The organism is Actinoplanes lutulentus, assembly GCF_003259845.1.
Classification (GTDB): Bacteria; Actinomycetota; Actinomycetes; order Mycobacteriales; family Micromonosporaceae; genus Actinoplanes; species Actinoplanes lutulentus.
Map to the genome: position 1 here is coordinate 1 of NZ_QLMJ01000014.1, position 57,319 is coordinate 57,319.

The window sequence follows — 57,319 nt, forward strand, 5'->3', positions numbered from 1 at the left end:
GTACTGCACTCGGGAGGGTGTGGGAGAGTAGGACGCCGCCGGACTCAACTTGTATGAAAGCCCACCCGGGCATCCCGGGTGGGCTTTCTGCATTTCCGGGAAAGATCCAAGCCGACTGGCTCTCACTGCTGTAGTGAGAGCCGGCCGGCTTTTGCTGTTCTCAGGGTTAGCGGAGGGGAAGGGTACGCCAGTCCACGTATTTGAAGTTGGTGCTGACCCGGTCATTGTTGGGGGTGTTCTCGCCGTCGTGCAGGACCAGGAGGCCCTTGGGGTACCCGGGGAGCGGAGTGGCGGTGGCCGCGGCGCCGTCTGAGTGCTGAACGCCGTCTACCCGCGCGCCATCGGTCACCGAGAACGTGGTGATCGGGCGGTTGGTTTTGCGGTCGTAGACGAAGAAGCGGCTGTCGCCCTGGCTGGAGACGATCAGGTAACCGGAGCGCCGGCCCGTGGGGTAGATGGTGGCGCCTTCCACGTCAGCGGTGATCCGGCCGCCGAAGCCTGGGTCGTTTGCCGTGTCCAGGGTGCACTCTTCGGTCTCGGGGTCGTAGCTGGCGGGGACGCCGAACTCTTTCACCCGCTCCACGATTCTGGGGAGACTGCTGAAGGTGCCGCCCTTCAGATCGATGCGCCAGAGGGCCACGTCTTCCTGGGCGGCGTACAGGACGCCGGCTTCCTGGTCCACGACCATTCCCTCCACCTGAGGGTCCTCGCCTGGTTCGCCACAGGGGGTCCAGCTGGTGCCGTCGGGGAGGCGGAAGGTGCGGGGCAGGTCGAGGGTGTCTGTCGTGCGGTAGGTGACTTTTCCGTTCTTCTCCTCCAGGCGGAAGATGCCCAGCCGGGTGCTGTGGCGGCGGCTCACCACGGCGTAACGGTCGTACAGCGCCAGGCCGTAACCGGTGGCCTGTTCCTCCACCTCGGCCTCGTCCTTGGCGAAGAGCAGCGGGACATTCGCCGCGGTGATGTCGGTCAGACCGGTGGGCTCGATCTTGTAGATGCGGAGCTTGTCGAGGCCCCGGTCGGTTACTACGGCTACGTCGACCTTCTTGGTACCCAGCTTGAAGCCGGTGAGGATGTCCACGTTGTTGAAGCGGCCGCCATCCGGCGTCGCGATCGCCTGTACTTCGTGGCCGGCGAGGTTGTAGACGCGCAGGCCGCCGTTCTTGGCGGTGCCGATGATCAGGCTGCGGGCCTTGTCAGGGTGGTTGACCCAGATGGCCGGGTCATCGGCGTCGGCGTCGCCGCCGGCCTCGTCGTCGTAGAGCGACGGGGTCTCGACCGTTGCGGTTATCTCGCGCGGCGGGCGGTGTGCCGCCTGTGCGGGAACGGCGGAGAACGTGGTCAGTGCGACCAGTGCGGCAATACCGGCAGTCCGTTGCATGACAAGAAAGCTATCTCGATCAATCTAGCCGGTGGGTGGCCGGTGCTTTAACAGCGTGCGCGTGGGGCAGGGAGGGTGCAGGATGTCGGACAGGATCGTGGAACGGTAGGCTGACACCCGACGGGCCGCTAGCTCAATGGCAGAGCTGTGGACTTTTAATCCATAGGTTCAGGGTTCGAGTCCCTGGCGGCCCACCACTCACTTTCCCGCCGATCCGGCTCCGCGCGGACACCGCGCCGGGCCGGTTCGTCGTATTTCAATCCGTAACTTAAATGTGAGTAAACCTCTGGTAGATTCCTGCCCCGGAGTCGAGATATCCGGCGCTCTGGCCGCGTTGAGGCCGGGCGCTTCCAGCCGCACTCCTGCAAGCCGATGAGCTCCCGTTTCGAGCCGCGGCGCAGGGCAGGCGCATCAAGAATACGGGGAGTAAGTCGTTGAGCACGGCGCCCTTTACGCTGTCGGTCGTCATACCCATGTACAACGAGGAAGCGGTTCTGCCCCTCCTCGTCGAGCGGTTGCGGCCGGTTCTCGACGGCCTCCGTGAGCCGTACGAGGTGGTTGCCGTCGACGACGGCAGCACCGACCACACCGCGGCCGTGCTGATCGGCCTGCGGCGCAACTGGCCCGAGCTGCGGGTCGTGCGCCTGCGCCGGAACAGCGGGCACCAGGCGGCGCTTTCCGCCGGGCTCTTCAGCGCACGTGGCGAGTACGTCGCCAGCATCGACGCTGACCTCCAGGACCCGCCGGAGAAGATCACCGAGATGCTCGACGTGGCGCGCAAGCACCAGCTCGACATCGTCTACGGGGTCCGCACCGACCGCAGCACCGACACCTTCTTCAAGCGCTGGACCGCGGGCGCGTACTACAACCTGATCCGGCGCCTGGTCGGGAAGAACGTGCCGTCGCAGGCCGGCGACTTCCGGCTGCTGAGCCGCACCACCGTCGAGGCGCTGCGTGAGCTGCCCGAGCGGGCTCCGGTGCTGCGTCTCATCGTGCCGTGGATCGGCTTCCCGAGCGGCCAGGTGGCGTACGTCCGGGAGGAGCGCGCCGCCGGCAGCACGAAGTACCCGCTCGGCAAGATGATCAAGTTGGCGACGGAGAGCATCACCAGCTTCTCCGCGGCGCCGCTGCGGCTGGCGACCTGGCTGGGCCTGATCGGGGTCGGCATCTGCTCGCTGCTGCTGGTGATGGCCCTGGTGGCGTACCTGATGGACGAGACGGTGCCCGGGTGGTCGTCGCAGTTCGTCGCCTCGCTCTTCCTCGGCGCCGTCCAGCTGCTCTGCCTGGGTCTGCTGGGTGAGTACGTCGGTCGCATCTACACCGCCGTGCAGGACCGGCCCACGTTCTACATCGCGTCCGACACGGCAGAGAACTCCGCCAACGCCGGGACCGCCGAGAACACGGAGACGCAGGCTGCCGGAGCGGGTCGGTGACGGTCGGCGCCTCCGCTGCCGAAACGGTCGTTCTGGAGCGGGTGACCGAGCCGGACGCCGAGCAGGTCGAGCCGCAGCAGGTCGCCGCGCTCTGGCGCTGGCTGCCGGCCGCGGTCGGTCTCGCCGCGTTCGTGGTGATCCTGCTGGTCACCGGAACACCAGTGCTGGACGTTCTTCGGTACGCGGGCTACGTCGCGTACGCCGTGGTGCTGCCCGGCACGCTGGTGTACCGCCTGTTGCGCCGGACCCCGCACACGCTGGTCGAGGACCTCGCCTTCGGCGCGGCCGTCGGGCTGGCGATGGAGCTGGTGGCCTGGGCGGTCTACTCCTACCTGGATCTCCGGTCGCTGATCTGGACCTGGCCGCTGCTGGTGGTCGCGGTGTTCGCCGCGGTGCCGCGACTGCGGCGGCACTGGTCGCCGAGCGGTTACCGGATCGTTCCGCTGGGCTGGTCGTGGGCGGTCACCGGGGTGGTCGTCTTCTTCACCGGATACATCTGGGCGACGTTCTTCGCGCAGAACCCGATCATGCCGACCGGCGAGGACACGCTTCAGTTCATCGACCTGCCGTACCAGCTGTCGCTGGCCGGTGAGGCGAAGAACCACTTCCCGATGCACCTGCCGCAGGTGGCCGGCGAGGCGCTGCCGTACCACTGGTTCGCGTTCGTGCACGCCGCGATGATCAGCATGATCGGGCACGTCGACCTCTCGGTCGTGACGATGCGGCTGATGGTTCCCGGCATCGGGGCGTTGATCGCCCTGGTGACCGCGGTGGCCGGCTGGCGGATCACCGGCCGGGCGTGGGCCGGTGCGGCAGCCGCCGCGTTGTTCCTGGTCGTCGGTGAGTTCCAGTTCACCGAGGTGTTCAGCACCACCCTCGGTGTCCAGGTCGCCTGGATCGTCTGGCCCAGCCTTTCCATGACGTACAGCTGGGCCTTGCTTGTCGCTCTTGTCGCCGTGATCGGTGACGCTCTGCGGCGCAAGGATGACGACTCGCCGGTGCCGCGACTGGGTCTGCCCGGTGCGTTCGCGCTCGCCGCGATCCTGGCGTTCGCGTCGAGCGCGGCGAAGGCGAGCTCGCTCCCGGTGACCCTGGCCGGTCTGGCGCTGGCCGGCGTGATGGTGCTGGTGACCACCCGCCGGATCCCCTGGACCCTGGTCGGCATGGGCGTCGTGGTCGCGCTGGCACAGCTCTTCTGTACGGCGGTGATCTTCCGTTTCCAGTCGTACGGTCTCGGTGTTCATCCGTTCGGCGGTCTGATCCCACTCTGGAACGATCCGGAGGGCGAGCGTTCGTTCCTGGCGCAGGGCACGGTCATCGCCGGGGTGAGCATCGCCTGGATCCTCTCGATGCAGATCCGGCTGGCCGGCATCATCCCGCTGGCCTGGGTGAAGCGCGGGCGGCTCGAGCCGGTGCAGTGGTTCCTGCTCGGCGGCGCGCTCGCCGGTCCGGCGCTCTTCATGCTGCTGGGCACTTTCAACGCGAGCTGGTTCTATCGGGCTTCGCTGCCGTTCGGGCTGATCCTCTCGGCGTGGGGTTTCGCTCTGGTCTGGGACCGGGCGAAACTCTCCCGCCGGGCCGTGGTGGTCCTGGGCGCCGGCGCTCTGGTGTTCGCCGAGGCGGTGCTGATCGCGGTGCTGCTCTTCGCGCCGAGGCAGCCGCGCGGTGAGTCGTACTCGGGTGTGCTCCCGATCCTGTGGTGGGCCGGTGTGCTGAGCGCGCTGGCGCTCGTCATCGGGTTCGCCTGGCGACCGGCGGCCCGGCGCTGGCCGGGTCTGGCCGGCCGCGGCGGTGTGGTTCTGCTCGCGGCGATCCTGCTGACCGGAACCCCCGGTCTGATCATGGAGGCGCGGCGTAGCCAGCTCAGCCCCAACGGCGGCGGCAACACGACGGTGCCGATGCCGGAGTCGCGGGTGGAGGCGGCCCGCTGGGTCCGGGCGAACAGCGACCCGAACGACATCATCGCCACGAACGTCCACTGCTCGCACGACGTGCCGCTGGCGAAGTGCCGGGACGCGCGCTCGTTCTGGCTGAGCGCGTACTCGGAGCGGTCCGTCCTGGTCGAGGGCTGGACGTTCGCGCCCCGGCTGGCCGGTGTGCCGGACGCCCGGTGGAAGTTCTGGGATGAGAAGAAGCTGGCCTTCAACGACAACGCCATCTACAAGCCGTCAGCGAAGGCGCTGGACCGCATGCGCGACCGGTACCACGTGCGCTATCTCGTGGTGGACCGCCGGCTGCGGGCCGAGGGTACGAAGCTGAGCCAGCTCGCGACCCTGCGCTTCGACAACGGCCGGATGGCGGTCTACGAGCTGCGATGACCGAGAAACGAATCTCGCGGCGGACCCTGATCGCCGGTTCGGCCGCCGGCGGTGTGCTGATCACCGGCCTCGGCGTCGGGTTGAGCCGCCTGGGTGGTCCCGACGCGCCGTCCGGAACCGACGACGACGCGGTGCCGGTGCCGTCGACGCAGCTTCAGATCGTCGCCCACCCGGACGACGACCTGATGTTCTTCGCCCCCGACTCGTTGCGGGCGATCGACGGCGGCGCGAAGCTGATCACCGTCTGCCTCACCGCGGGTGAGGGCGACGGGCGCAACGTCGACGCGTACACCCCGGCTGTGGCGATCGCGCCGGTCCGGTACGGCGATTACGCGGCCGCCCGGTACGACGGATTGCGGGCGGCGTACGCCAAGCGTGCGACCGGCGACCCGAACAGCGCCTGGCAGCGGGAGGCCCTGCCGGTCGCCGGTGGTGCTGTCGCCGAGCTCTGCACGCTGGAGGCCGCGCCGCAGATCCAGGTGATCCTGCTGAACATGCGGGAGCTGGCGGACGGCTCGACGCTGCGCACCCTCTGGGAAAAGAAGAAGAACTCCCAGCCGGTGCTCCGGATCCCCGGCTCGCCGGTCACCGCGTCGCGAGCCTTCTCCCGCGCCTCGCTGATCCGTTCGCTGGCCGATCTCCTTGAGCGCTATCAGCCCACGCTGGTCCGCACCATGGATCCCGACCCGGATCGTCTCGTGCACAACGAGAGCAACGCGCAGTTCTCCGACTTCGGATACTTCTCCGACCAGACCGACCACACGCCGGCCGGGTTGTTCGCCTGGGCCGCCGTGCAGGAGTGGTGCCGCAAGACTCAGCGCCGGACGGTCGTGCAGAGTTATCGGGGCAACTACAACCGGCGCTGGCCGGCCAACCTCGGCCCGGGGTTGGCTCGCGAAAAAATCGACTATCTGAACGTCTACGGCGAGCACGACCGCAAGAGCGGGCGACAGGTCTCGCTGATCGGTAACGGTCAGAGCACCACCAGCCGGTACGCACTGAGCACCGCCTGGCTGGGCCGCGGTGGCAAGGACAAGCGGCTGGCCGCGTTCGGCGTGCGGGGCGGCCGGGCCGTGCACTGGTCCGAGACCGAGGCGGGTTCGGGTGCCTGGCTGCCGCCGACCGTGCTCAGCGGTGAAGGCCTGCTGCCGCACCTGGCCGCGGCGCAGCTGAAGGACGGCCGGTGGCAGGTGTTCGGCGTACGCGCAGTGCTGGGTGCCACCGAGGCGCAGCAACGGCGTGAGGTCATGACCGCGGTGCAGCGGGCGCCCGGTGAGGCGTTCGGCCCGTGGGCGAACCTCGGCAATCCGGTGCGGGGCAGCAAGATCAGCCCCGAGGGTGCTGTGCCGGTGTGGCCGCGTGGCCTCGGCATGCCCGTGGTGGCGGCTAACAAGGACGGCCGGCTGCAGCTCTTTGTGCGTACCTTCACCGGGGCCGTGCACACCCGGACGCAGACCGCCGCCGGTGACTGGGGCCCGTGGGTGGACCTGCGCGGCAGCCAGACCCAGGACGGGCTGACTGCGATCACCACGGGTGGTGGGCGCATCGAGGTGCTCGCGGCCCGGCAGAACGGGATCGCGCGGTGGCTTCAGCGCAGCCGGAACGTGGAGAGCTTCCGGCGTTCGCTCATCGACGTCCCCGCGCCGGCCGGGCCGCCGACAGTGCTCAAGGTCGGCGACGGGCGGCTGATGATCCTGGTCCGGGAGGCGCTCACCGGGCGCGTTCTCGCGTACCAGCAGCAGGGTGACAACCGGCAGTGGAGCGGTGAGGCCGTCGATCTGGGCGGTCACGGCGGTTTCGGCCCGGTCGCCGGAGTGGGTTATCGCGACAACATGGTCGCGATCAGTCAACGCAACGACGATGGTACGACCAGTTTGACGCTGCGGTACCTCGATGCCCTCCACGAGGGCGATTGGAAGCGGACCGGCCCGGTGCTAGCGTCCCCGCCGGCGCTGTCGGTCGACGCTTCCGGACATCTGGTGCTCGCGGCGATCTGCGCCGATGGACGGCTGCGTGTCACACGCCAGGAGCAGCCGGGCCCGACGATGAGTCTGCGGTCCTGGGTCGCGGTGGAAGGTTAGCGGTGTCGACGACAACGAAGACGACAGAGGCGGCAGCCGAGCGGAAACGCCCGCGCCTGGAGGTCCTGGACGGTCTGCGTCTGGTGGCGGCACTGGTGGTGCTGATCTACCACTACTCGGCTGTCAAGAACAACCACATCTGGTCGGAGCCGCCGAAGGAAGCGTTCCCGACCGCCCACTCGCTCACGTTCTACGGTTGGCTCGGCGTCAACCTGTTCTTCCTGATCAGTGGCTTCGTCATCTGCATGAGCAGCTGGGGTCGCAGCCTTGGTGACTTCTTCACCTCGCGGGCGGCGCGGCTCTATCCGGCGTACTGGTTCGCGGTCATCGCGGCGATCGTCGTGCAGCACTTCTGGCCGGAGCACAACGCGGGGCGCGACTGGCTCACGAACCTGGTGAACTTCACCATGCTTCAGGAGCCGTTCGGGTACGGCGGCGTCTCGGCGGTCTTCTGGACGCTCTGGACCGAACTGCGGTTCTACCTGCTGTTCGCCCTTTTCGTGGTGTGGCGCGGAGTCACGTACAAAAGGGTCGTGGTCTTCTGTTGTGTGTGGACGGTCGCTTCGGTGATGGCGAACGCGGCGGACACCGAGGCACTGGCGCCGCTGCTGCTGATGATCGTGCCGGACTACTCGTTCCTGTTCATCGCCGGCATCGCCTGTTACCTGATGTACCGCTTCGGCCCGAACCTGCTGCTCTGGGGCATCCTGGGCATGTCGTTCATCCTGGGCCTGCCGGTGACCATCCGGAAGCACTACCGGGTCGAGAAGGGCGAGACCGGGCACATGGTGGCCCGCTGGCCCACCGCGGTGATCATGTTCCTGATCTTCGCGCTGATGGTGGCGGTGGCGCTCGGCTGGCTGTCCTGGATCCACGGTCGCTGGCTGACCGTGCTCGGCACCATGACGTACCCGCTGTACCTGCTGCACGAGACCGTCGGCGGAACCCTCCTGCACGAGCTGGAGGGGACGATGAACCGGTGGGTGCTGATCGTGCTGGTGACGCTGAGCCTGCTGGTGATGAGCTGGCTGGTCCATAGATGGATCGAGAAACCGCTGGGGCTGAGGCTCCGGTCGGCGATCAAGAACGGCGTGAAGGAACTCAGCAAGGACGTGGAGAAGCCGGAGCCGGTGGCGCCGAAGCCGGCGGACATGGATCAGACGCAGGAGCTGACCGCGGTTCGCTGAAATAGCGTGGAGTGAAGGGGGCCGGATTCCGGCCCCCTTTACCGTTGGTAGAGAGTGACCGTCGCCCGGTAGACCCGCCAGCTCTGCCGCACGTGGAACCGGCCGTTCTTCAGCATCGACCGGGCCGGCATGTGCAGGCCAACGGCCGGGTTGTCCAGGCAGTCGCCGTAACAGGTCACCCAGATCCGGACCACCCGCGGGTCGACACAGGACGGAGCGTTGATGCACTCCGGGACCTCGAGCCGGCCGGCCTCGACCGCGCTGCCGCTGACCAGGATGTCGTCGGGGCGCTTGTCGGCGGGCAGGTAATATTCGACGCCCTCACGGAACCGGCCACGAGGCGTGTACATGACCGCGTCGCCCGGGATCACGTGGTCCGCGATGATCGCGGCGATCGCCTGGTGGTCGATGTCGTCGTGGCCGTTCACGCCGCGCAGCGTGATCTGCTGCGGCAGGCTGAAGAGCAGCAGCGCGCCCAGGGCGGCGGCCACCGGTACGCGATGGAGCCGGGCCAGCGCGGCACCCGCCAGCAGAGCCCAGCCGGGGATCGTGAACAGGACGTACCGCATCATCCACAGTGGCGACACGGCGATCGACATCACCGCGAGCACCAGCAGCGGCAGCACCGCGATGCCGAGGCAGAGCGCGGTCGCCGACCACTTGCGGTTCACCGCGAGCAGGGCCAGGACGACCACCAGGCCGCCCACCGCGCCGTCCATGAAGAGCTGCTCGTGCCAGACCTGGCCGGTGTCCCAATTCAGCTCGGGGATCCAGGCGACCTGGCCGCTCTGCTTCATCGAGACGTAGGCCAGCGGCGCGATCACGACGATCCCACCGGCCACCGAGGCCGTCCAGGCCGGAACCCGGCTCTCCCGGATCCAGGTCAGGAGCGGACGCTTGCGCTCGGCGAAGAAACCGAAGAGAACGTACGCGGCATGCGCGCTCAGCACGGTCAGCGCGAAGATGTGACCGGCCCCGACGAGGACCACCGATCCGGCGTACGCGACCCAGCGTGTCCACCGGGGCCGCTGGACCGCGCGGATCAGCAGCCACGACGAGAGCAGCGTGAACGCGACGACCGCGGCGTAGACCCGGATCTCCTGGCCGTACCGGGTGACCGCCGGGATCACGGCGAAGATCAGACCGGCGAAGAGGCCGGTCCTGCGGTCGTAGAGGTCCTGGCCGATCCGGGCGACGAGGCCGCCGGCGACCGCCATGGCGAGCACCGACGGCAGGCGCAGCGACAGCATCGAGATGCCGAAGACCTCGGTCCACACGTGCATGAACGCGTAGTAGACGGCGAAGACCGCGTCGAGGTTGTGCTCCATGTGCAGCTGCTCGCTGAACGAGCGCTGCGCGGCGATCAGCGTCGCGAGCTCGTCGCGCCACGGCACCGGCGAACCGGCCCGCAGCAGGCAGACGATCCCGGTCACCAGACCGGCGACGAGCCAGGCCGGTATCGACCGTGGATCCAGACGTGACCGGCGGGCCGGAGGCGGGTCGTCGTGCACGACGACCCGCTCCTCGGCGACGGTGACCGCTGACATCAGATTTCCTGTACCGGCTTCCGGTTGCGGGCGCTGCCGAGCTCGAACTCGCTCGGCACCGGGAAGTAGTTCTCCAGGAAGACCTTCACGACCTGGGCGCGCTCGGCCGGCGACAACACACTGTGGTGCGTGTCGTTGAGGCAGAACACGTCGTTGCCGCGGATCGTCAGGAGCTGGGTGAGCCGCGGGTGCTGGTCCGGGTCGCCGATGTCGACGTACGCGACCCGGATGGAACCGCGCGAGCTGCGCCCGGTGAAGTACGCGTAGTAGTGGTGCAGCGACGACGGGATCGAGATGTCGGTCGCCGACCGGAGACGGCTGTTCGCGGTCCGGTTCACCGCGTCCGCGAACTGCTCCTCCAGCTCGTTGAGCACGCTGGCCCGCAGCGAGTACGGAGCGTGCAGGAACGACTGGGTGATCGTGTGACCGAAGGCCTCTTTGATCAGCACCCGGTTGTTCTTCGCGGCGGCGAAGTTGAAGTCGTCGTCGGCCGAGATCGGGGTCATCGGCACCGGCGTCGGCGACTGGAAGAACTGCGCCACACCGTTCGCGGCGAAGAACATGCTCGGCTGCAACGGGCGACCGATGAAGAAGTCGTCGTTGAAGTAGAGGAAGTGCTCGGCCAGCCCGTCGATGTGGTGCAGCTGGCTCTCGATCGCGTGCGAGTTGAAGGTCGGCAGCGCGCTCGAGTCCTTGAAGATCTCCTTGTGGCTGACCACCTGGATGCCCGGGTGCTCGGCGTCCAGCCAGCTCGGCGTCTGGTCGTCGGTCACCAGCCAGATCTTGCGGACCCAGGGCGCGAACATCGCGATCGAGCGCAGCGAGTATTTGAGCTCGTCGCGGCTGCTGAACCGGGCGTCGCCGTCAGCCGCCGGGATCGGCGGGAGGCCGAGCTGCTCCAGCGTCGCCGACTTCTTCGCCCGCCAGGCCGGGTCGTCGCCGTCCACCCAGGTGTAGACGACGTCGATCGGGAACTGGATGTCCGACACCAGCGTCTCGGTGAACGCGCTGAGCGTCGGGTACTCCCGGTCGCGGATCGTCACCTGGGTCCTCGACTCGAGGACGGCGGTCGGTACGGTCGCGCCGATGAGCGTACGGCGCAGCGGCCGCATGCCGGTGCCGTCCTCCTCGTCGCGCCAGAACTCGACGTCGCACCCGTACGCCGGGCCGAACCGCAGGGTCCGCGACGTGGTCACGATCGGCTGGAAGATGCGCAGGCCACCGGCCCGCTTGCCCTCGTCCGAGGTGCCGGCCAGACCGGCCAGGGTGATGCCGGAGACGGCGGCGCTCGGGCTGATCAGCTCGGTGTAGATCGGCTGCTCGGCCCACTCCTGCGCCAGGGCGGCGAGGGTGGCCGGACGGTTCGACTCGTGGATCGCGACACGGATCCGGACGCCGTGGTCGCGGACGATCCAGTACTCGATGCCGTGCTTCTCCAGCACGTCGACGACGAGCCGCAGGTTACGGTCGGCCGCGTCGTACGGGTTCAGATCGTCCGACAGGATGCAGAGCTGGCCGGCCGAGCGGACCAGGGTCTCGTCGCGTTCCGCGATGAGCGCCTCGATGTCGCGGGCGGTGCGCTGGAACAGCGGCCGGTCCGGGCGCGGCGCCGCCGGGGCGAGGCCCATGCCGCCGGTGCCGGCGATCCAGGCCGCCAGCCGGTCGGCCTTCTTCTCCAGACGGGACGCCTGCTGGCGCTCGTCGACGAGTTTGCCGTACAGCGCCGTCCACTGGCCCATGATCCGGTCGAGGCTGTATGCCTCCGACGCGCGCAGGGCCGCCTCACCGAAGGAGTGCCGCAGCGCCTCGTCCTCGATCAGCTTGCCCAGCGCGTCGGCGAGACCGTCGATGTCGCCGGAACCGATGATGTAGCCGTTCTCCCCGTGGGTGATGATCTCCGCGGGGCCGGTCTGGATGTCGTAGCTGACCGCCGGGACGCCGGCGGTGAACGCCTCGATCAGGACCAGCGGGAGTGCTTCGCCGTCTTTCGAGGTCAGCAGCGCGATGCTGCTCTTCGACCACTCCTCGGCCATGGCCTGCACCGAGCCGAGGAACTGGACGTTGTCGTTGAGGCCGAGGCTCTCGGCGAGCCGGCGCAGGGTGCCGAGCTGCTGCCCGTCACCGAGGACCCGCAGGATCCAGTCCGGGTGCTTCTCGGCGACCTTGGCCCACGCGCGGATGGCGTGGTCGATCTGCTTCTCGGCGACGACCCGGCCGGCCAGGGTGACGGTCCGGGTGGTCCGGCTCGACTTCGGCCGGAAGCCCGGCGGCAGCGCGTTGCCGATGATCTGCAGGTGCGGTGCCGCGCCGCGCAGCGTGTCCTGGAACCAGCTCCGGGTGCGCTCGGTGAGCAGCACCAGCGAGTCGAGCCGCGGGATGAACTGGAACAGCGGGTCACCGGTGGCGCCGCGCAGCTGCGACGGGCGGTGCTCCTGGTGCACCGTGACGACCTCGGGCGGGCTCAGCGTCGTGGTGGCCGCCATCAGAGCCGGCGACGACGAGACCAGCACGTCGGAGTCGAGGTGGCGCAGAGCGTATTCCAGCTCGAGGTCGGCCAGGCGGTGGAAGGTCTTCTCCCACCGCTTGTGGATGATGCGGCTGTCCGCGGCGACCAGGGCCTGGCACTGCGCGTCGTCGAGGCCGCTCTCGCGGACCGGGCGGGGCACCGCGCCGGTGTTGTCGACCAGGTACCGCACGGTGATCCGGGGGTCGATCGTGAAGAAGCGTTCCTTGCTGGTGCGGAAGACGCTGAGTACCTCGACCTCGTGCTCCCGGACCAGGTACTCCGCCTGCGTGTAGATGGCGCGTTCGGTGCCACCCATCGCGTCCGCGGTGTTGAGGAGGAACGTGATCTTCATACGGTGTCTCCAGGGTTGGCACCGGTGCAGGTGAGCGCGAGGCTGCCGGCGGGTGTGTAGTACGGGCGCAGGTGGAAGACCACACCACCGGGCATCAGCATGCGGCGCTCGTAGGTGCGGAGGGTGGCCCGGATGTCCTTGAGGTCGTGCAGGTATCGGCCGACGCGCAGGCGCCGCCCGCCGACCCGGATCCGGATGTCCCAGATGTCTTTCTCACCGGGGACCGGCGCCATCTCGGCCAGCGGTACGCGAATCCGGAAGATGTCGCCGTCCACGTGCACCGGGGTCTCGTGGATCGTGGTGTCCTCGCGCCGGCTGAACTCGGCCACCGCGCCGGAGCCGTCGGCGACGTTCACGAAGCGCCCGAGGATCTCGGCCTTGCCCAGGTCCAGCATGAGCCGGGCCACCTCGGCGCGGATCTGCGGACCGCGCACGATGATCTGGGCGAGGCCGAACGACGTGATGGTGGGCCGGAACCGCATGCCGGTGTCCGCGCAGGGCGGCACCGCCACGGTCGGGGTGGCGCCACGGACCGGACCGGCGTTCATCCGGCGGATCGTGATGTTGCGGGTCTCCCCGGAGCTCAGCTCGACGCGGAGGCCGACCGTCCAGGTGCCCGGGTCCAGCGGGAGGCGACCCGTCGCGGGACCGAACACGGCGGTGGTGTCGGCGTACCAGAAGCCGTCGTACATCTTCGTCAGCGTGGCCGGCACCTGATATTCAGCGCGGTCCTTGCTGAAGACGATCTCGGCCGAGGCCGGGTCGGCGTCTTCCAGAGCGGGCAGCCGGACCTGCAGGTTGAGCGTGTGCCCGTCGAGAACCGCGAAGTACTCAGCGTTCGCGATGTTCTGGTTGGGCCCGAGACGGACCATCCCGAGGGCGATCTTGGTCCAGGTGCGCTGCGCCCGGGACTTGATCGCCGTGTCGACCTTGCGGCGCGCGACCGAGATCGTCTCCGCCGGGCCTCGGCGCAAGGTCCGCTCCACCCGAACAGCTAGCGGGTCCACGCTCATCTGCTGTATTTCCTTCATCCGGCCGTTGGACATGGTCGTGTCACGCCACCGGCCGGTCGGTAAGTGGCGGGAAGGCTAACAATAGTGGGCGCGCCGGGTAAATATTGCCCGCCAAGATCGAGGGGGATCTCTCAGTCGGGCGGCAACCGGAATGGTCACCGCCCGACGAGATCAGTGGATCTCCGAGGTCTGGATCTCTGCCTGGCGCTCGCGGGTGACCTGCCGTGGCAGCGTGGGAGCGCCCTCGCGGGCCGCCAGAGCGAGCTGCGTCGCGCTGAACTGGGCACGCTCGGCGGCCACCTCGTCGGGCAGCTCGAACGGCGAGCGGAACGGGAAGTACTGAGGCAGGAAGTCCGCCATCATCGCCGCCTGCTCGCTCAGGGCCACGGCCGCCGAGTCGGTGTCGTTCAGGCAGAAGACGTCACAGTGCCGGCGGGCCAGCAGGAAGGCCAGCTGCACGGGCGTCGACGGGTGCGCCAGGTCGGCGTACGTGTACTTGATCGAACCGGGCACGGCCCGCTTCGTCAGGTACGACCAGTAGTGCTGCAGCGACGACGGGATCGACAGGTCGCCCGGGTGCCGGAACGGGTGCTCGGCGGTCTGCCGCACCTCGTCCGGCAGCCACTTCTCGATCTCCTCGAGGACGCTCTTCTGCAGCGTGTACGGCACGTGCTGCATCTTCTGCGTGATGCTGCGGTCGAAGCGGTCGGCGACGTGCCGGCGGTTGTTCTTGCCCGCCGCGGTCACCGGTGCGTCGAAGATGGTGGCCGGACCGGCGTCGAGCTGCGCTTTCGACTGGAAGAACTTCGCGATGCCGTTGCCGTGGAAGAACGCGTCCGGTGAGACCGGGCGGCCCAGGAACATGTCGTCGTTGAAGTAGATGAAGTGCTCGGACAGGCCGGGGATCCGGTGCAGCCGGGACTCGATCGCGTGCGAGTTGAACGTCGGCAGCACACCGGTGTCACCGAACAGCTCGCGGTGGCTGACCACGGTGAGCCGCGGGTCCGAGGTGTCCAGCCAGGCCGGGATCTGGTCGTCGGTGACGAGGAAGATCTTCCGGACCCAGGGCGCGTACGACGCGATCGACCGCAGCGAGTACTTCAGCTCGTCGCGGCTGATGAAACGGGACGCGTTCGTCGCGATCGTGTTGATCTGCTCGTGGCCGAAGGCGGCGAGCGAGGTGTTCTTCCGCGCGACCCAGTCGGGGTCGTTGCCGTCGACCCAGGTGTAGACGACGTCGATCGGGAAGCGGACGTCCTCGGCCGGGACCATCGCGAACTCGGAGCGAGTGCGGTACCGCGGCTCGTCGTCCTCGATCGAGAGCATCGGGTTCAGCGCGACCGGCGGGACCTGGACGAACTCCGCCTGGGCGGGCAGTTCGTAGGCCACCGAGTTGCGGCGCGGTCCGACGATCGTGTCGGGGGCGCCACCCTCACCCTTCACGGTTTTCCAGAACTCGATCTCGCAGGCCGAGCCGCTGCCGAGCACTGTGGTGCCGTACGGGCTGGTGACCGGGAAGTAGACCTGGACGCCGTTCTTACCGCGGCCGGACGAGAAGCCGAGGTCGTTGATCTCACCGGTGCGGATCTGGGCGCCGGACAGCTGGTTGTCGGCGCGCAGCGCGGCCAGCGTCCGGTCCCGGTCACGCCGGTTGATCGCGACGGCGCTGTGCAGGTTGTTGATCGGGCGCAGGCTGAAGTAGTCGATGCCGGCGCGCTCGAGCACCGCGACGACCGCGTCCAGGTTCTGCTGCCAGGCGGCGGCCGGCGTCATGTCGGGCACGACGCGCGCCGAGACGGCCTCGCCCGCGTCGCGGACGGAGACCATCGAGCCTGGCGCTGCGGGCTTGGGCAGCGGCCGTTGCCGGGTGAGGCGACGGACCAGCCAGAGTTGCCGGTTGGGCGGAAGGAGTTCCACCAGCTTGAGCCGGTAGTCCTTCGGCAGCAGCCGGTAAAAACGAAGCGCGATCATGCAGCACCCAGCACTGTCGCCGTGGCGAGCAGCGAAGATCGCCGGCTCGCAAGCCCGTCAAAGTCCTTCGAAGACACCTCAGCCTTCCCCCCGTGCACCGCTGTATCGGCCGGAGGTCGACGTAGGGCGCCGATGGTCTTGGCCGTAGCGAGTTGCCAGGGTAGTTGGCTGAGCTTCGCGAAACAAATCCATGTATGGTAGGTGGCCGGTCGGTTACAGAGCGCTGGTGCTAATAGACCCAGACGCGAGTCTTGATCGGGATTTCGTCGTTCGACCATAGCCAGTTCATCGCCGATATCGACACACGGGCACACCCGTGTGATGCCGGATAGGCCGGAACGCTCGGCGCACCGTGCACCGCGATCCCGCCATTGAAGTATTTCGGCCGCCACAGCATGCCCAGTGGGGCGTCGCGCCAGCCGTCGATCTGCCGGCTCACCTTGAACTTGCCGCGAGGGGTGTCCGCGAGATAAGTCTCGCCCTCTTGCTCGTAGTACTCGTTCGAACCGGTCGACGTGTTGAAGATCTGTTCGACCTGACCCTCGTCGACCAGCAGCAGAAGCTGACGCTTCAGGTCGATCTCCACGAACTTTCCGCTGGTCGAGCGCGCTTTCGGGCGGACGCCCGCATCGAGCGCCTGCTGCGTCTTGGGCCCGACGACGCCGTCCCGGCCCATTTTCGCCGCTTTCTGCAGCGCGAACACCGCCTGCTGGGTGGTCGAGCCGAACTTGCCGTCGGCCTTCCCGTTCCAATACCCCAGCTCGGTCAGCCTGTTCTGCAGCGCGAGCACCTCGGCGCCTTTGGCGCCGGACTTCAACTTCTTCGCGCTGGTCGCGGTGGTCGCGCTTGGTGCGGCAGTCGCGCTTGGCGCGGGAGCGGCCAGACCAAGAGACGGCGAGGGTACGGGTGAAGCACTCACGCCGACCGAAGGATCTTCCGTCTCCGGATCGGAGGAGTCGCAACCCGCGACGAGGACCGACGCCGTCATCACGGCGACGGTGAGCGCCAGGATTTTCCGCACCGGCTCCTCCTTCCCGTCACTGCTGGTGGCCGCCAGTGTAGAGACGTGTGTCCACTTGATCCACCGAAGATCACCGATTGATCACTCGCCAGGGTGGATGGCCGGAGATGTTTTCACAAAAGAGCCGAGTAGTCTTTGGCTATGTCATGGAAGGCGAGTTCGCGGCACGGCGTCCGAGAAGCGCCGGGCGGCTTCGCGCTCGTCCAGGAGCTGCTGAACACGCGCGGCACGATGGTGTACGGCGCTGACCTGCTCGGCACGGTCGAGGACGCCCAGTGGTGGGTGACCGACACGCTCGGCAGCTGGTCGCGGGTTTCCGGCCTTCCGGCGCCGACACTGCTGCTCTCCTCCGGTGACCTGCGCTCACTGCGCCGGCTGCGAGCCGCGTTCGAGCAGGTGGTCCTCGCCGGGGCTAACCCGGAGCGCGACGGTGCCCTGCCCCCGGCCGACGTGCAGGTGAGCCTGGTTCCGGACGCCGACGGCTGGGTCCGGATGGTGCCGACCGGCCGGGGCACCCGGTGGCTCGCGTCGGCGCTCTGGGCCGAAGCGCTCGCCGCTCAGCAGAGCGGGCTGTGGCCCCGGTTGAAGCTCTGCCACAACGCGGCCTGCCGCGCGGCGTTCTTCGACACCTCGCGCAACAACAGCGGCGTCTGGCACGACGTCAGCACCTGCGGCAACACGGCTAACCTGCGAGCGTTCCGGGAGCGTCGCCGGCTGCTCGGCCACACCGGCGGCCAGCAGGTGGGTGTGCCCGGCGGCCCGGAAATGGTCTGAACCCGCCGGGAACCGATCGGCCGCGCGGGGCGACTATTGATGTATGGCATGTGAGCGGTGGCGCGAGATGCTTTCCGCGCAGTTGGACGGCGAGGACGACCCGGCCCTGCGGCCGCTGGTCGACGAACACCTGGCCGGGTGCACCGGCTGCCGGGACTGGCTGGACCGGGCGGCGGCGGTGAACCGCTTGACGCGTACTGCTCTGGTGCCCTCGGTGCCGGATCTGAGTGACGCGATCCTGGCCGCCCTGCCTCCGGCGGCTCCGCCTTCGCCGGTCAGGAAAGCAGCGCGCCGGCTGCCGGTGACCACACTGCTTTATATAGCGCTGGCGCTGGTCGGCACGGTGCAGCTGATCCTCGGGCTGACCCAGGTCGGTGGCGGGGTAAGCGCCGGGCACGACCACGCCGGGCTGGACGCGACCCCGGGCCACCTCTGGCACGAGTCCGCCGCCTGGAACGTCGCGGTGGGCGCCGGCTATCTCTTCATCGCGCTGCGCCGGACCCGGCCGACCGGCCTGCTGCCGATGCTGACGGCTTTCGTCGCGATGCTGCTGCTTCTCTCGGTCAACGACCTCACCGGCGGCCGGGTCGACGTGACCCGGCTGGTCGGCCATGGTTTCGTGATCCTCGGTTACCTGCTGGTGATCGCGTTGTCGCGCGGCGCCGGGGAGACCGCCCAGCCGCCTGGCCGGCGGGCCGGCGTGGGCTGGCGGGCCCGGTTCGACACGGTTGCCGAGGCGGGGGCCGAGCCGCAGGTCAGGCCGGGGCTGCGGTTGTTGCCGCCGACCGGCCCGCTCACCGCGCGGCAGGTCTCGCACAACGAGGATCAGGCAGCCTGATCAGCGGACCGGCGGGCGCACCGAGAGCTCGCGCCACTCGTCCGGGCCGTTCAGCAAGGAGCGGACCAGGTCCAGCGCGGCGTCCTCGCTGTTGAACTCGAAGAAGTGCGAAGCGCCGTCGGAGCCACCGGCGCGCTGTTCGACGTACCACTGGTCGCCGCTGACGCGTAAGTAGACATCCTTGCGGGCCAGCCGCCCCCACTTGCCGTTCCACCAGTGCTTACGCTGCTCCATCCCGGCACTGTATCGAACAAATGTTCGAACAGTGCCGGGTGGGGCGATCTTTTTCGGTACGCGTCAGCGCGGGGGCTCCGCGTGACGGCCGAGGACCTCGTCGAGGGCGCTGTTCGGCACCTGGTTGCCCTGGCCACGCAGCAGCGCGTCACGGATCTCGGTGAGCAGCTTGACCTCTTCGCTGGGCGCCTTCGGCGGCGGCTCCTCGCCACGACGGCGACGCTCGGCCAGCTTGTTCAGCGGCATGACCACGAGGAAGTAGAGCACCGCGGCGGTCAGCAGGAAGGTGATCAGGGTGTTGATGAACGCGGCGTAGGTGAATTCCACACCCTCGGCCGGCGACACGGAACCGGCGAGTTCACCGGTCCCGCCGGAGATCCACTTGATAAGAGGCTCAAGGAAAGACTTGGTGAAGCTGCTCACGACGGCGGTGAAGGCAGTGCCGATCACCACGCCGACCGCTAGGTCGACGACGTTGCCGCGCATGATGAAGTCTTTGAAGCCTTGGAACATTTTGCTCACGGGCACTCCCGGGGGGGCTGAAGTTCGTCCGGCGACGGACGTGCCCGCCACCGGTCGGCGACAAACTACGCCGACCGGTCCGGTCGCGGGTATTTCGACGCGCGGTGCGGCGTCAGTCGAGCGCCGGCTCCTCGGCCGAGACCGCCTCATCGACGCTCGGGTAGGTGTGCAGGACCTCGACCAGGCCGCTCACCTCGAGAATGCGCAGAACGCCTCGCTGAGGCGCGGCCAGGCGGACCGTGCCGCCGGCATCGTCGGTGCTGTTCTTCGCCCGGACGAAGACCGAGAGACCGGTGGAGTCGCAGAACGACACCTCGGCCAGGTCGAAGATCAGGCGGGTCCGGCCCTTTTCCAGCAGGTCACTGATCTGATCCTGCAGTTGGGGGGCGGTCGCCATGTCGAGCTCGCCAGCCACCGAGACGACAACCATGTCGCCGCGCTGTTCCGTTTGTACCGTCAGGGACATTCGCCGACCTCCAGTTATTGCTGAACGGTACTCCAGGTACCCGGGGATGCGCAGAACCGGACCGGACTGTCCCGGTCCCTATATTTGGTCTACAGCAAGTAACGGACCTTCTGATGGTAAAGTCCGGCCGTTGTGCACGGTTCATGTGGTTGGGGAGGCAGCGGTGCCGCTGAGTTCGGACGAGGCGAGTCGCTTCGCCGACCTGCTGAAGGAGCACGCGGAGTCACTGACGGCCCGATGGGTCGAGCTGGCCGGCGCGAGCCTGCGTGGCCGGTTGAGCAGTGCTGAGCTGCGGCGACAGCTGGACGATCTCCGGAAAGGTTTCGAGCAGGCCATGCGGTCCGGCTCGGCACACCTGACCGACGAGGGGTCGGCTGAGCTCCGTGCCCAGCTCGCCGAGATCTCCGGCCATCGTGCGCGCCAGGGCTTCAGCGCCACCGAGACAGCGGTCAGCATCTTCGCGCTCAAGGACGCGGTTCTGGAAGCGCTCGGTAACGGTGACGACGCGGGCACGTTGCGCGATTACGTCGCGTTCTCCGCCTTCGTGGACCGGGCCGCGCTCTTCACCTTCGATAGTTACGTCCAGGTCCGTGAGTCGCTCATCGCCGATCAGGCCGAGCAGCTGCTGGAGCTCTCCACCCCGGTGGTGAAACTCTGGGACGGCGTCGTGGCGGTGCCGCTGGTCGGCACGCTCGACTCGGCCCGCGCCCAGGTGGTGATGGAGCGTCTGCTGCAGACCCTGGTGGACACCGGCTCGCCGTACGCGATCATCGACATCACCGGTGTGCCGGCCGTGGACACCCAGGTGGCGCAGCACGTCCTCAAGACCGTGGTGGCCGCCCGGCTGATGGGCGCGGACTGCATCATCTCCGGCATCCGCCCGCAGATCGCGCAGACCATCGTGGCGCTCGGCATCGAGTTCGGCGACATCGCGACGAAGGCCTCGCTCGCCGACGCGCTGCGTTACGTGCTGAACAAGACCAACCGCTCGCTGAACACCAAGCGGACGGAGCGCTGACGTGGAACGTGTGCCGGTCCTGAAGATCGGCGACATCCTCCTCGTCTCGATCCAGATCGACATGGAGGACCAGGTCGCCCTGCAGCTGCAGGAGGACCTGGCGGATCGGATCGTGGCGACCGGCTGCCACGGCGTGATCATCGACATCAGTGCGCTCGACATCGTCGACTCCTTCGTCGGCCGCACGCTCGCCACCATCGCGTCCGTCTCCCGGGTGCTGGACGCCGAGACCGTCGTGGTCGGCATGCGTCCCGCGGTGGCGATCACCCTGGTCGAGCTGGGCCTGTCGCTGCCGGGGATCCGTACGGCTCTGAACGTGGAACTCGGCATCGAGTTGCTCGCCCGCTCACGCCAGGACGAACTGACGGAACTCGACTTCGACGAGGATGAGCCCGACGCGGCAGCGGTAAGCACGTCGTGAGCGACGAGGGTCAGCGGCTTCCGGTCACGACCGATCAGGACGTCGTCCGGGTCCGTCAAGCGGTGCGTACCTTCTCGGTCGCGGTGAAGCTCTCCCTGGTGGACCAGACCAAGCTGGTCACCGCCGCGAGCGAGCTGGCGCGCAACACGCTGGTGTACGGCGGTGGCGGCGAGGTCGTGGTGACCCGTGTGCAGAACGAGCGCCGGGCCGGCATCAAGATTGTTTTTGCTGACGAGGGACCGGGCATCGTCGACCTGACCCTTGCGCTGACCGACGGATACACCACCGGTGGCGGCCTCGGGCTCGGTCTCAGTGGCGCACGTCGCCTGGTCGACGAGTTCGAAATCGACACCGAACCGGGTAAGGGCACCACGATCACCATCACCAAATGGTGCCGATGAGCGGAAGCACGGTGGCGTCGATGCCTGAAGGACTTCTTTCCGAGGGGGTCTGGTTCCGGGTTGACGAGGCCGTGACCGCGGCTTCGGTGCGACGGGCCGCCGAACGGCTCGCCACCGAACTGGGTATGCCACAACGCCGGATCTCGGACCTCTCGATCGTCGCCGCCGAGGCGGCCGGCAACCTCGTCAAGCACGCCGACGAGGGAGTGATGCTGGTCCGGGCGGTCCGCATGGCGGATCAGGCCGGCGTCGAGATTCTGGCGATCGACCGCGGTCCCGGGATCGCCGACATCGACCGGGCGATCGGCGACGGGCACTCCACGGCCGGCACCCTGGGCATCGGGCTCGGGGCGATCCTGCGCCAGGCCAGCCGATGGGACATGCACTCGCTGCCGGGCAAGGGAACCATCCTGGCCGTGCAGGTGTGGCCGGAGGCGACACCACCGGAGGCCTGGGTGGCCGGGCTGACCCGGCCACTGGCCGGCGAGCAGGTCAGCGGTGACGCGTACGCGGTCCGTGAAGAGGGTGACCGGCGGCAGGTGCTGGTGAGCGACGGTCTTGGCCACGGTGGTCTCGCGGCCGCCGCGTCGCAGGAGGCGGTGCGTACCTTCCTCTCCGGGACGTTCACCGGGCCGACCGGTGCCGTGGAGGCCCTGCACCGGGCACTCGGGCACACTCGCGGCGCTGCGCTCGCGGTCGCCGAGCTGGACACTCGTGCCGGCGTGGTCCGGTACGCCGGGCTGGGCAACATCTCCGGCACCGTGCTGGCCCCGGACGGAACCCGGCGCGGAATGGTCTCGATGCCCGGCATCGCGGGTCACCAGCGCCGGCAGGTCCGGGAGTACGACTATCCTCTGGTCCCGGGATCGGTCGTGCTGATGCACACTGATGGCGTGGTGGATCGCTGGACCGCGGCCGACTATCCCGGCCTGCTCACCCGCTCGCCCGCGGTGATCGCGGCGACGGTGCTGCGCGACGCGGGTACGCGCCGGGACGACGCCGGCGTGCTGGTGGCGCGGTCGTCATGACCGGGCCGACCGGCGAGTCGCTGATGAGCATGCGCCTGCGGATCGAGCAGGACATCTTCGCGGTGCGGCAGCTCGGCCGGGAGGTGGCGCGCGCCGTCGGCCTGGAGACACAGGACCAGACCCGGTTCGCCACGGCCATCAGCGAGGTCGGCCGGGTGCTGCTCGCCGAAGGCCCGGACACGGAGGTCGTGTTCAGCGTTCGGGCGTACGGGGTACCTACGCTGCACGTGACGATGGCGCAGCCGGTCTCCGGTGAGGCGGGCCAGGTGGCCGGGCAATTGCACCAGGTCGGCCGGCTGGTCGACACGATGGAGGTCGACGATGGTGATATCGGAACAGTCGTACGGATGGCCCGGCGCCTGCCGGCCGGCGCTCCTGGATTGACATCCGCTCGCATGGACGAGATACGCACCCGGCTGGCGCAGCACGTTCCCGGCACCCCTCTCGACGAGCTGGCGGCGCAGAACCAGCAGCTCATCGCGGCGCTGGACGAGGTACGCGCGCAACGCGACGACCTGGCTCGCCTCAACGCCGAGCTGGAGGAGACCAACCGCGGTGTGATGGCCCTCTACCACCAGCTCTCCGAGGAGCTGGAAGAGACCAACCGCGGTGTCGTGGCGCTCTACGCCGAGCTCGACGAGAAATCGGTGCAGCTACGTGCCGCGAGTGAGGCGAAAAGCCGGTTCCTGGCCAACGTGAGCCACGAGCTGCGCGCGCCGGTCACCGCGATCATCGGGCTGGGCCGGTTGCTCACCGACTCCGGCTCGGACGACCTCACCGAGGAGCAGGACCGCCAGGTCGACCTGATCCGCACCTCGGCGAGTGACCTGCTGACCCTGGTCAACGGCCTGCTGGACCTCGCCAAGGCGGAGGCCGGCCGGATCGAGCCGAACTGGTCGGACGTCGACCTCAAAGCGATGTTCGGCCAGCTCCGCGGCACGCTGCGGCCGCTCGCCACCCGCCCCGAGGTGGATTTCGTGGTCGACGAGCCGTCGGTGCCGACGTTGCGCTGCGATGAGGTGCTGCTCGCCCAGGTGCTGCGCAATCTGCTGACCAACGCGCTGAAGTTCACCGAGTCCGGCTCGGTGCGGCTCAGCGTGCGCCGGGTCGACTCCGACGTCGAGTTCACGGTCGCCGACACCGGCACCGGCATCCCGCCGGAGCTGCACGAACGAATCTTCGAGGAGTTCTTCCAGGTGCCCGGCAGCAAACCGGTGAGCGGCCGGGGCACCGGCCTCGGCCTGCCCTACGCCCGCCGGCTGGCCGGCGTCCTCGGCGGCGGCCTGTGGGTCGACTCGGTCCTCGGCACGGGCAGTACCTTCACGCTGCGGCTCCCCGCCTCATGACCGACATCCCCCGCGCCGGTGTTCAGCCCCGGGTGCAGGCCACGGTCCTGGTCGTCGACGACAGCGCCACGAAGCGATACCTGCTGGTCAGCTGGCTGACCCGGGCCGGTTTCACGGTGCTGGAGGCGGAGACCGGCGGCGAGGCGCTCAGCAAGCTGCTGGAGATCGAGGCCGACCTGGTCGTGCTCGACGTGAAGCTTCCGGACATGAGCGGTTTCGAGGTCTGCGAGCAGATCAAGACCGACAAACGGTACGGGGTTCTGCCGGTCATCCACGTCTCCGCACACGCCGTGGATGTGAACGACCGCACCCAGGGGCTGAACCGGGGCGCTGACGCGTACCTGATCGAGCCGATCGAGCCGGACGAGCTGATCGCGACGTCGCAGGCCGTGCTGCGCTATTACCGCGCGCGGCGCCGCGCCGAGCAGCTCGCCGAGCGGATGGTCCGGCTCGCCGAGACCACCCTGGCGATCAACTCGGCGTCGACCCTGCAGACCCTGCTCGCCGCGGCGGCCGAAGGCGCGTACGACATCTTCGGCGGTTCGGTCGCGGTCGTCGCGGAGACCTCCGAGGGCGAGAGCCTGGTCGCCGCCGGCAAACCCGCGACGGTACGCCCATGGGCGGTACCCGAGCAGAACGTGGCCGTGGGATCGCTGGTCCGCACTGACGAACCGGCGGACTGGGACGTGGTCGACTGGCCGGCCGGCGAGACCGTCGCGGTCGCCGCGGCCCGGCTGCGCCCCGACCGGCCGCCGGTTTACGTCGCCGCCGCGGGTAGCTCGCAGAACCCCGGTTTCCCGGTGCTGCGGCAGCTCTCCCAGGCGGTCGCGGCGGCGGTGGAGGCGCAGCGGTCGTTCGACGAGGAGCACCGGATCGCGGTCACCCTCCAGCGCAGCCTGCTGCAGTCCGAGCTGCCGAAGGTGCCGGGTGTCGAGCTCGCCGTCCGGTACGAGCCGGCCGGCGCGCAGACCGAGGTCGGTGGCGACTTCTACGAGCTGACAATGCTCGGTGGCGAACTGCTGGTGGCGATCGGTGACGTGGCCGGGCACTCGTTGCATGCCGCCACGGTGATGGCCGAGCTGCGGCACGCGGTTCGGGCGTACGCGGTGGAGGGACATCCGCCGGGCGCGGTGCTGGAGCTGGTCAACCGGTTCATGCGTACCGTGCTGCCGCACGATTCGGCGACGCTCTGCCTGCTCACGCTGGACCCGGCCACCGGGCGGATCCGGATGGCCAGCGCCGGCCACCTGCCGCCGCTGGTGCACGTCGACGGCGAGGCGACGTTCCTGGCGCCGCGCGGGCCACTGCTCGGCATCGACGCGCCGCGCCGGGCCGAACTCGAGCTGACCCTGCCGCCCGGCGGGACGCTGGTGCTGTACACCGACGGTCTGATCGAGCGGCGTGACGCCGACATCGACGTCGGTCTGGGAGCGTTGAAGGCGATCGCGAGCGAGGTCGAGCCGGATCTCGACGCGTTCTGTTCCCGGTTGCTGAGCCGGCTTGCCGGCCCTGGTGAGCAGGCTGACGACATCGCTGTAGTGGCGCTGCGTCGCAGCGCCTGATTCTTTTTCGTCCTCCTTCGATGGCTTGACTCTGGCTATTCACTGAGTGAATAGTACCGGACATGTCCACCGCACACGTCCTCCTCGGGCTGCTCGCTCGCGGCCCGCGGCACGGTTACGACCTCAAGCGGGAGCACGACGAGCGGCTGCCGCAGGCCAAGCCCTTGGCATACGGGCAGGTCTACTCGACGCTCGGCCGGCTGGAGCGGGACGGGTTCGTCGAGCAGTCCGGCCAGGACCAGGAGTCCGGCCCGGAGCGTACGTCCTACACGCTGACCGAACTCGGCCGTGACCGGCTCGACGCCTGGCTCGACGAGGTCGAGCCGCCCGCGCCGCACGTGACCAGCGCACTCTTCAACAAAGTCGTCGTCGCGCTGCTCGCCGCCGACGCCGACCGCGCCCGTCTGTACCTGACCGCACAGCGGTCCGCGCACATGACCCGGATGCGCGAGCTGACCGTCTCCAAGACCACGCCCGGCACGACGGTCGGCGACGTGATCGCCGCCGATTACGCCATCGGGCACCTCGACGCCGACCTGCGCTGGTTGCAGACAACCCTGGCCCGCGTCGCCGACCTACAGAAGGAAGTGAGCTCATGAGCGCACCCCTGCTGACCGCCACCGGGGTTCACAAGAACTACGGGAACACGCCGGCCCTGCGCGGCGTCGACTTCAGCATCTCGGCCGGTGAGATCGTCGCGGTGACCGGCCCAAGCGGCTGCGGCAAGTCGACACTGCTGCACTGCCTCGCCGGGATCCTCCCCACCGATGCGGGCGAGGTCCGCTATCGGGACCAGGACATCGGGCTCTGGTCCGAGGCGGCCCGGTCCCGGCTGCGCCGCGCTGACTTCGGCGTGCTGTTCCAGTTCGGGCAGCTGGTGCCCGAGCTGACGGCGGCCGAGAACGTCGCCCTCCCGCTGCTTCTCGCCGGTTCGGGGCGGCGAGAGGCGCGGGAGGCGGCGCTCGGATGGCTCGACAAGTTCGGCGTGGCCGACCTCGCCGACAAGCGGCCCGCCGCGATGTCCGGCGGCCAGCAGCAGCGCTGCGCGGTGGCCCGGGCCCTGGTCACCGAGCCGCAGGTGGTGTTCGCCGACGAGCCGACCGGTGCGCTCGACCAGCTCAACGGCGAGCAGGTGCTGGGCGCGATGGTCCAGGTGGTGCGCGAGCAGGGCACGGCCGTCGTGCTGGTCACCCACGAGGCAGCCATCGCGGCGTACGCGGACCGGGAGATCGTGCTCCGTGACGGCGCTATCGACCCGAGCGGGCTAGGGGTGGCGCCGTGAAGTTCTCCACGCTGGCCCGGCTCAGCCTCGCGGGGAACCGAACCGACCGGCTGCGTACCGTGCTGACCGCGGCCAGCGCCGCGCTCGCCGCGCTGGCCCTGCTCGCGGCCGCGACCGTCGCCTCGATCACCGGCGGCGGCTGGCTCGACTCACCGACCGGCCTGCGGACCCTCGCACCCGGCACCGAGCAGTACGCGAGCCCGCTGCTCTACGAGGCCGGCCTGCGTCCCGGCGTGATCTTCGCGCTGGTGGCGCTGGCACTGCCGATCCTGGCACTTGCCGGGCAGTGCATCCGGCTCGGGGCTCCGGCCCGGGACCGGCGGCTCGCCGCGCTGCGACTGGGCGGCGCGACTCCCGGCCAGGCCGTGCTGATCGCCGGCGCGGAGACCGCGGCGGCCAGCCTGCTCGGTTCGGTCGCCGGCTTCGTGATCTTCCTGGGCCTGCGGGAGCTGCTCGATTTCCGGAGCGCTGACGGGCGGCTCTGGCTGCCGGTCGACCAGATGCCGGACCTGTTCCTGCTGGTCGGGGCGTTGCTGCTGGTCCCGGCGCTGGCCGGTGCGATCGGCGTGCTGCTGATGCGGCGCGTCGTGATCACCCCGCTCGGGGTGGTCCGGCAGGTACGCGAGGACGGCCCCGGGCCGTGGCCCGGCATCCTGATCGGCGTCGGCGTGGTCGGGTTCATCGGCCCCGAGCTGCTGCCGGACGACTGGCGGGTGCCGGAGTGGGCGCCCCTGGCCTTCATGGGCGTCTCCGTGCTGCTCGTGATGACCGGCGTGGTGCTCGGCGTCGGCTGGATCTCGTACACCGCCGGGCGGCTCTTGCGGCGGTTCGGCCGGGGGCCGGCGACCCTGCTCGCCGGTGGGCGGCTGATGGCCGATCCGTGGAACGGCAGCCGGACCCTCGGCGCGCTGCTCGGCGCACTGGTGTTCGGCGCCGGGACGCTCGGGTTCCGGGCCATGCTCGCCGCCGACTTCGAGGCCTCCGAGAAGTACAGCCGGTTGACCGACCCGGGCGGTCTCGGTTCCGGGTACGACACCGAGTTCTACTTCGGCGCGATCCGGCTGGTCATGGTGGCGGTCGCGGTGGCGATGGCGGTCGCGGCGGCCGGCGTGCTGGTCGTGTTCGTCGAGGGGATCGTGGCGCGGCGGCGGGCGTACGCGGCGCTCACCGCGGCCGGGGTGCCGCGCCGGACGCTGAGCGCGGTGCTGCTCTGGCACACGTTCGTGCCGCTGGTGCCGGCCGTGCTGCTGGCGCTCGGCGCCGGTGCTTCGCTGTTCCGGATGGCCGGTACCGAGGCGAGGATGGGCGGGACCACCGAGGTGTGCATCGACCCGGCGGCTGACTTTGCGACCTGCGCGAAGCAGACACTGGTCGAGCCGGGGGTGGTGGTGCCGATTCAGATCCCGTTCGAGGGGCTGGCTCTGCTCGGCGGGGGAGCGTTGCTGGCCATGCTGATCGTGGTCGGTGTTGGTGCGGCGGTGCTGCGGGCCAGCACGGATCTTGAGGAGCTCAGGATCGGTTGATTGCTGGGTCTTTCATGGTTTTTATGGGCGACGGCCTTGCGCCCGCATCCGGGCCGGATGCGGGCGCAACGGCCTTGAGTGGCACCCGAGGTCGCTGGGACTCTCGGGTGCCTTCTCGGTTGCGCGTATCAAAGAAGGTTTTTAAACGGCGTTGACCGAGTCCAAGATCCAGGAGAGCACGAAGGCCTCCTCTTTCCAGGCGTCGTAACGGCCGCTCGGGCCGCCGTGGCCGGCGCCCATCTCGGTCTTGAGCAGGTATTGCCCGTCGGGGGCGACCGAGCGCAGGCGCGCGACCCACTTGGTCGGCTCGTGGTAGAGCACGCGTGTGTCGTTGAGGCTGGTCACCGCGAGGATCTTGGGGTACGCGAGTTTCGCGACGTTCTCGTAGGGGCTGTACGACTTCATGTACGAGTAGACTTCGGGGGATTCGAGGGGATTGCCCCACTCCTCCCACTCGGTGACCGTGAGCGGCAGGCTCGGGTCCAGGATCGAGGTCAGCGGGTCGACGAACGGGACCTCGGCGACGATTCCGGCGAAGGCCTCCGGAGCGAGGTTCGCCACCGCGCCCATTAGCAGGCCACCGGCCGAGCCACCGCGTGCCACCAGGCGCGATGCCGACGTCCAGCGGGCGCGGACCAGGGCCTCGGCGCACGCCACGAAGTCGGTGAAGGTGTTCTTCTTGGCGAGCATCTTGCCGTTTTCGTACCAGTTACGGCCGAGCTCGCCGCCGCCGCGCACGTGCGCGATCGCGAAGACCACGCCCCGGTCGAGCAGGCTCAGACGGGCGATCGAGAAATAGGGGTCGATCGAGTGCTCGTAGGAGCCGTATCCGTAGATCACCGCGGGGTTGTCGCCGTTCTTGACCGTGCCCTTGCGCGCCACGATCGAGATCGGGATCCGGGTGCCGTCCGGGGCGGTGGCCCACTCGCGGAACTGCTCGTAGTCGGCCGGGTCGTAACCGCCCAGCACCGGTTTCTGCTTGCGCAGCGTCATCGCCCGGCTGACCAGGTCGACGTCGAAGACCGACTCCGGGGTGACCAGCGAGGTGTAACTGATCCGCACCGAGCTGGTCTCGTACTCCGGGTTACCGGCCAGGCCGACGCTGTAGATCGGCTCGGGGAAGGGCATGTCGTACGCGTCGGTGCTGCCGTCGGTCATCACCCGCAGGCCGGTCAGGCCGTCGCGGCGCAGCGAGACCACGACGTGCCGGGAGAACGCGTCCACCGACTCGAGCCGGGTGCCCGGGGTGTGCGGGATCAGCTCCACCCACTCGCCGGGGTTGTCCACCGACGTGCAGGCCAGTGCGAAGTCCTCGGCGTCCCGGTTGTGCAGGATCAGGAACCGGTGGCCGTGGTGGTCGACGCTGTATTCGACACCCTGGACACGCTCGGCGATCAGGGCCGGCTCGGCCGTGGGCTGGTCGGCCGGGATCACCCGCACCTCCGAGGTGACCTTGCTCTGGGCGTCGATCACGATGAACTTCTCGCTGCGGGTCAGGTCGACACCGACCCAGAAGCGCTCGTCCGGCTCCTCATAGATGAGGGCGTCCTCCTGCGCGCCGCCGACGATGTGCCGCCAGACCCGGTACGGGCGCCAGGCCTCGTCGACCGTGATGTAGAAGAGTGCGCTGCCGTCGGCGGACCAGGCGCTGCCGTAGAACGCGTCGCTGATCTCGTCGGCCAGGACCTCGCCGTTCTGGAGATTCTTGACCTTGAGGGTGAACCGCTCGTCGCCGGCGAAGTCGGTCGAGTAGGCCAACCAGTTGCCGTCCGGGCTCACGTCGAACGTGCCCAGGGCGAAGAAGTCCTGGCCCTCGGCGAGCGCGTTGCCGTCGAGGAGGATCTCCTCGCCCGGCTTGTCGGCGTCCATCGGCGGGGCGGTCTCACCGGATTTCGCCGGGACGCGGCAGTGGATGCCGTACTGCTTGCCCTCGACCGTGCGCGTGTAGTACCAGAACGCGCCTTTGCGGCTCGGCACCGACAGGTCGGTCTCCTGGGTGCGGCTGCGGATCTCCTGGAAGATCTTCTGCCGGAGATCCTCCAGGTGCGCTGTCGCCCGCTCGGTCCAGGAGTTCTCAGCCTCCAGGTACGCGATGGTCGCCGGGTCGTCCTTTTTCATCAGCCAGGCGAACTCGTCGGTGACCGTGTCGCCGTGGAAAGTCCGCTCGGAGGGCGACTGGTGTGCGGTGGGAGGCGCTTCGATCGTCACCCGAAACACGTTACCGGCCGATTGGTCCGCCATGAGTTTCTTACACAGGCCGACTCCGGTCTTTCGAACATGTGTACGATATGCCAGAGTGGACGATCTTCAGGGGGTCTCTAACTCCGTTAGGGGGAGGCATCGGCGTGAGTGATTCCCTTCTCGATGCACTCGTGGACATCTGCGGGCCGGGCTTCGCGCGCCCGGCTCGTACCGTCGACCAGGTCACCGGTCGCCGTGCGGGGCTGGTCGCGCAGCCTGCCACGGCGCCGTCGCTGGCCGCCGTCCTGCGGCTCGCCGCGGCGCGAGGGCTGTCGTTCCGGCCGCGCGGCGCCGGCACCAAGATTGACTGGGGCGCGCCGCCGGCCGGCCTTGACCTGATCGTGGACACCGCCCGGCTGAACGGGATGTGGGACCACCACGACACGACCGCGGTCGTCGCCGCCGGCACACCGGTCTCCGCCGTGCAGGCCGCGCTCGCCCTGCGCGGTCAGCGGCTCGCCGTCGACCCGCCGTCGGTCGGCGCCACGGTCGGCGGGATGCTCGCGGTCAACGAGTCCGGGCCGCTGCGGCACCGGTTCGGCAGCCCGGCCTCGCAGACCGTCTCGGTCGATTACGTCTCCGCCGTCGGGGTCGAGGGCGAGTCCGACGGTGAGGACGGCCGGCCCGGCATCGCCGAGATCGACGGGGTGATCACCTCAGCGGTGCTCCGGCTCGAGCCGTTGCCGCCGGCCCGCCGCTGGGTCGGCCGCAGCGTGTCCACGCCGGCCGAGGTCGACGAGCTGGTCGCACTCACGCTGGATCTCTCACCCAGCGCGATCGAGGTCGACCTGCCCGGGGCGGGCGGTGGTGTGCTCGCGCTGCTACTGGAGGGCCAGGAGTCCGAGGTGGCCGGCGCGGCCGACAAGATCGCCGGGCTGTGGGGCGGCGGCGCGGTGGTCGCGTCGTCAGCGCCGTCCTGGTGGGGGCGTTATCCCTTCGGCGCCGCTGACGTGGCGCTGCGGATCGCGGTGCATCCCCGGCACCTCCAGGCCGTGGCCTACTCCCTGGGCGACGCGGCCGGGAGAGCCGTGGCCATTCGCGGGTCGGCCGGGGTGGGCACGGTGCATGCCGTGCTGCCGAGCTCACTGGGGCCGATCCGGGTGCGCGAGATCGTCGCGGGCATGGAGCACGTGCTGCTGGCCAGACGCGGCAGGCTGAAGATTGTGTCAGCACCGCCGGAGCTGGCGCCGGACCTTCCAGTGGCGGGCCGCCAGGACCTCTTTTAACCGGAGGCCGGCCGATAGTTGCCGCCTGTCGATTGTTGGCGGGCGGCTTCGTCGTGCCGGTCGTGCCGGTCGTGCCGGTCGTGCCGGTCGTGCCGGTCGTGCCGGTCGTCCCGGTTGTCCCGGTTGTCCCGGTTGTGTCGGTCGTGCCGGTCGTGCCGGTCGTGCCGGTCGTGCCGGTGGTGCTGGTCGCCGGTTGTGTCGTGCTGGTCGTGCCGCAGGGGCGAGCCGTAGCCCAGACCTGTCATGAGGCTGCTTTGACCTGTCTGGTCTACGGCTCGTGCCCCGCAGCCGTAGCTCAGACACCTCATCAGAGTCCGATGACCTATCTGAGCTACGGCTCGCCCCGCGGCTGGGGTGGCCTGCTTGGCGGGCCGAAGGCAACATGCCGCGAGCATCTCGTCAGTGTCGAGCCGTCAGTGTCGAGCCGCCAGTGTGTCGAGTTGGGGTGCGTATTGCGCCTGAAATCGACACGGGCGGGCGGTTCGCGGGGTGCGTGTCGAGTTTGGGGGCGTAGCGAACCCGAAGTCGACACACTCGTCCGGCCCCGCGAGATCTTGGGCTGCTGTTCCCGTCGGGGTGTGGTTCGGGGACCACGATCGCCGCGCGGGAGGCCCGGGGCGGAAGGTGATCAAGCCGAGCGTCCGCTGCCAGCGAGATTTCATTTGGCCGGCAGAGCCAGTGCTGTGAATGCGACCGTGCGGCAGCACTGGAAACCAGCTTGTGTCGTTCGGTTGGCTGTCAGTCCTGCAAACTGCCCGCGGGACAACGCTGACAGCCAGCCAGCCAGCCAGCCAGCCGGACCGGTCGGATCGGCCGGGCGTGGCGTGGATCAGGGCGCACGTAACGCCACCGTGTGCCCGGGGCTACGCCCTGGCCGAGATGAAGGCGCACAGACCGCAACTGTGTGACCCCATCCACGCCAACCCGAGCATCCGTGCGCTCCCAGCCACGTGCGCCCTAGCCCACCGTGTGCCCTTGGCCCGCTTCCAGCCCAGGGAAGGCGGCTGGCCGCTCCTCGGGAGGGGGCGGTCAGTCCAAGCAGGGCGGCTGGCCACCCCTTGGGAAGGAGGTGGTCAGTCCAAGCAGGGCGGCTGGACACCCCCTTGGGAAGGGGGTGGTCAGGCCATGGAGGGTGGCCGGTCGCCCTTGGGAAGGGGCGGCCAGTTCGGGGCGGTGGCTGGTCAGCCTAGGGACGGGATTCGGGTTACTGCTTCGGAGGCTAGGTGGCGGCCCATGCGGGCTACGTCGCCTACCGCGTAGGTCAGGTAGGCGAACTGGCCCACCTCGCGGACCCCGGTCAGGATCAGGTCGTCCATCAGCAGTTTGCTGCGCAGCAGGGGTGCGCCCTCGCCGAGGATGGCCGGTGCGATGCCGAGGATGATCTCGTCGAGCAGGCCCAGGTCGACGAACTGGCTCACCAGGTTGCCGCCTCCGGCCAGCCAGACGTTCTTGCCCTGGGCGGCGACCAGCATGGCCTCGTGGACGCGGCGGACGTCTCCGCTGATCATGAAGACGTTGGCGTCCGGCACGGGCGGTAGGTCCCGGTGGGTGAAGACCCAGCACGGTACGTCGCCGTACATGTCGTGCCAGTTCTCCGGTTCTTCGAGCAGGTTGTCGTTCTTCAAGACCCACTCGTATGTGGTCGCGCCCATGGCGAACGCGCCGATGCCGGCGAAGAACTCGCCGAACGGGTTGGCGGTGCCCTCGTCAACCTCGAAGAGCCAGTCCAGCGAGTTGCTCTTGTCGGCAGTGAAGCCGTCGATGCTGGTGGCGGTGTAGTACTGCGTCTTCGCCATGAGAGACACGATGCCACGATCGGGGCGACAAATAGGGCAGATCGATCAACTGTGGGAAAGCGCGAGGCCGAGCGTTGCCGCGCCCGGCCTCGCGCCGGGTCAGATCGGCTTGTGTACGTCGTAGGTGAGGTAAGCGAACTGGCCGATCGGCCGGGCCCCGGTCAGCGTGAAACGCGACGATGTGATGCGCCGTGGCAGCACCGGCGCGCCCTTGCCCAGGCTCACCGGGGCGACCCCGAGGATGACCTCGTCGAGCAGGCCCTCGTCGGCGAACTGGCCGACCAGGTCACCGCCGCCGACGAGCCAGATGTTCTTGCCGTTCGCCGCGGCGGTCATCTGTTGATGAACGGGTGCGACCTCACCGCGTACGAAATGAAGGTTTGCCCCTGGGACGGCGGGCAGGTCGCGGGAGGTGAAGACCCAGGCCGGGATGTCGCCGTAGGGTTCCAGCCATTTCGATGGGTTGTCCAGCGCTTTCTCCTGGGCGAGGATCCACTCGTAGGTGGTGGAGCCCATGGCGAACGCGCCGACGCCGGCGAAGAACTCGGCGAACGGGTTCTCCCCGCCCTGGTCGACCTCGAAGAGCCACTCCAGCGAGTTGTGCTCGTCGGCGATGAAACCGTCGATCGTGGTCGCGGTGTAGTACTGCGTCTTCATGCCTCGACCCTGCCACGAGGGTCCGACAAATTTCAGGCGTCGTTTCTGAGCACCAGGATCGCGATGTCGTCCCGCGGCTCCTCGACCGAGAAGTTGATCGTGGTGGAGCGCAACCGCGCCGCCATCACATCAGCCGGGTACCCAGCGAGCGGCGCGCACGCCTCACGCAGCCGGTTCGAGCCGAACAGCTCCCGGCCACGGCGGCGCTCGGTCACACCGTCGGTGTAGAAGATCAGTGAGTCGCCCGGGTCCAGCGTGACCACCACGTCCGGCGAGGTGATCGTCTCCAGCAGGCCGAGGGCGGTGCCGCCCTCGCCGACGAACGAGGTCTTGCCATCTGCCCGCACCAGCACCGCGCGATCGTGGCCGGCCAGGTGCAGGCAGACACTGAGCGAGGTGCCCTTGCGGGTCACCGACGCCATCGCGAGCGTGCAGTACCGTCCGCCGCCGCGCTGCACGAGCGTGCGGTTGACCCGCCAGAGGATCTCGCTCATCGCCTTGCCGTCGTCGACCAGGATCCGGATCACGTCACGGACCAGGCCGGTCACGGTCGCGGCCTGCACACCCTTGCCGGAGACGTCGCCGACGACCACGACGTGCTGGTCGTCGCCGAACGGGACCACGTCGTAGAAGTCGCCGCCCACCTCGGAGCCGGTCGGAACGTATTCGGCGGCGAACCCGATGCCTTCCACATGCGGCAGGGCCGGCGGCAGCAGCGAGGCCTGAAGGGTACGCGCAACCGTCCGCCGCTCATCGTGGATGCGAGCGTTGTCGATGGCCAGAGCGGCCCGCCGGGCGACGTCTTCCAGCACGGCCACCTCGTCGGCGTCGTGCCGGTGTTTCGGGTGCCGGCCGACCGCGAGCGTGCCGAGCCGGGCACCCCTGGCGACAAGCGGTACGGCGTAGCCCTCGTAGGGCGTACCGAACATGACCTGGGTGCCAAGGCGTGACGCCTCCTCGAGGCGGGCCAGGATCGACTCCGGGCCGGTCTCGGCCAGCGACGCGTGCAGCTCGGCCAGCTGGGATTCCTCGGCGTGGGTGGCGGCGGCGAGCTGGAGCCGGCCCCACGCGTCAGTGGTGTGCACGGCACACCACTGCCCGAGCCGGGGCACCACGAGCTGCGGGATCAGGGCCATCGTCAGGTTCACGTCGAGGGACTGGGCGAGCAGCTCGCTGGCCTCGGCGAGGAACGTGATCCAGGTCTGCCGGCGGATGTCGGCGCGGCGGAGGCGGTCGTTCTCCAGGTGCAGGGAGAACCGTTCGGCGACCATGGTGGCCAGCGATTGGGCGTACCCGGCGGGGGAAGCGTCGAGTTCGAGCTCGCCGGAGTACGGTCGGTGCACGTCGAGCGGCACCCGGATCGTGTCGGCGTTGTCGCGGGGCGCCCGGCCGTACCGTGCCAGCAGCTGGCGGCCCATGCCGTCGCCGCGGTCGAGCCGCACCACGCCGCCGGCCGCGCCGGTCAGCCGGGCGAGCCGGGAGAGCAGGTCGGTGGCGAGGTCGGCCAGGCCCTCGTCGGTGTGCCGGTCGAGCCCGCTGCGCAGCAGGCCGGTGAGCGCGCCCAGGCTGGGCGTCTCGGTCTGGCTGGGCAGCCGGACCGGTGCGCCGCCGCCCTCGGCGCGCTGGTCGATGCGGAACCAGACACCTTTGCCGTCGCCCTCGTGGACGGTGCCCCAGCGGCTCGCGAAGTGGTCGACCAGGAGCAGGCCGCGGCCGCGCTCGGCGACCTCACCGATGTCCGGGCTCTCGTTACGGGGGCCGACGGCGAGCTGCTCGACCGGACCGGGCGCGAAGTCGGTGACCGTGACGGTGAGCCCGCCGGGGTCGGCGGTCACCTCTATCTCCAGGTCGGTGTTGGCGTGCACCACCGCGTTGGTGGAAAGCTCGGTGGTGAGCAGCAGCGCTTCGTTCAGCAGACCGACGAGGCCGGTCTCCTCCAGCACCGAGCGAACGAGTGCGCGGGCCGCTGCCGGGGTACGACGATCATTGGGCAACCGGGTCCGGCGCACCAACGCATCAGGTGACGCACCTGTAGGAATGGTTCCGACCTCGGCTGGCACCCATGCATCCTCTCCTGCCAGTGGGTGTATGCACAAAGTCGTCTCTCGCATTGACCCGGTCGGGCGAGAGAGGATAGGGAACCCGGCAGTTGGACAGCGAGTGAGGACAGCATGACTACGGCGAACGAAGCCAGCGTCGGCGTGCCCGACGAGACGGTTCTGCTCGGTGAGCTCGCCGACGCGTTGCGCCGTGTGCGCCGCGGCGATCTCAAGGTCCGGCTGCCCCGGCGGGGTGGCACGGCGGGTGCGGTGGCGGAGGCCTTCAACGAGGTCATCTCCCTGCAGGAACGGCAGAACCTCGACCTGCGCCGGATAAGCCGGATCGTCGGCCGGGACGGCCGGCTGACCGAGCGGCTCGACGAGGAGGGCCTGGACGGCGCCTGGGCGGACAGCGTCCGTTCGGTGAACTCGCTGATCGACGACCTGGCCCGGCCGACCACGGAGATCTCCCGGGTCATCGTGGCGGTGGCCGAGGGCGACCTCTCTCAGCACATGGCGCTGGAAATGGACGGCCGGCCGCTGCGCGGTGAATTCTTGCGGATCGGCCGCACGGTGAACACGATGGTGGACCAGCTGTCGTCGTTCGCCGACGAGGTCACGCGGGTGGCGCGCGAGGTGGGGACCGAGGGTGAGCTGGGCGGCCAGGCGGACGTCCGCGGCGTTGCCGGCACCTGGAAGGACCTCACCGACTCGGTGAACACCATGGCGTCGAACCTGACGCACCAGGTGCGCTCGATCTCGCAGGTGGCGACCGCGATGGCTCGCGGCGACCTGTCCCAGAAGATCACGGTGTCGGCGCGCGGCGAGGTGGCCGAGCTGGCCGACACGATGAACGGTCTCACCGACACGCTGCGGCTCTTCGCCGAGCAGGTGACCAGGGTGGCCCGCGAGGTGGGCACCGAGGGCAAGCTGGGCGGTCAGGCCGAGGTGCCGAACGTCGCCGGCACCTGGAAGGACCTCACCGACTCGGTGAACTCGATGGCGTCGAACCTGACGAGCCAGGTGCGAAACATCGCGCAGGTCTCGACGGCGGTGGCCAAGGGCGACCTGTCGCAGAAGATCACGGTGGCCGCGCAGGGCGAGATCCTCGAACTCAAGGACACCGTCAACACGATGGTGGACCAGCTGTCGTCGTTCGCCGACGAGGTGACCCGGGTGGCCCGCGAGGTGGGCACCGAGGGCCGGCTGGGCGGTCAGGCCCAGGTCCGTGGCGTCTCCGGCACCTGGCGCGACCTCACCGAGAACGTGAACCAGCTCGCCGCGAACCTCACCGCCCAGGTCCGCAACATCTCCCAGGTCTCGACCGCTGTCGCCAAGGGCGACCTGTCGCAGAAGATCACGGTCGACGCCCGGGGCGAGATCCTGGAGCTGAAGAACACCGTCAACACGATGGTGGACCAGCTGTCGTCGTTCGCCGACGAGGTCACGCGCGTCGCGCGTGAGGTGGGTTCGGAAGGCAAGCTCGGCGGTCAAGCCCAGGTCAAAGGCGTTTCTGGTACGTGGCGCGACCTCACCGACAACGTGAACTACATGGCGTCCAACCTGACCAGCCAGGTCCGTAACATCGCCTCGGTCACCACCGCCGTGGCGAAGGGCGACCTGTCGCAGAAGATCACGGTTGACGCCCGAGGCGAGATCCTGGAGCTCAAGTCGACGGTCAACACGATGGTCGACCAGCTGTCGTCGTTCGTCGACGAGGTCACGCGGGTGGCCCGTGAGGTGGGCACCGAGGGCAAGCTGGGCGGTCAGGCGCAGGTGCGCGGCGTTGCCGGCACCTGGCGCGACCTCACCGACAACGTGAACTCGATGGCGTCGAACCTGACGAGCCAGGTGCGAAACATCGCCCAGGTCTCGACGGCGGTGGCCAAGGGCGACCTGTCGCAGAAGATCACCGTCGACGCCCAGGGCGAGATCCTGGAGCTGAAGAACATCGTGAACACGATGGTCGACCAGCTGTCGTCGTTCGCCGACGAGGTCACCCGTGTGGCCCGCGAGGTGGGTTCGGAAGGCAAGCTGGGCGGTCAGGCGCAGGTGCGCGGCGTTGCCGGCACCTGGCGCGACCTCACCGACAACGTGAACTACATGGCCTCCAACCTCACCGGCCAGGTCCGCAACATCGCCTCGGTCACCACCGCTGTCGCGCGAGGTGACCTCGGCCAGAAGATCACGGTCGACGCCCGCGGCGAGATCCTGGAGCTGAAGAACACCGTCAACACGATGGTGGACCAGCTCTCGTCGTTCGCCGACGAGGTCACGCGCGTCGCGCGCGAGGTGGGTTCGGAAGGCAAGCTCGGCGGTCAAGCCCAGGTCAAGGGCGTTTCTGGTACGTGGCAGGACCTCACCGGCAACGTGAACCAGCTCGCCTCGACGCTCACCACCCAGCTGCGTGCCATCGCCGAGGTGTCCACCGCCGTGACCCGGGGTGACCTGACCCAGAGCATCGCGGTCGAGGCACAGGGCGAGGTGGCGGAGCTCAAGGACAACATCAACCAGATGATCGTCACGCTCCGCGACACCACGAAGGCGAACGCGGAGCAGGGCTGGCTCGACTCGAACCTGGCTCGCATCGGTGGCCTGCTCCAGGGCCAGCGGGACGTCGGCGAGGTCTGCCGCATGATCATGACCGAGGTGACGCCGCTGGTGGACGCGCAGCTCGGCGCGTTCTTCCTGGTGGACAACGAGGAAGCGGTGATGCGCCTGCGGCTCGGCGCCGCGTACGGATACGTCGCCCGTGACTACGAGGTGACGTTCGGGCCGGGTGAGGGCCTGGTCGGCCAGGCCGCGGTGTCGCGCCGGACCATCCGGGTACGCGCCACCCACGACGGAATACTGACCATGCGCTCCGGGCTGCTCGCCATGCCGCCGAACGATCTCGTGGTGCTGCCGGTCCTCTTCGAGGGCGAGATGCTCGGCGTCATCGAGTTCGCGTCGGTGGCCGCCTTCTCCGGTCTGCACCTGACGTTCCTGGAGCGGCTGGTCGCCACGATCGGCATCGCGCTCAACACCATCCAGGCGAACCGGCGTACCGAGGAGCTGCTGACCCAGTCGCAGCGCCTGGCCCGCGAGATGCAGGACCAGTCGGCCGAGCTCCAGCGCACCAACGCCGAGCTGGAGGACAAGGCGAAACTGCTCAGCGACCAGAAGGCCAACATCGAGCTGAAGAACCGGGAGATCGAACTGGCCCGGCTCGGCCTGGAGGAGAAAGCGCAGCAGCTGTCCCGGGCCAACACGTACAAGTCGGAGTTCCTGGCGAACATGAGCCACGAGCTGCGTACGCCACTGAACTCGCTGCTGCTGCTGGCCCGGCTGCTCGCCGACAACACCGAGCAGAACCTGAGCAGCAAGCAGATCGAGTTCGCCCGGACCATCCACAGCGCCGGCTCGGACCTGCTGTCACTGATCGACGACATCCTGGACCTCTCGAAGATCGAGGCGGGCCGGATGGACGTCGAACCGGACGTGGTCGACTTCTTCGGCATCCGCAGTTACGTCGAGCAGGCGTTCCTGCCGCAGGCCGAGGAGAAGGGCCTCGACTTCCGGGTCGACGTGGCGCCCGAGCTGCCGGAGTCGATCGTCACCGACCCGCAGCGGCTCCAGCAGATCCTGCGCAACCTGCTGTCGAACGCGGTGAAGTTCACCGACAGCGGCTCGGTGACGCTGAGCATCTTCGCGGCCTCACCGGACGTCGACCTGGACATGCCGTCGCTGCTCTCGGCGCGGCAGGTGGTCGGGTTCGCGGTCACCGACACCGGCATCGGTATCTCGGACGAGAAACTGGCGATCATCTTCGAGCCGTTCCAGCAGGCCGACGGCACGACGACCCGTAAGTACGGTGGCACCGGCCTGGGCCTGTCGATCAGCCGTGAGTTCGCGGCGCTGCTCGGCGGCACGATCACGGTTGCCTCGGTGCCGAACGGCGGCTCGACGTTCACCCTTTACATGCCCGAGGCCCTGGTGCCGGACGCCATCCCGATGCCGGCTCTCCCGCCGGCGCCGGCCAGGGCGATCTCGGTACGCCCGGCGACCACGTTCGACATGCCGCTGATGGAGTTGCCGCAGCTCACCTCGCGTCCGATGGAGGAGAAGAAGCCGGCGGTGACCCCGGCCGGCCGGCAGCTGGACGGCGCCACCGTGCTGATCATCGACGACGACGTGCGGAACGTCTTCGCCCTGACCAGCGCCCTGGAGATGCACGGCCTGAACGTCCTGTACTCGGACAACGGCGTGGACGGCGTCCGCATCCTGGCCGAGCACCCCGAGGTCGACATCGTGCTGATGGACGCGATGATGCCGGACCAGGACGGGTACGAGACGACCCGTGGAATCCGGCGCAATCAGCGTTTCCGGGACCTACCGGTAGTGTTCCTGACGGCGAAGGCGATGCCCGGCGACCGGGAGTCCGCGATCGCCGCCGGTGCGAGTGACTACATCACCAAGCCGGTTGATCTGGACGAACTGATCGAGCTGATGGCGCGCTGGGTGAACGCGAAGGGCACGAAGGCACCGGAACACGGCTGACAACTGCCCCTACTACCTGCAGTGAGGTGAATACGCGTGGGTGAGCGCGCCAAGGCTCTTCTGGTCGACGACCGGCGAGACAACCTGCTCGCACTGGAGGCGATCCTGCAAGGGCTGCCGGTGACCGCGGTTGCCGTGGAAAGCGGCGAAGCGGCCCTCAAGCAGCTGCTCACCGACGACTTCGCGGTGATCCTGCTGGACGCGCACATGCCCAACATGGATGGCTTCGAGACGGCCAGCCACATCAAGCGGCGGGAACGTACTCGACACGTACCCATCCTGTTCCTGACCGCGGCCGACCGCGATGCGCAACTCGCTCTGCGGGGTTACGCGGTCGGCGCGGTGGATTACCTCACGAAGCCGTTCGACCCGTGGGTGCTGCGGGCGAAAGTGTCGATCTTCGTCGAGCTGTGGACGAAGAACCAGCAGCTCAAGGCGTCAGCCGAGGCTTCCCGCGAGCGTGAGACGCAATGGCAGCTGCTCACCGAGACGATGGACGAGGCGGCGCGTGTGCTGCGTGCCGGCGGGGACGACGCCGCCAGCGAGGCGCTCGATCTACTGGAGAAAGCTCGATGGGGGAGCTGACCACCGAGCCGACCACCGGGCTGTGACCTGGGTCACGCCGAACAACCTTGCTGGGCATCCGCGCCACTACCGGGACGTGATCGCTTGATCATGCGGTCTTCTTCTTCCTGAGTAGGAGCAACATGCGGCACGCAATGCCTCCCTCTGCCTCGGACCGGCGCCGGCGCCGCCGGCTGGTCACGGGCCTCGGCGCTGCCGGTGCGGCCGGTGCGGTCACCGCGCTGGTCGCCGTTCTCGTCCCCTCGGCCTCGGCTGCCACCGTCTTCTCCGCGGACTTCGAGAGCGGCGCGAGCGGCTGGTCCAAGTCCGGTGGCACCTGGGTGGTCGGCACCGACGGCTCGAAGGTCTACCAGCAGACCAAGGCCGACAGCGAGCTGGCCCGCGTCTTCGCCGGCGAGACCTCCTGGACCGATTACTCGGTGCAGGCGAAGGTCAAGGCGATCAGCCTCGGCAGCGGCCTGGCCGGCATCGCGTCCCGCGCGAGCAGCGCCTCCACGATGTACCGCCTCGCGCTCACCTCGGCCGGCAAGGCCGAGCTGCAGTCGGTCAAGGGCAGCACGGTCAGCGTGATCGGCTCGGCCGCGGTCAGCAACGTCACCGCATGGCACACCCTGCGCATCGACGCGTCCGGCAGCACCGTGACCGGGTACGTGGACGGTGTGAAGGTTGCCTCCGGCACCGGCTCGCTGACCGCCTCCGGCCGGATCGGCCTCGTCACCAGCTTCGCGTCGGCCTCGTTCGACGACGTAGCGGTGAACCCGGTGACCGGTGCGACCGCCACCACCAGCCCGTCCGCGTCGAAGACCGCGACCGCCAGCGCGAGCGCTTCCGCCAGCAAGACCGCGACGGCAAGTGCGAGCGCGTCGGCGAGCAAGACCGCGACCGCCTCCGCCACGCCCAGCGCGTCGAAGACCGCCACGGCGACCGCGACCGCGACGGCCGCGCCCACGACCACCAGCACGACCGGCACCAGCCCGACCGCCGCGTGGCCGACCGCGACCGGCTCCAAGGCCGTGACCGCGACGGTCGCGGTCTCCGGCACGCTGGACGGCGGCAACGTCCGCTACTACGGCAGCGGCGACCTGGGCGGCGACGGGCAGGAAGAGGGTCAGGACCCGCTGTTCAAGCTCGCCGACGGCGCGGTGCTGAAGAACGTCATCCTCGGCGCCCCGGCTGCCGACGGTGTGCACTGCTCCGGTTCCTGCACGCTGATCAACGTGTGGTGGGAGAACGTCGGTGAGGACGCGGCCACCTTCAAGGGCGGCACCTCGGCGACCTACACCGTCGACGGCGGCGGCGCGAAGAGCGCTGACGACAAGGTCTTCCAGCACAACGGTGGCGGCACGCTGACCATCAAGAACTTCCAGGTCTCCGACTTCGGCAAGCTCTACCGGTCCTGCGGCAACTGCTCCACCCAGAACAAGCGGGCCGTCGTGGTGCAGAACGTGATCGCGACCGCCCCTGCGAAGAGCCTGGTCGGCATCAACGCGAACTACGGCGACACCGCCACGCTGTCCAAGGTGACCATCGTCGGTGACAAGGACCTGGACATCTGCGTCCGGTTCACCGGCAACAACACCGGCAAGGAGCCGACCAAGATCGGCACCGGTGCGGACGGCGTGAACTGCAAGTACACCGATTCCGACATCACCTTCAAGTAGTTCGACCGGTGGCTGCCGGACACCCTGGTCCGGCGGCCACCGTCGCCGATGAGCCACCGATGGCTGCTGACGGCAACAGATCCACGGTTGGAGGGCGGCGGCATGAGGCTCATCGAAGACGACGTGCGCGCGGCACTGCGCGCGGAGGCGGTCAAGCACCGTCCGAACCGCGAGGCGATGCTCGACCGGATCACCGAGACGGCGATGCGTAACCAGTTCGCCAAGCATCGGGCCGAGGCGAAGCCCCGGTGGCGGATCAGCGGCGCGGCTGTCGCGGTGGCCGCCGTTCTCGGGGGCGGCGGATTCGCGCAGTGGGCGGTCGCCGGTGACGGCGCGCCTCAACCGGTGCCGCCGGCGCCGAGCATCAGCGTGCCCGTGGTTCCGCCGGTCGCACCGTCGCCGTCTGTCGCACCGTCCCCATCCGATGTACCCAGCACCAGCAGCACCAGTAAGTCCTCGCCGGTGCGGAGTGCCAGCTCCGCGCCGGCGTCCCCCTCATCGGCTCCGGCCAGCAGCGTCCCGCCGGCGAACACCGCGACGGCCGACCCTGCGGTCAGCGGTCCGCTCTGGTCGGACGGCTCGATCGACGCCTCCGACTCTCAGGGCTCCGGCGTCGTGACCGTGAAGACGACTGAGCGGCTCACCGCACTCGACGTGGCGATCCGGGTGACGCGTACCCCGGAGCTCGTCTCACGCGGCGGCAGCCAGCAGGTGCCGGGCGCGAGCGTGAGCAGTTCGGTCACCGAGGAAGCCGACGCGCTGCTCTACCGCTTCGTGCTCTCCTCCGGCGACGTCCTGGAACCGGGGACGTACGTCTTCTTCGCGCGGTACACGTTCGCCTCGGGCGGACGCGACGCGAACGGCGACGTCTACACGGCCACGGCGGTCACCGAGAGCGGCGCCACCGTGAACGTGTCCGGCGCCTTCGGCTGATTGCCAAGGGGAAATCCACAGCCGACCGCGCTCTCAGGAATCACCCAACCGCGATGTGACACCATCGCGGTATGTCGGGTTCAGGCCGTGCTGCTGATCATCAGTGCGCTGCGCAGGCCGGTGATGTCCAGCACCCGCATCAGGAAGTCACCCACGTTGGCGAGGGCGAGCACGGTCTGCGCGTGCTGCGCCTTGCGGCTCAGCACCACCAGCGTGCCAAGACCCTGCGAGTCGCAGAACGTCACTCCGGACATGTCGAGGACGATGCGCGACGACGGCGGCTCGACCAGCAACTCGTTGACGATCGTGGACAGCTCGGTGACGGTGAGCACGTCAATTTCCCCGGCGAGCGCGATAACCACCTCGTCGGGGGCGCGCTGCACCGTGATGGACAGCTCGGGTCGCTCCACGCAGGTCAGCCTATCCTCTCCGGGGCAGTTCGGCCCGTTCGGCACGGTCAGACCGGGCGCATCCGGGCATCCCCCGGTGACGTGAACAACCCTCCAGAGATACTCGCCGTACGCCGCTGACAGAATGGGAACCGCTGTGACCACGACATTTCCCACCGCGGATCTTCCGTACCCGGAGGACGCCCCGGTTTCCCAGGCCCTGTTCGACCGCGCCCAGGCCATCGTGCCGGGCGGGGTCAATTCACCTGTGCGTGCGTTCCGAGCGGTCGGTGGCACGCCCCGATTCATGGTCTCGGGCAGCGGTCCGTGGATGACCGACGCGGACGGACGGCGTTATGTCGACCTGGTCTGCTCGTGGGGTCCACTGATCCACGGGCACGCGCACCCCGAGATCATCGAGGCGGTGCAGCGGGCCGCGTCCCTGGGTACCAGCTTCGGCACCCCGACGGCCGGCGAGGTCGACCTGGCTGAGGAGATCGTCCGGCGTACCGGGATCGACGAGGTGCGCCTGGTCAACTCCGGCACCGAGGCGACGATGACCGCGATCCGGCTGGCCCGGGGTTTCACCGGTCGCTCCAAGATCGTGAAGTTCGCCGGTTGCTACCACGGTCACGTGGACGCGCTGCTCGCCGCGGCCGGCTCCGGCGTCGCGACGCTCGGCCTGCCGGACTCGCCGGGTGTCACCGGTGCGGCCGCCTCCGAGACGATCGTGGTGCCGTACAACGACGTGGCCGCGGTCGAAGAGGCCTTCAAGCTCAACGGGCCGGACATCGCGGCGATCATCACCGAGGCCGCGCCCGGGAACATGGGCGTGATCTTCCCGCGGGACGACTTCAACGGAAAGCTCGCCGAGATCGCCCACCGGTACGGCGCCCTGCTGATCGTCGACGAGGTGATGACCGGATTCCGGATCTCGGCGGGTGGCTGGGCCGGGTTGCATCCGGTCGACGCCGACCTGTTCACCTACGGCAAGGTGATGGGCGGCGGCCTGCCCGCGGCGGCGTTCGGCGGCCGCCGGGAGATCATGTCCCGGCTGGCGCCGGCCGGCCCGGTCTACCAGGCCGGCACGCTCTCCGGTAACCCTCTGGCCTGCGCGGCCGGCCTCGCCTCACTGCGGCTCGCCGACGACGCGGTTTACAAGCGGCTGGACGAGGTGGCCGGCACGGTCGGCTCGCTCGCCTCCGACGCGCTCACCGCAGCGGGTGTGCCGCACCGGCTCTCGTCCGCCGGCAACATGTTCTCGATCTTCTTCACCGATGCGGAGGTCGTCGACTACGACTCCGCGAAGACTCAGAACGCCGCGGCGTTCAAGGCCTTCTTCCACGCGATGTTGTCGAACGGTGTGTACCTTCCGCCGAGCGCCTTCGAGTCGTGGTTCGTCTCCACCGCGCTGGACGACGCGGCGTTGGAACAGATCGCCGCGGCGGTGCAGCCGGCGGCCCGGGCGGCAGCAGGAGCGTCATCTTGAGCGAGTCGACAAAGACCACGGTGCACGTGCTCCGGCACGGCGAGGTCTTCAACCCCGGCAAGATTCTGTACGGCCGGCTGCCTGACTTCCATCTCTCGGAGCTCGGCAACCAGATGGCCAAGGCGGCCGCCGAGGTGCTCGCCGGGCGGGACATCACCCACGTGGTGTCGAGCCCGCTGGAGCGAGCTCAGGAGACCTCCGCGCCGTTCGCCGCGGAGTTCAAGCTGGAGACCGCCACCGACGTCCGGCTGATCGAGAGCGCGAACTACTTCGAGGGCAAGCGGGTCTCGGTCGGTGACGGCGCGTTCAGCAACCCCCGGCACTGGTGGGTGCTGCGTGACCCGATCACCCCGTCCTGGGGTGAGCCGTACCTGGTGATCGCGCAGCGGATGTTCGCCGCGGTGCAGGCGGCCCGGGTCGCGGCCGAGGGGCACGAGGCGGTCTGCGTCTCACACCAGCTTCCGATCTGGACACTGCGCCGGTACGTCGAGGGCAAGCGCCTCTGGCACGACCCGCGCAAGCGCGAATGTGGCCTGGCCAGCCTGACCTCGTTCCGGTTCGAGGGGTCCAAGGTGGTCGGTATCGACTATTCGGAGCCCGCCGCTCACCTGGTGGCCCTCTCCGCGACGGCCAAGACCGCCAAGGGGGCGTGACCATGCGCCGGCTGGTGGCCGTCACCGTCGCGGCGTTCGCCGCTGCCGGGCTCCTGGCCGGCTGCGGTGAAGACCGGAACTGGGCGAAGAACTGCTCCACGACCGAGAACCTGGTGGTGGAGTGCGCCGTGGCGGACCGGCCGCAGGTTTCCGGCGTGACCGGCGAGCTGCTCGACGGCGGCTCGTACGACATCGCGGACGAAGCCGGCAAAGTCGTGGTGGTCAATTTCTGGGGCTCGTGGTGCGCGCCCTGCCGGGCCGAAGCCGATGACCTGGAGAAAACGTACCAGGCCACGAAGGCCAAGGAGGTGTCGTTCATCGGGGTCAACTCGCGGGACGACCGGGACGCGGCGATCAACTTCGAGCGGGGCCGGGTCACGTACCCGAGCATCTTCGACTTCGACGCGAAGGTCGCCCTGCAGTTCGACGTGAGCCAGGTGAGCACTCCCGCCACGCTGATCCTGGACCGCCAGGGCCGGATCGCGGTCGCCATCCGCCGAGCCACCACGCTCGGCGAGCTCCAGCCACTTGTCGAAAAGGTGGCAGCGGAGGACCCTCCAACCACCCCGCCCACCACCCTAAACCGGACTGAAGGCTGAGCTTGATGGGCGACGCATTCCAGAGCACCGCCTTGAACGGGCCGCTGCTGCTCGCGGTCGGCGCGGCCTTGATCGCGGGCCTGGTCAGCATCCTTTCGCCGTGCGTGCTGCCGCTCGTGCCCGGTTACATCTCGTATGTGACGGGTCTGGCCGGCAGCGATCTCGAAGCAGCGATCGGCACCACGCAAGAAGAGGGCGCCACCAAGACCAAGACCGAGACGCTCGCGCTGAAAGGCCGGGTCCTGCTCGGCAGCAGCCTTTTCGTGCTCGGCTTCGCGGTGGTCTTCACCCTGCTCATGACCCTGGTCGCGAACATTGGCTTCACCCTGCTGACCCACCGCGACACTCTCAACATCGTGCTCGGTGTGCTGGTGATCGTGCTGGGTCTCGGTTACCTGGGCCTGATCCCGGGCTTCCAGCGTGAGGCCCGGTTCAAGAAGCTGCCGGCGGCCGGCCTGATCGGTGCGCCGGTCTTCGGCGCGATCTTCGCGGTCTCCTGGATTCCCTGCGTGGGCCCGACCCTCGGCGCGGTCTCCGCGCTCGCCGCCACCAGCGGCAGCACCGACCGGGCGGTGATCCTGGCGCTCGCCTTCAGCCTCGGCCTGGGCATCCCGTTCATCCTGTTCGGGCTCTTCTTCCGGCGGCTGCTCGGCGTCTTCCAAGCGATCCGGCGCAACAGCCGCTGGGTGACCCGGGTCGGCGGTGCACTGATGATCATCATCGGTCTCACCCTGATCACCGGACAGTGGAACTACTTCCTCGCCTGGCTGATGACGACCTTCAACTTCGGCGGGGAGCTCTTGCTGTGACCGTGGTCGAGGATCGCCCGGCAACCGCGGACGCGCCGCCGCCGCGACGGGTCAACCCGCTCTGGGCGCTGCTGCGCAACTCGTGGCGCCAGCTGACCAGCATGCGTACCGCGTTGATCCTGCTCTTCCTGCTCGCCGTGGCCGCGGTGCCGGGCTCGATCTTCCCGCAGCGGTCGGTGAACCGGGAGAACGTCGCTGAGTACTTCGCGGCGCACCCGAAACTCGCGCCGGCCATCGACCGGGCCTTCGCCTTCGACGTCTACTCGTCGCCCTGGTTCGCCGCGATCTACCTGCTGCTCTTCACGTCGCTGATCGGCTGCGTGCTGCCACGGCTTCGTGATCACATTCGGGCGCTGAGGACCGTACCCCCGGAAGCTCCCAAGCGGATGGGTCGCCTGCCGCAGCATGCGGACGGCCTGGAGTCGGCGCAGCCGGCCGGTGAGACGGCCGTGCGGGTCGCAGCGACCTTGCGCCGCAAGTGGTTCCGGGTGCGGGTACGGGAGCAGGAGGATGGCAGCTGGACCGTCTCCGGCGAGAAGGGCTATCTCAAGGAGACCGGGAACCTGCTGTTCCATGTCGCGCTGCTGTCGGTGCTCGTGGGTGTCGGTTTCGGACATTGGTACGGGTGGCACGGCAACCGTCTGCTCGTCACCGGAGCGGACCAGGGGTTCTGCAACTCGCTGACGCAGTTCGACGACGTGTCCCTCGGCCCGCAGGTGGACGCGAGCGACCTGCCGAACTTCTGCCTGAAGCTGACCAAGTTCGACGCTACCTACCAGAGCACCGGCCAGCCGAAGTCCTACGACGCGACGGTCGCGGTGAGCCAGAACGGCGGGGCCAGCGAGAGCCGATCGTTCACGGTCAACGACCCGCTGCGCCTGGACGACGCCAACATCCACCTGCTCGGCCAGGGTTACGCGCCGGAGTTGAAGTACACCGACCGGTACGGCGTCTCGCAGACCAAGGTCGTGCCGTTCCTGCCGGTCGACGGGATGCTGACCAGCGAGGGTGTCGCCCAGTTCCCGGACGTCAACATCGACCCGAAGACCAACAAGCGGGACGACAAGCTGCAGATGGGCTTCGAGGGAGTGTTCCTGCCGACCGGCCCTACCGACGGCACCGCCCGCTCGGAGTTCCCGGAGCTGAACAACCCGGTGCTCTATCTGACCGCGTACCAGGGTGATCTCGGTCTCGACGTCGGTATCCCCGGCTCGGTGTACTCACTGGACCGTGGACAGATCGACACCGGCGCGCTGAAGAAGATCGGCGGCGACCGTCCTTACGCGCTGAAGCAGGGCGAGAAGGTGACCCTGGAGGACGGCACCACGCTGGAGTTCGTCGGTGTCCGCCAGTTCGCGACGCTCTCGATCCGGTACGACCCGACCCAGTTCATGCTGCTGATCGGCGCGGTGCTGGGCCTCATCGGACTGATGCTGTCGCTGTCCGGGCATCGACGCCGGGTCTGGTTCCGGGTGGTACCCACTGCGGGTGACGACGCGCGGAGTAGCGTGATCGAAGCCGGTGGGCTGCCTCGCACCGACTATCCCGGGTTCGGCGACGAATTCACCTCGCTGACCCGAAGTCTCAAGGAAGGGACGCCCTGATGGCGGAGCTGTCGAACCAGTTGATGGCCTTCACCGTTTTTGCCTACCTGATCGCGATGATCTGCTACGCCGGTGAGTACGCGTTCGGCAAACGTAGCGTGATCGGCAAGGCGGCGTCACGGCAGCTGGTGGGCGCGGGAGCGCCGGTCATCAAGCAGCCGACCGCGCCCGACGGGCCGGTGAAGCCCGGCCGCGGCGAGTGGTCCGGCCGGATCGCGGTGGCCTTCACCCTCCTGGGCTTCGTGCTGCACCTCGGCACCACTGTCACTCGTGGCCTCGCGGCCGAGCGGATGCCGTGGGGCAACATGTACGAGTACATCCTCTCCGCGAGCCTGGTCGGCGCCGCGGTCTGGGTGGGTGTGCTGCTGCGCAAGCCGAACCTGCGCCACCTCGGGCTCTTCGCCTCGCTCAGCCTCGTGGTCCTGCTCGGCGCGGCCAGCCTTGTGGCGTACACGCCGGTCGGGCCGCTGGTGCCGGCGCTGAACTCGTACTGGTTCATCTTCCACGTGTCGACGATCATCATCTCGTCGGGCATCTTCCTGATCGGCGCGGTTCCGGCCGCGATGTTCCTGATCAAGAACGGGTACGACGAGGGCAAGCGCTCGTTCCCGTACACACTGGCCAAGCGGTGGCCGGACGCCGGTGCGCTGGAGCGGCTCACGTTCCGCCTGCACGCGTTCGCGTTCCCGCTCTTCACCTTCGGCGCGCTGATCGCCGGTCCGTTGTGGGCCGAGGCGTCCTGGGGCCGGTACTGGGGCTGGGACCCCAAGGAGGTCTGGGCGTTCATCTCCTGGATCGTCTACGCGGCGTACCTGCACGCGCGGGCCACGCCCAGCGTCAAGCGGACCGTCGCCACCTGGATCGCGCTGCTCGGCTTCGTGACGATGCTGATGAACCTGTTCGGCGTGAACCTGTTCTTCGAGGGCCTGCACTCGTACGCGAACGCGGGCGACTGAGAGCCGCTAGCAATCTCCCGCTGTCCAGGTGTCGTACCTGGTCACCCAGTCAAGACAGAAACCGCCTCGGCGCAGCTGCTGCCCCGGGGCGGTTCCCGTTTGAGTGGCCACGTCCTCGCGCCAGTACCGGGCCGGTCCGCCCTCGGCCGGGCGCAGCTGCACGTTGTCCACGGTCACCCGCGGCACGTCGATGCGGACGATCGGCTGCTTCGCGTCGGCGTGCACCTCGACGTACTGCTCCATGTTGGCGGACTTGCCGACCGGCAGCTTCTGGGTGGTGAGCAGGTTCCAGCGGTTGTTCCACCAGAGCCAGGCCTGCCAGATGCCGTCCGCGTCGGTGTGCAGGTCGACCCAGACCGTGTCGCCGGGGCGGATCGGGTACTGGTCGTAGAACTGCCAGGCGTTCGTGTTCGTGTTGAACGTGTAGACCCGCTGCTTGCCGGGGCTGGACCAGCCGGTCTCCGCCCAGCCCGCCTCCAGCCACGAGATCCGGCCGCTGCCCATGTCGCGCTTCGCCATGAACCGGCTCGCCACGAAGTCGTAGGTGTTCGGGCGTACCGAGACGTCCACCACGGAGAGCCGGCCGGAGACGCCGCCCCACTCGCCGCTGGTGCCCGCTCCTAGGTGGTGATAGCCACTGGGGGTGTTCACTCCCGGGCGGGTTACGCGTACCGAAGACTCGAGAATGCGACCGACGGCCCGGCACGCACCGCGGGTTTTCGGTCCTGCCGGCGCAGCCGGGGGCTTGGTCGAGCGCGCGCCCGGCGCGCAGTGAGGCAGCTTGGCTGCCGCGAAGGTCGCCGGAGCGGCCACCGCGAGACCGGCGAACAATCCGGTCAGCGCACACCACCGGGCAACGTTGCGGAGCTTCACGATCCGGTCAACGCGAGTGCCCGATCACTAGTGACGGGACCTGCCAGGCAGTCGGTAGTGATCCGGTGCCAGACTGGGTGGCATGGCGCCGCGTGGATTCCCCTATGCCGATCTGCAGAGCTTCATCGCCGCCCTCGAACAGGCGGGTGAGCTGCGCAGGATCAAAGTTCCGGTGGATCCGACGCTGGAGATCAGCGAGGTGGTGACCCGGACCGTGCGGGCCGATGGGCCGGCATTGTTGTTCGAACGGCCGACCCGGGGCGAGATGCCTTTGGTGATCAACCTGTTCGGGACCGAGAAGCGGATGGCGATGGCCCTCGGCGTCGACCGGCTCGATGAGATCGGCGAGCGGATCGGCGCGCTCGCGAAACCGGAGCTGCCGGTCGGCTGGTCCGGCATCCGTGAGGGAATCGCGAAGGTTCTGCAGCTCAAGAGCGTGCCGCCGAAGCAGGTGAAGAGCGCGCCCTGTCAGGAAGTCGTGCTCAAGGGCGACGACGTCGACCTGAACCTGCTGCCCGGCCTGCAGGTCTGGCCCGGTGACGGCGGCATCTTCCACAACTTCGGGCTGACCCACACGAAGCACCCGGAGACCGGCAAGCGCAACCTCGGCCTCTACCGGCTGCAGCAGCACTCGAAGAACACGCTCGGCATGCACTGGCAGATCCACAAGGACTCCACCGCGCATCACGCGGTCGCCGAGAAGCTCGGCCAGCGTCTGCCGGTCGCCATCGCGATCGGCTGCGACCCGGTGGTGACGTACTCGGCCAGCGCGCCGCTGCCGTCCGACATCGACGAGTACCTGTTCGCCGGCTTCCTCAAGGGCGAGCGGATCGAGATGGTCGACTGCCTGACCGTGCCGCTGCAGGTCCCGGCCTCGGCGCAGATCGTGCTGGAGGGTTACCTGGAGCCCGGCGAGCGGCTGCCGGAGGGCCCGTTCGGTGACCACACCGGTTTCTACACCCCGGTCGAGCCGTTCCCGGTGCTGCACGTCGAGACCATGACGATGCGCAAGAAGCCGATCTACCACTCGATCGTCACGTCGAAGCCGCCGCAGGAGGACCACGGCCTCGGCAAGGCCACCGAGCGGATCTTCCAGCCGCTCCTGAAGATCCTGATCCCGGACATCGTCGATTACGACCTGCCGGCCGCCGGCGTCTTCCACAACTGCCTGCTCGTGTCGATCCGCAAGCGGTACCCGAAGCACGCGCAGAAGGTGATGAACGCGATCTGGGGTGCCCACCTCATGTCGCTCACCAAGCTCATCGTGGTGGTGGACGAGGACTGCGACGTGCACGACTATCAGGAGGTCGCGTTCCGGGCGTTCGGCAACGTCGACTACGCACGGGACCTGCTGCTCACCGAGGGACCGGTCGACCACCTGGACCACGCGTCCTACCAGCAGTTCTGGGGTGGGAAAGCGGGTGTCGACGCCACCCGTAAGCTGCCCGCCGAGGGCTACACCCGGGGCTGGCCGGAAGAGATGGTCATGTCGCCCGAGGTCGTGTCGCTCGTCGACAAGCGGTGGAAGGAATACGGGATATGACGACGGCGGTGGAGAAACCCGGCAAGGTCAAGGCCTTCCTGCGGCTGGTGATGATCGAGCACTCGATCTTCGCGCTGCCGTTCGCCTACCTGTCGGCGCTTGTTGCCATCGACCGGGACGGCACCGGGCGGCACTGGGGTGACCTGGTGCTCGTCACGATCGCGATGGTGTCCGGGCGTACCTTCGCGATGGCCGCCAACCGGATTCTGGACCGCAAGATCGATGCGCAGAACCCGCGTACCGAGAACCGGGAGCTGGTCACCGGCGCGGTCAGCGTCCGTACCGCGTGGACCGGCGCGCTGGTCTCGCTCGTCTTCCTGTTCGTCTCGGCCGGCCTGCTGAACCCGCTCTGCCTGGCGCTCTCGCCGCTCGCCGTGATCCCGCTGGTGGTCTACCCGTACGCGAAGCGGTTCACAAACTTCCCGCATTACGTCCTGGCGCTGGCCCAGGCGGTCGCACCGGTCGGCGCGTGGCTGGCGATCACCGGTACGTTCGCGGGCTCGTGGCCGGCGTGGGTGCTGGGTGTCGCGGTCGGGCTGTGGATCGGTGGCTTCGACATCATCTACGCCTGCCAGGACATCGAGGTGGACCGGAAGATCGGGGTGCACTCGACGCCGGCGCGGTTCGGGGTGCCCACCGCACTGAAGATCTCGACTTTTACCCATATAGCGTGTTTTGCGCTCTTCGTCTGGTTCGGCCAACTGGTCGGCTTGAGCTGGTTCTGGTGGGCAGGCCTCCTGCTGACCGGTGCCGGGCTCGTCTACCAGCACGTCGTGGTCACCCCCACCGACCTTTCCAAGATCAATCGGGCGTTCTTCACCGCGAACGGCTTCATCGCGATCGCCCTGTTCGTCTTCGCCCTCCTCGATCTGATCCTGCTGTAACCCTCCAGGCGTCGACGAGCGTCTAATCCCCGTGAGCGATCGAGAGACCCAGTTCCGGGAGTTCGTCGCCGCGCGGATGGAGTCGTTGCGCGGGCTGGCGTATCTCACCTGTGGTGACTGGCAGCTGGCCGAGGATGCGGTGCTTGCCGCCCTCCCGCGGCTCTATGTCAAGTGGAACCGCATCGACAACCATGACGCCTATGCGCGTACCGCAGTGGTCCGGGCCGCGATCGATGAGACCCGCCGCCCGTGGTGGCGGCGGGAGCGGTCGCACAGCGACGCCCTGCCCGAACGCGCCGAACCCGATGCCACCCACGCCGTGCACGACCGGCTGCACCTGCGAGCCGCGCTGGACCGCCTCCCGGTACGCCAGCGCGCTGTCCTGGTGCTGCGCTTCCTGGAAGGCCTCAGCGTGCAGCAGACCGCCGCCGCGCTGAAGTGCCCGGAAGGCACCGTCAAGGTCTACACCGCGCGGGGTCTCGCAGCATTGCGTCAGATTCTGGAGGCACCCTATGCGAATCGATGAGCTGCTCGAAGAGGCCAAAGCTGACGCGCCGCCGGCACGCCTGGCCGTTGATGACCTGGTGAACGCCGGTCGGCGCCGGCTGCGCCGCAGGAACACCGGATGGGCGCTCGCGGCCGTGCTGGCGGTGGCGGCCACGGTGGGGGTGCCGCAGATCCTCGCCCGGCCGTCGGCTCAGATGCCGGCTCAGGTGCCCGTCGCGCCGTCGCCGACAAAAAGCCCGCCAAAAGCGGAAAAATTCTCTCTTGTCGCACCGTTCCGCGGCTACACCGTCGACGGCTTCACCGTCGCCGACCCGGATGCCATGTCCCTCAGTTGGACATCCGCGATGATCCGCCAGGCCGGAACCGACCCCGACGACCAGGACGGCATCCTCAGCGTGACCCCGCCCGGCGTCAACCCGGAACCCGAGGGCGAGTTCACGACGTTCACGACCGACCCGGTCGACGGCCGCGACGCGTACTTCCTCCGTCAGTCTGGAGGTGGCGAGAGCCTGCTCTGGAAACTCGCGGATGGCGGATTCGCCCGGGTCGGCTCGACCGCGACCATGTCGAGGTCCGACATGCGCCGGATCGCGGAAGCCTTCAAGACCGGCGGCGGCAAGCCGATCCGCACGGCTCTGAGCTCCACCTACATCCCGGACGGCTACCGGATCTACGTGGCGAGCGGCCTCCGCGCCCGGTTCATCACCGCGGCGAAGGCCGAGGAGATTCTGACCAACCCGGGAAAGGAAGCACCGGACCTGGGCGGGAACACGATCTCCATCAAACTGGAGCAGGCCAACGGCGGATTCAGCAACGCCAAGGACCGCTGCTCCGAGGACGAGCCGGAGTGCAAGGTCCGCGTAGGCGGCTATGTGCTCGTGGTTTCCGGAGACGGTGTCAAGCCTGCCGAGCGTCAGAAGATCTTCGAGTCGGTCAGGCCCGCCAACCCCGAGGACCCGTCCACCTGGACTCCTGCGGACGAGGCGTACCCCACGTTCGTACGGCCTGAGGTCAGCTGACGGCACACTGGAGGACATGCGCGAACCTTGGCTCGTCGGTGTCTCCGGCGCTTCCGGCACTCCGTACGCGAAAGCGGTGATCTCCGGCCTCCTGGACGCCGGAGAATCCGTTGATCTCGTGATCTCCCGGGCGGCCCGGCTCACCCTGCTGGACGAGACCGGCGCGACGGTCCGGGACGCGCACTGGAAGGACGACGTGTCCTCGTGGCTCGGCCGGGACCTGGGCGACCTGGCGTACTGGCCGGCCGGTGACCTGGCCGCCGGCCCGAGCAGTGGTTCCTACCCGGTGCGCGGCATGGCCGTTGTTCCGGCGAGCACGGCCGCGTGCGCCGGGATCGCCATCGGTCTTTCCAAAGATCTGTTGCAGCGCGCCGCCGAGGTGAATCTCAAAGAACGACGACGCACGGTAGTGGTGCCCCGGGAGACTCCGGTTACCCGGAGTCACCTGGAGCACCTCATCGCTTTACACGATGCCGGTGCGGTGGTCCTGCCGGCGAGCCCGGGTTTTTACGGGTCCGGGGCAGGTGCCACCGCACAACAATTGATCGACTTTGTTGCCGGTAAGGTGCTGGACGCTTTGGGCGTATCGCATACGCTTTTCCGCAGATGGACCGGCGAGCTGGGCGAAGGACGCGTTTAACGCAATCCGTTGGGCGGGCCGTAACCCGCACCTGGATTTGCTGGGCCGTTGTTACGCGGCTTGTTGGCAGCGTCGTCCTCGCGCATTTCCTCGACCACGCCGTCGCCTTCCAGCAACGCGCGGACCTCGGACTCGCGGAATCGGCGGTGTCCACCGGGAGTACGGATGCTGCCGATGCGCCCGGCTGCTGCCCAGCGCGTTACGGTCTTGGGGTCGACGCGGAAAAGCGCGGCGACTTCGCCCGGCGTCAGCAGACGATCTCCAGTGTCCACAACCCCCTCCTTGTGTGTGTTCTGGAGCGGCCGGTGGTCACGCTGAGTGTCGGCTTGCTCGATCGGGACGTAAAGCCATTAGAGCACCGCCCCTGAACCAAGTCCGTGAAATGCGGAAAAAGCCCCGATTGCGACAACGGTCATTATCCTGGCCCCCTTTCCCCGCTACCGGGCGTGAAGGTGGGAGCGCCACCCGATTAGGGTTTCAGGCATGGACTCCATCGACCTCCGGCTGATCGACCTGCTACGAGAGAACGCACGCTCGTCGTACGCCGAGCTCGCCCGCAAGGTCGGCCTCTCCGCCCCCGCAGTGCACGAGCGTGTGGGTAAGCTCGAGACCGCCGGAACCATACGCGGTTACCGGGCCGACATCGACCACGATGCGATCGGGCTCGGCGTCACCGCGCTGATCGGCATCATCGAGGATTCCGGTGCCGACACCGACGACGTGCTCGCCGCGGTCCGCGCGATGCCCGAAGTGGAGAGCTGCTACTTCATGGCCGGAGTCGAGTCGTACCAGCTCATCGTCCGGGTCGGCACGATCGCCGAGTTGGAGCAGCTGATCGTCCGGATCAACCGGACACCTGGGGTCGCGTCCACGCGTACCGCGATCGCCCTCTCCACCAAGTGGGAAAACCGACCACAGCCGGGGCTGGGCTGAGATGGAAATCACCAGCCTCGATCGCTCAGGCATCGTCGAACGTAACTGGGCCCGCGACGCGATCGCACAGGTCGAGGCGGACGCGAACCGGTCGGCCGACACGCATCTGATCCCGTTCCCGCTGCCCCGGGCCTGGGGGATCGATCTCTACCTCAAGGACGAGTCGTCGCACCCCACCGGCTCGCTCAAGCACCGGCTGGCCCGCTCGCTCTTCCTGTACTCGCTCTGCAACGGCTGGATCGGCCCGCGAACCACCATCGTGGAAGCCTCCTCCGGATCGACAGCGGTGAGTGAGGCGTACTTCGCACGGATGCTCGGCCTGCCGTTCATCGCGGTCATGCCGGCCAGCACCTCGTCAGAAAAGATCTCGCTGATCGAGTTCCAGGGCGGCAAGTGCCACCTGGTGCCGACCGCGACCGAGGTTGTCCCTGAGGCGATCAAGCTCGCGGCCGAGCTCGGCGGGCACTTCATGGACCAGTTCACGCATGCCGAGCGAGCCACCGACTGGCGTGGCAACAACAA

At 68.6% G+C, this 57,319-nt stretch carries 50 protein-coding genes and 1 tRNA gene (1 of these 51 cut by a window edge); 34 read left to right on the forward strand and 17 right to left on the reverse strand.

Going from position 1 to position 57,319, the window contains the following annotated elements; genetic code table 11:
- Positions 1-166: 166 nt before the first annotated feature.
- A complete protein-coding gene (locus B0I29_RS26865; RefSeq protein WP_111651879.1) occupies positions 167-1,378 on the reverse strand; it encodes a phytase in 1,212 nt (403 codons plus the stop codon).
- Between the two features lie 122 nt (positions 1,379-1,500).
- Between B0I29_RS26865 and B0I29_RS26870 the strand changes: the two genes are divergently transcribed.
- From B0I29_RS26870 to B0I29_RS26890, 5 genes are all read left to right on the forward strand, one after another.
- Positions 1,501-1,575, forward strand: a tRNA-Lys gene (locus B0I29_RS26870).
- Between the two features lie 237 nt (positions 1,576-1,812).
- Positions 1,813-2,811, forward strand: a complete 999-nt coding sequence (locus B0I29_RS26875; RefSeq protein WP_311733591.1) for a glycosyltransferase family 2 protein — start codon at positions 1,813-1,815, stop codon at positions 2,809-2,811.
- Positions 2,808-5,129: a hypothetical protein gene (locus tag B0I29_RS26880; RefSeq protein WP_111651881.1), complete on the forward strand. Its 2,322-nt coding sequence runs from the start codon at positions 2,808-2,810 to the stop codon at positions 5,127-5,129. Before B0I29_RS26875 ends, B0I29_RS26880 begins: the two co-directional genes overlap by 4 nt.
- The gene (locus B0I29_RS26885) at positions 5,126-7,210 is read left to right on the forward strand and encodes a DUF8189 domain-containing protein (RefSeq protein ID WP_111651882.1); all 2,085 of its coding nucleotides are present in this window, start codon (positions 5,126-5,128) and stop codon (positions 7,208-7,210) included. The genes B0I29_RS26880 and B0I29_RS26885 overlap by 4 nt, the downstream gene beginning before the upstream one ends.
- A 2-nt stretch (positions 7,211-7,212) precedes the next feature.
- A complete protein-coding gene (locus tag B0I29_RS26890; RefSeq protein WP_181557993.1) occupies positions 7,213-8,397 on the forward strand; it encodes an acyltransferase family protein in 1,185 nt (394 codons plus the stop codon).
- Between the two features lie 38 nt (positions 8,398-8,435).
- Here B0I29_RS26890 and B0I29_RS26895 read toward each other — a convergent pair whose 3' ends face one another.
- The 5 genes from B0I29_RS26895 to B0I29_RS26915 all read right to left on the reverse strand — a co-directional run bounded on the left by B0I29_RS26895 (position 8,436) and on the right by B0I29_RS26915 (position 16,807).
- Positions 8,436-9,944, reverse strand: coding sequence for a glycosyltransferase family 39 protein (locus B0I29_RS26895; protein ID WP_111651884.1), 1,509 nt, complete (start codon positions 9,942-9,944; stop codon positions 8,436-8,438).
- Positions 9,944-12,802, reverse strand: a complete 2,859-nt coding sequence (locus tag B0I29_RS26900) for a stealth conserved region 3 domain-containing protein (protein WP_111651885.1) — start codon at positions 12,800-12,802, stop codon at positions 9,944-9,946. Before B0I29_RS26900 ends, B0I29_RS26895 begins: the two co-directional genes overlap by 1 nt.
- Positions 12,799-13,815 (reverse strand): hypothetical protein, encoded by a 1,017-nt coding sequence (locus tag B0I29_RS26905; RefSeq protein WP_146616892.1) that lies wholly within the window; start codon positions 13,813-13,815, stop codon positions 12,799-12,801. Before B0I29_RS26905 ends, B0I29_RS26900 begins: the two co-directional genes overlap by 4 nt.
- Positions 13,816-13,986: 171 nt before the next feature.
- Positions 13,987-15,786 carry a stealth family protein gene (locus tag B0I29_RS26910; RefSeq protein ID WP_111651887.1) on the reverse strand — a complete coding sequence of 600 codons (1,800 nt, stop codon included), beginning with the start codon at positions 15,784-15,786 and terminating at the stop codon, positions 13,987-13,989.
- Between the two features lie 229 nt (positions 15,787-16,015).
- Positions 16,016-16,807, reverse strand: a complete 792-nt coding sequence (locus B0I29_RS26915; protein WP_111651888.1) for a L,D-transpeptidase family protein — start codon at positions 16,805-16,807, stop codon at positions 16,016-16,018.
- A 141-nt stretch (positions 16,808-16,948) separates the two neighbouring features.
- On the opposite strand from B0I29_RS26915, the gene B0I29_RS26920 reads away from it, so the two are divergent.
- Both B0I29_RS26920 and B0I29_RS26925 read left to right on the forward strand, forming a co-directional pair.
- Positions 16,949-17,581 (forward strand): CGNR zinc finger domain-containing protein, encoded by a 633-nt coding sequence (locus tag B0I29_RS26920; RefSeq protein ID WP_111651889.1) that lies wholly within the window; start codon positions 16,949-16,951, stop codon positions 17,579-17,581.
- A gap of 43 nt (positions 17,582-17,624) precedes the next feature.
- Positions 17,625-18,419, forward strand: coding sequence for a zf-HC2 domain-containing protein (locus B0I29_RS26925; protein WP_111651890.1), 795 nt, complete (start codon positions 17,625-17,627; stop codon positions 18,417-18,419).
- On the opposite strand, the gene B0I29_RS26930 is transcribed toward B0I29_RS26925, so the two are convergent.
- The 3 genes from B0I29_RS26930 to B0I29_RS26940 all read right to left on the reverse strand — a co-directional run bounded on the left by B0I29_RS26930 (position 18,420) and on the right by B0I29_RS26940 (position 19,641).
- Positions 18,420-18,653 carry a hypothetical protein gene (locus tag B0I29_RS26930; protein WP_111651891.1) on the reverse strand — a complete coding sequence of 78 codons (234 nt, stop codon included), beginning with the start codon at positions 18,651-18,653 and terminating at the stop codon, positions 18,420-18,422.
- A 63-nt stretch (positions 18,654-18,716) separates the two neighbouring features.
- Positions 18,717-19,166 carry a large conductance mechanosensitive channel protein MscL gene (gene mscL, locus B0I29_RS26935; RefSeq protein ID WP_111651892.1) on the reverse strand — a complete coding sequence of 150 codons (450 nt, stop codon included), beginning with the start codon at positions 19,164-19,166 and terminating at the stop codon, positions 18,717-18,719.
- Between the two features lie 121 nt (positions 19,167-19,287).
- Positions 19,288-19,641, reverse strand: coding sequence for an STAS domain-containing protein (locus tag B0I29_RS26940; protein ID WP_111651893.1), 354 nt, complete (start codon positions 19,639-19,641; stop codon positions 19,288-19,290).
- Positions 19,642-19,804: 163 nt separating this feature from the next.
- On the opposite strand from B0I29_RS26940, the gene B0I29_RS26945 reads away from it, so the two are divergent.
- From B0I29_RS26945 to B0I29_RS26985, 9 genes are all read left to right on the forward strand, one after another.
- Entirely contained in the window at positions 19,805-20,659 is an 855-nt protein-coding gene (locus tag B0I29_RS26945; protein ID WP_111652105.1) for an STAS domain-containing protein, read from the forward strand.
- A 1-nt stretch (position 20,660) separates the two neighbouring features.
- The gene (locus B0I29_RS26950; protein ID WP_111651894.1) at positions 20,661-21,080 is read left to right on the forward strand and encodes an STAS domain-containing protein; all 420 of its coding nucleotides are present in this window, start codon (positions 20,661-20,663) and stop codon (positions 21,078-21,080) included.
- Complete coding sequence (locus B0I29_RS26955; protein WP_111651895.1) at positions 21,077-21,481, forward strand: ATP-binding protein; 405 nt, start codon at positions 21,077-21,079, stop codon at positions 21,479-21,481. The genes B0I29_RS26950 and B0I29_RS26955 overlap by 4 nt, the downstream gene beginning before the upstream one ends.
- A gap of 20 nt (positions 21,482-21,501) precedes the next feature.
- Positions 21,502-22,509 (forward strand): SpoIIE family protein phosphatase, encoded by a 1,008-nt coding sequence (locus tag B0I29_RS26960; RefSeq protein ID WP_245972758.1) that lies wholly within the window; start codon positions 21,502-21,504, stop codon positions 22,507-22,509.
- Complete coding sequence (locus B0I29_RS26965) at positions 22,506-23,855, forward strand: sensor histidine kinase (protein WP_111651896.1); 1,350 nt, start codon at positions 22,506-22,508, stop codon at positions 23,853-23,855. The genes B0I29_RS26960 and B0I29_RS26965 overlap by 4 nt, the downstream gene beginning before the upstream one ends.
- A complete protein-coding gene (locus B0I29_RS26970; protein ID WP_111651897.1) occupies positions 23,852-25,417 on the forward strand; it encodes a fused response regulator/phosphatase in 1,566 nt (521 codons plus the stop codon). The genes B0I29_RS26965 and B0I29_RS26970 overlap by 4 nt, the downstream gene beginning before the upstream one ends.
- A gap of 62 nt (positions 25,418-25,479) precedes the next feature.
- Positions 25,480-26,016, forward strand: a complete 537-nt coding sequence (locus B0I29_RS26975) for a PadR family transcriptional regulator (RefSeq protein WP_111651898.1) — start codon at positions 25,480-25,482, stop codon at positions 26,014-26,016.
- The gene (locus B0I29_RS26980; RefSeq protein ID WP_111651899.1) at positions 26,013-26,699 is read left to right on the forward strand and encodes an ABC transporter ATP-binding protein; all 687 of its coding nucleotides are present in this window, start codon (positions 26,013-26,015) and stop codon (positions 26,697-26,699) included. The genes B0I29_RS26975 and B0I29_RS26980 overlap by 4 nt, the downstream gene beginning before the upstream one ends.
- Positions 26,696-28,222, forward strand: a complete 1,527-nt coding sequence (locus tag B0I29_RS26985; RefSeq protein ID WP_111651900.1) for an FtsX-like permease family protein — start codon at positions 26,696-26,698, stop codon at positions 28,220-28,222. The genes B0I29_RS26980 and B0I29_RS26985 overlap by 4 nt, the downstream gene beginning before the upstream one ends.
- A gap of 141 nt (positions 28,223-28,363) precedes the next feature.
- On the opposite strand, the gene B0I29_RS26990 is transcribed toward B0I29_RS26985, so the two are convergent.
- Entirely contained in the window at positions 28,364-30,430 is a 2,067-nt protein-coding gene (locus tag B0I29_RS26990; RefSeq protein WP_111652107.1) for a S9 family peptidase, read from the reverse strand.
- A 137-nt stretch (positions 30,431-30,567) separates the two neighbouring features.
- On the opposite strand from B0I29_RS26990, the gene B0I29_RS26995 reads away from it, so the two are divergent.
- Positions 30,568-31,689, forward strand: a complete 1,122-nt coding sequence (locus B0I29_RS26995; RefSeq protein WP_245972759.1) for an FAD-binding oxidoreductase — start codon at positions 30,568-30,570, stop codon at positions 31,687-31,689.
- Here B0I29_RS26995 and B0I29_RS27000 read toward each other — a convergent pair.
- The 4 genes from B0I29_RS27000 to B0I29_RS27015 all read right to left on the reverse strand — a co-directional run bounded on the left by B0I29_RS27000 (position 31,686) and on the right by B0I29_RS27015 (position 36,202).
- Complete coding sequence (locus B0I29_RS27000) at positions 31,686-31,934, reverse strand: hypothetical protein (protein WP_111651902.1); 249 nt, start codon at positions 31,932-31,934, stop codon at positions 31,686-31,688. The two genes, B0I29_RS26995 and B0I29_RS27000, sit on opposite strands and share 4 nt — an antisense overlap.
- 936 nt (positions 31,935-32,870) lie before the next feature.
- Positions 32,871-33,485 carry a dihydrofolate reductase family protein gene (locus B0I29_RS27005; RefSeq protein WP_111651903.1) on the reverse strand — a complete coding sequence of 205 codons (615 nt, stop codon included), beginning with the start codon at positions 33,483-33,485 and terminating at the stop codon, positions 32,871-32,873.
- Between the two features lie 99 nt (positions 33,486-33,584).
- Positions 33,585-34,142, reverse strand: a complete 558-nt coding sequence (locus B0I29_RS27010; RefSeq protein ID WP_111651904.1) for a dihydrofolate reductase family protein — start codon at positions 34,140-34,142, stop codon at positions 33,585-33,587.
- Between the two features lie 32 nt (positions 34,143-34,174).
- Positions 34,175-36,202, reverse strand: a complete 2,028-nt coding sequence (locus tag B0I29_RS27015) for a SpoIIE family protein phosphatase (protein WP_111651905.1) — start codon at positions 36,200-36,202, stop codon at positions 34,175-34,177.
- A gap of 111 nt (positions 36,203-36,313) precedes the next feature.
- On the opposite strand from B0I29_RS27015, the gene B0I29_RS27020 reads away from it, so the two are divergent.
- The 4 genes from B0I29_RS27020 to B0I29_RS27035 all read left to right on the forward strand — a co-directional run bounded on the left by B0I29_RS27020 (position 36,314) and on the right by B0I29_RS27035 (position 43,899).
- Positions 36,314-40,720: a HAMP domain-containing protein gene (locus B0I29_RS27020; protein ID WP_111651906.1), complete on the forward strand. Its 4,407-nt coding sequence runs from the start codon at positions 36,314-36,316 to the stop codon at positions 40,718-40,720.
- 36 nt (positions 40,721-40,756) lie between these two features.
- Positions 40,757-41,305 carry a response regulator gene (locus B0I29_RS27025; protein ID WP_111651907.1) on the forward strand — a complete coding sequence of 183 codons (549 nt, stop codon included), beginning with the start codon at positions 40,757-40,759 and terminating at the stop codon, positions 41,303-41,305.
- Between the two features lie 134 nt (positions 41,306-41,439).
- The gene (locus B0I29_RS27030) at positions 41,440-42,966 is read left to right on the forward strand and encodes a pectate lyase (protein ID WP_245972761.1); all 1,527 of its coding nucleotides are present in this window, start codon (positions 41,440-41,442) and stop codon (positions 42,964-42,966) included.
- A gap of 102 nt (positions 42,967-43,068) precedes the next feature.
- On the forward strand, positions 43,069-43,899 hold the full coding sequence (locus tag B0I29_RS27035) for a hypothetical protein (RefSeq protein WP_146616893.1): 831 nt from the start codon (positions 43,069-43,071) through the stop codon (positions 43,897-43,899).
- Between the two features lie 80 nt (positions 43,900-43,979).
- Here B0I29_RS27035 and B0I29_RS27040 read toward each other — a convergent pair whose 3' ends face one another.
- Complete coding sequence (locus B0I29_RS27040) at positions 43,980-44,309, reverse strand: STAS domain-containing protein (RefSeq protein ID WP_111651910.1); 330 nt, start codon at positions 44,307-44,309, stop codon at positions 43,980-43,982.
- 124 nt (positions 44,310-44,433) lie between these two features.
- Between B0I29_RS27040 and hemL the strand changes: the two genes are divergently transcribed.
- Genes hemL through ccsB form a run of 6 tightly spaced genes read left to right on the forward strand, consistent with a single transcriptional unit; the run spans position 44,434 to position 50,398 of the window.
- On the forward strand, positions 44,434-45,777 hold the full coding sequence (hemL, locus tag B0I29_RS27045) for a glutamate-1-semialdehyde 2,1-aminomutase (protein ID WP_111651911.1): 1,344 nt from the start codon (positions 44,434-44,436) through the stop codon (positions 45,775-45,777).
- A complete protein-coding gene (locus B0I29_RS27050; RefSeq protein ID WP_111651912.1) occupies positions 45,774-46,430 on the forward strand; it encodes a histidine phosphatase family protein in 657 nt (218 codons plus the stop codon). The genes hemL and B0I29_RS27050 overlap by 4 nt, the downstream gene beginning before the upstream one ends.
- A 2-nt stretch (positions 46,431-46,432) precedes the next feature.
- Positions 46,433-47,029 carry a TlpA family protein disulfide reductase gene (locus tag B0I29_RS27055; protein ID WP_111651913.1) on the forward strand — a complete coding sequence of 199 codons (597 nt, stop codon included), beginning with the start codon at positions 46,433-46,435 and terminating at the stop codon, positions 47,027-47,029.
- Positions 47,030-47,034: 5 nt separating this feature from the next.
- Positions 47,035-47,838 (forward strand): cytochrome c biogenesis CcdA family protein, encoded by an 804-nt coding sequence (locus tag B0I29_RS27060; protein ID WP_111651914.1) that lies wholly within the window; start codon positions 47,035-47,037, stop codon positions 47,836-47,838.
- On the forward strand, positions 47,835-49,442 hold the full coding sequence (gene resB, locus B0I29_RS27065; RefSeq protein ID WP_111651915.1) for a cytochrome c biogenesis protein ResB: 1,608 nt from the start codon (positions 47,835-47,837) through the stop codon (positions 49,440-49,442). The genes B0I29_RS27060 and resB overlap by 4 nt, the downstream gene beginning before the upstream one ends.
- Positions 49,442-50,398 (forward strand): c-type cytochrome biogenesis protein CcsB, encoded by a 957-nt coding sequence (gene ccsB / locus B0I29_RS27070; RefSeq protein ID WP_111651916.1) that lies wholly within the window; start codon positions 49,442-49,444, stop codon positions 50,396-50,398. Before resB ends, ccsB begins: the two co-directional genes overlap by 1 nt.
- Before the next feature lie 6 nt (positions 50,399-50,404).
- Here the strand turns inward: ccsB and B0I29_RS27075 are convergent, their stop codons facing one another.
- The gene (locus tag B0I29_RS27075; RefSeq protein WP_245972762.1) at positions 50,405-51,049 is read right to left on the reverse strand and encodes a hypothetical protein; all 645 of its coding nucleotides are present in this window, start codon (positions 51,047-51,049) and stop codon (positions 50,405-50,407) included.
- Positions 51,050-51,353: 304 nt separating this feature from the next.
- Between B0I29_RS27075 and B0I29_RS27080 the strand changes: the two genes are divergently transcribed.
- From B0I29_RS27080 to B0I29_RS27100, 5 genes are read left to right on the forward strand one after another with little or no spacing between them, the layout of a single operon-like run.
- Entirely contained in the window at positions 51,354-52,814 is a 1,461-nt protein-coding gene (locus tag B0I29_RS27080; RefSeq protein ID WP_111651917.1) for a menaquinone biosynthesis decarboxylase, read from the forward strand.
- Positions 52,811-53,698, forward strand: coding sequence for a menaquinone biosynthesis prenyltransferase MqnP (gene mqnP, locus B0I29_RS27085; RefSeq protein ID WP_111651918.1), 888 nt, complete (start codon positions 52,811-52,813; stop codon positions 53,696-53,698). The genes B0I29_RS27080 and mqnP overlap by 4 nt, the downstream gene beginning before the upstream one ends.
- A 31-nt stretch (positions 53,699-53,729) precedes the next feature.
- Positions 53,730-54,224, forward strand: coding sequence for a SigE family RNA polymerase sigma factor (locus B0I29_RS27090; protein WP_111651919.1), 495 nt, complete (start codon positions 53,730-53,732; stop codon positions 54,222-54,224).
- Positions 54,211-55,224 (forward strand): hypothetical protein, encoded by a 1,014-nt coding sequence (locus B0I29_RS27095; RefSeq protein ID WP_111651920.1) that lies wholly within the window; start codon positions 54,211-54,213, stop codon positions 55,222-55,224. The genes B0I29_RS27090 and B0I29_RS27095 overlap by 14 nt, the downstream gene beginning before the upstream one ends.
- A 16-nt stretch (positions 55,225-55,240) precedes the next feature.
- Complete coding sequence (locus B0I29_RS27100) at positions 55,241-55,864, forward strand: UbiX family flavin prenyltransferase (RefSeq protein ID WP_111651921.1); 624 nt, start codon at positions 55,241-55,243, stop codon at positions 55,862-55,864.
- On the opposite strand, the gene B0I29_RS27105 is transcribed toward B0I29_RS27100, so the two are convergent.
- A complete protein-coding gene (locus B0I29_RS27105) occupies positions 55,861-56,136 on the reverse strand; it encodes a BldC family transcriptional regulator (protein WP_111651922.1) in 276 nt (91 codons plus the stop codon). The two genes, B0I29_RS27100 and B0I29_RS27105, sit on opposite strands and share 4 nt — an antisense overlap.
- A 211-nt stretch (positions 56,137-56,347) precedes the next feature.
- Between B0I29_RS27105 and B0I29_RS27110 the strand changes: the two genes are divergently transcribed.
- Together B0I29_RS27110 and cds1 are read left to right on the forward strand one after the other, a co-directional pair.
- On the forward strand, positions 56,348-56,797 hold the full coding sequence (locus tag B0I29_RS27110; RefSeq protein ID WP_111651923.1) for an Lrp/AsnC family transcriptional regulator: 450 nt from the start codon (positions 56,348-56,350) through the stop codon (positions 56,795-56,797).
- A gap of 7 nt (positions 56,798-56,804) precedes the next feature.
- Positions 56,805-57,319: the start of an L-cysteine desulfhydrase Cds1 gene (cds1, locus tag B0I29_RS27115; RefSeq protein WP_375790627.1), read on the forward strand. It continues 580 nt past the right edge of the window; 515 of the gene's 1,095 nt are visible here — the first part of the coding sequence; the start codon lies at positions 56,805-56,807; its stop codon lies beyond the right edge, outside the window.

Bases quoted from the DNA above. Each gene is read 5' to 3' on its own strand.
- B0I29_RS26865 (WP_111651879.1), bottom strand. From the start codon at position 1,378: ATGCAACGGACTGCCGGTATTGCCGCACTGGTCGCACTGACCACGTTC.
- B0I29_RS26885 (WP_111651882.1), top strand. From the start codon at position 5,126: ATGACCGAGAAACGAATCTCGCGGCGGACCCTGATCGCCGGTTCGGCC.
- B0I29_RS26895 (WP_111651884.1), bottom strand. From the start codon at position 9,944: ATGTCAGCGGTCACCGTCGCCGAGGAGCGGGTCGTCGTGCACGACGAC.
- B0I29_RS26900 (WP_111651885.1), bottom strand. From the start codon at position 12,802: ATGAAGATCACGTTCCTCCTCAACACCGCGGACGCGATGGGTGGCACC.
- B0I29_RS26905 (WP_146616892.1), bottom strand. From the start codon at position 13,815: ATGAGCGTGGACCCGCTAGCTGTTCGGGTGGAGCGGACCTTGCGCCGA.
- B0I29_RS26910 (WP_111651887.1), bottom strand. From the start codon at position 15,786: ATGATCGCGCTTCGTTTTTACCGGCTGCTGCCGAAGGACTACCGGCTC.
- B0I29_RS26920 (WP_111651889.1), top strand. From the start codon at position 16,949: ATGTCATGGAAGGCGAGTTCGCGGCACGGCGTCCGAGAAGCGCCGGGC.
- B0I29_RS26925 (WP_111651890.1), top strand. From the start codon at position 17,625: ATGGCATGTGAGCGGTGGCGCGAGATGCTTTCCGCGCAGTTGGACGGC.
- B0I29_RS26930 (WP_111651891.1), bottom strand. From the start codon at position 18,653: ATGGAGCAGCGTAAGCACTGGTGGAACGGCAAGTGGGGGCGGCTGGCC.
- mscL (WP_111651892.1), bottom strand. From the start codon at position 19,166: ATGTTCCAAGGCTTCAAAGACTTCATCATGCGCGGCAACGTCGTCGAC.
- B0I29_RS26940 (WP_111651893.1), bottom strand. From the start codon at position 19,641: ATGTCCCTGACGGTACAAACGGAACAGCGCGGCGACATGGTTGTCGTC.
- B0I29_RS26960 (WP_245972758.1), top strand. From the start codon at position 21,502: ATGCCTGAAGGACTTCTTTCCGAGGGGGTCTGGTTCCGGGTTGACGAG.
- B0I29_RS26965 (WP_111651896.1), top strand. From the start codon at position 22,506: ATGACCGGGCCGACCGGCGAGTCGCTGATGAGCATGCGCCTGCGGATC.
- B0I29_RS26970 (WP_111651897.1), top strand. From the start codon at position 23,852: ATGACCGACATCCCCCGCGCCGGTGTTCAGCCCCGGGTGCAGGCCACG.
- B0I29_RS26975 (WP_111651898.1), top strand. From the start codon at position 25,480: ATGTCCACCGCACACGTCCTCCTCGGGCTGCTCGCTCGCGGCCCGCGG.
- B0I29_RS26980 (WP_111651899.1), top strand. From the start codon at position 26,013: ATGAGCGCACCCCTGCTGACCGCCACCGGGGTTCACAAGAACTACGGG.
- B0I29_RS27000 (WP_111651902.1), bottom strand. From the start codon at position 31,934: ATGACAGGTCTGGGCTACGGCTCGCCCCTGCGGCACGACCAGCACGAC.
- B0I29_RS27005 (WP_111651903.1), bottom strand. From the start codon at position 33,485: ATGGCGAAGACGCAGTACTACACCGCCACCAGCATCGACGGCTTCACT.
- B0I29_RS27010 (WP_111651904.1), bottom strand. From the start codon at position 34,142: ATGAAGACGCAGTACTACACCGCGACCACGATCGACGGTTTCATCGCC.
- B0I29_RS27020 (WP_111651906.1), top strand. From the start codon at position 36,314: ATGACTACGGCGAACGAAGCCAGCGTCGGCGTGCCCGACGAGACGGTT.
- B0I29_RS27030 (WP_245972761.1), top strand. From the start codon at position 41,440: ATGCCTCCCTCTGCCTCGGACCGGCGCCGGCGCCGCCGGCTGGTCACG.
- B0I29_RS27035 (WP_146616893.1), top strand. From the start codon at position 43,069: ATGAGGCTCATCGAAGACGACGTGCGCGCGGCACTGCGCGCGGAGGCG.
- hemL (WP_111651911.1), top strand. From the start codon at position 44,434: ATGGGAACCGCTGTGACCACGACATTTCCCACCGCGGATCTTCCGTAC.
- B0I29_RS27055 (WP_111651913.1), top strand. From the start codon at position 46,433: ATGCGCCGGCTGGTGGCCGTCACCGTCGCGGCGTTCGCCGCTGCCGGG.
- B0I29_RS27060 (WP_111651914.1), top strand. From the start codon at position 47,035: ATGGGCGACGCATTCCAGAGCACCGCCTTGAACGGGCCGCTGCTGCTC.
- ccsB (WP_111651916.1), top strand. From the start codon at position 49,442: ATGGCGGAGCTGTCGAACCAGTTGATGGCCTTCACCGTTTTTGCCTAC.
- B0I29_RS27080 (WP_111651917.1), top strand. From the start codon at position 51,354: ATGGCGCCGCGTGGATTCCCCTATGCCGATCTGCAGAGCTTCATCGCC.
- mqnP (WP_111651918.1), top strand. From the start codon at position 52,811: ATGACGACGGCGGTGGAGAAACCCGGCAAGGTCAAGGCCTTCCTGCGG.
- B0I29_RS27095 (WP_111651920.1), top strand. From the start codon at position 54,211: ATGCGAATCGATGAGCTGCTCGAAGAGGCCAAAGCTGACGCGCCGCCG.
- B0I29_RS27100 (WP_111651921.1), top strand. From the start codon at position 55,241: ATGCGCGAACCTTGGCTCGTCGGTGTCTCCGGCGCTTCCGGCACTCCG.
- B0I29_RS27110 (WP_111651923.1), top strand. From the start codon at position 56,348: ATGGACTCCATCGACCTCCGGCTGATCGACCTGCTACGAGAGAACGCA.